Raw genomic sequence first — 57,671 nt, forward strand, 5'->3', positions numbered from 1 at the left:
TGATAGACGGGAACACCGTCCAAATTGTAGGATTTTACCTGAAGCGTAGCGTAACTGGCATTTAGGATTCCGTAATGTATTCTAAACTTAAGCCATTCCCCTGTTTTAAATGCAGAGGTACTCTCTGTATTTTCAGGCAAATACCCCTCCCCAACATTTTCCGGTTGCTGAACTTGGGAATTGATGGTAAATCCAAATATTAAAACTAGTACAATACAAATTTTCTTCATCTGTTTAAATTCATCCGATTACAGAAGGTACTATCTGTCCAATTTATATATAAGCGATCTTGATTTTGATAGCCAAGGGCGGCCATATGTTGCAAAGGCCTATGTAACACTTCATTACTCCTGTAAAATTAATAAAAACGATTTTACCTTTCTTTTATTTGATATTACTTGAACAAAATTTGTTCCAAAAATTGGCACATAAAAAAAAGCCCAGTCGCAAAACTGGGCTTTTCCTAAATAACCAACCAAACTTTAAATTATGAAAAACCAATACTTAAAGTTGTAAGGGAACCACCCCTTACGAGTACAAATTTAATACAAGATTGCCTTTAAAAATAAGATTTAACTTACTTTAACGATTCTGTTAACACTATTTAATAATTGGATGCCTAAAATTGGCAAAAAGTTAAGAAAAGGACTCCTTTTATAAGGTTCCTCGGGACTCTTGTTCCCTTTCTATCGCTTCAAACAATGCCTTAAAATTTCCCTTCCCAAAAGATTTTGCACCTTTTCTCTGGATTATTTCAATGAACATGGTTGGCCTGTCCAAAATAGGCTTGGTAAAGATTTGGAGCAAATACCCCTCATCATCCCGATCTATAAGTATCCCAAGCTCGCCTAAAGCCGCCAGGTCCTCATCTATGGCCCCGACCCTATCCAAAATACCCGTATAATAGCTGGAGGGTACGTTCAGAAACTCAACACCCCTATTTTTAAGAGCGCCCACCGTTTCAATAATGTTGTCGGTGGCCAATGCCATATGCTGTACCCCTGCACCCTTATAAAATTCTATATACTCTTCTATTTGGGATTTCCTTTTTCCGTCCGCCGGCTCATTTATAGGGAATTTAATTCTCCCGTTCCCATTACTCATTACCTTGCTCATTAGAGCTGTATACTCGGTAGAAATATCTTTGTCATCAAAGGAGACCAATTGGGCAAACCCCATTACTTTGGCGTAGAACTGGCACCATTTGTTCATTTCGTTCCAACCCACATTGCCTACAATATGGTCTATGTGGTTGAGGCCAACATGGGATGGCTTATAAAAAGGATTCCATGGCCTAAACCCCGGCATAAATGCCCCCCTATAGTTCTTGCGTTCCACAAAAACATGCACGGTTTCCCCATAGGTATGGATTCCGGATGTAACCACCTCCCCATCCTTATCCTTTTTGGATCTGGGCTCAAAGTAACTTTCGGCCCCACGTTTCATGGTTTCCACATAACTCTCCCTAGCATCATTTACCCACAGGGCAATTACCTTTACCCCATCACCATGCGCATCTATATGCCTATTGATATCCCCTCCGGATTTTAAGGGGGAAGTCAAAACAATTCTAATCTTGTCCTGTTGTAGCACATAGGAAACCCTATCCTTTAATCCCGTTTCCAATCCCGAGTAGGCCAAGGGTTGAAAACCCCATGCAGCCATGTAGTAATATGCGGCTTGTTTTGCATTGCCCACGTACAGTTCTATATAATCGGTGCCAAGCAGTGGCAGAAAATCCTGGGCTTCCAGATTTTCATTTGTTAATTTCACAGAGGTTTTATCAGTAGTTGCCATAGTAATTAGTAATGGATTTTGAATTGATTTTATGCTTATTTAGCCAAGTCCTTAGCTTATGAACTCATTTAAACTTTTTTAAATTGGACATAAAATAGCAGATTCCTGCCCGTTCCGGATCGGGCGGGTTCGCTTCAATCAGAAAAGTTTAAATAAGTTCAGTATTTAAAGGAAGGTTATCCAGAAAAGTTGAAAACTAAACTTGGACAACTTACACATTGCGTTAAATTACCACATAGCCCTAAGATGGGCCGTAATATCAATTCTAAATTGTAGCATAATCAAAATCCTAGTTAACAAATATCGGAATAAATGTTGGCTTAAAATGTTAAGAAATGTCCTTATAATTTCAAAAAATGCGGCCAAAGGCCCTATGAAGTTTTCCTTCCGTAGCCCTGCTATGCAACTCAAAAAAGCCTTCAAATAGGTCAAAAAACACCTAATTTTCGCTAGAAAGCAAAAAGTCTAAATCACTTCATTTAAAACCAATAACCAACACTAAAAAAGAAGTGGTTTTCCTTAATTTCGGGAGAATAGGAATAAATCACTTGAATTGGCCCAATAAACGATTCAAAACCATAACCCAGTGCATAACCCGTATATTGGGGAGGCTTGAACCAATCTGCCGTTCTAAAAAGGTCATCGCCAATATTGGCAACATTTGCCGCCAACAATATGTGGTTCTTGGGAGCAAACTCAAAATCTAATCGGCCATAGGCCTTTACATAACTATTCCCCACCAGACTTAAAAAATCGTAGCCATAAAAAGGTGCAAAATTATTTATTAAGTGGGTCCCAAACCCTCCCAACACAAAATCGAGGGAGGTGATAGGGGATATGCCCCATTTAAAACCCCCTTCCGATTCCAGATTAAGATAGAGGTTCTTAGCTATGGAAAATGCCCCGCCCAACTTGGCCTTGCCAATTGAAAATTCCTTGAAATTATTGTTAAAATCGGATGATAGGATATAAAAATGAAAATCCCCGTCAAAATATACCCCTTTGGTCGGGAAAAAAATATCATCATAGGTGTCAAAAGTGAGCTGCCCATAGGTACTATAATAATTACTATTTTCAAAATAAGTTCTCTTGTTTGGGGGAGTAGGCGTACTAATGGTGTCCAACTGCCCTAAAGTTCTGGTGCTCAGTTTCAGTAATTTGTGTTCCACACCAATGGTAAAGGCAAATTCTTCCTCTATTACTGTCTGTAAATATACCTGATTGGTCAGGTCTGAGGCGCTTAGGTTTATTTTTCTAATGTTGGAGTTATTATCAACATCAAAATTGGATTTTATCAGATCAAAATTCACTTCCTTATTAAAATCATCGAACCTGGAATTTATTCCAAAACTCCAATAAAAGCCCTTGTCCACATAATATTCCATATTATATCTTAGATTGTCTCCAATGATAAAATCTACCGAGGCTACATCATCGTCCATCAACACATTTTTCCTGGTGAGGTTTACTATACCCGCACTTTTGTAGAGATCATCAAAGTGGACCCCTAGGCGAATGAACATTTTATCTGGGTTTTCCCTTACATTCAAAAGCAGCTCCACACCTTCCCCATTATTGAGCAATTCGTACTTAATGGACCTGAAATTTCCGGTAGCGGATAAATTGTTGATTCCCTGCTGCAATTCTTTAAAGGTAATCCTATCATCTACGTTTAATCTTAACTTACCCTTGATATAGGCCCTGGAGTAATTATAATTTCCTTTTATCGTCAAGGCACTGACCAATAGGGTATCCTTTACCCCAGCAGCTATAATCTTGGACCTCTTACTATTGGGGTCCTTGGAAATTTTCAACAATTCCACCATATGCAATCTGGCTGCTTCCTCACCCTTACTAATGATTGCCTTTCCCATATCAAAATCGATTACCGAATAATCCCTGATATCCGGGGTGATATAAATATCGGTCTGGACCGATTTCTTTTGCATTTCCCTGACCGTTCTGTAGTTGTTTATCTGAAGTAGTATTTCCGTTGCGCTCAACAGCGATTCCCTATCCGACAGCCCATGTTGTACATCCACCCCTATTACCACATCGGCACCCATCTTCTTCAATTCGCCCACAGGATAATTATTTACCACCCCCCCATCTATCAATATCCTTCCATTGATCTCCACTGGCCTAAAAAGTGAGGGAAACGTACCACTGGCCAAAATTGCCTCCGGCAAATACCCTTTATCCAACAGTACCTGATCTCCGGTTTCCACATCGGTCGCAATACATAAAAATGGGATAGGAAGTTTACTAAAATCATCAACATCCTTAACATGGTACAACAACCTAACAAACTCGTTGTAAATACTTTGCCCTCCCGATATTGCTTGGGGAATGGATATTTTAAACTTGTTGAACGGAAGTGTCAGGGCATATCTTTCCGAATCTTCCTTCTCATAAAATGTCTTGGCACTTCTGGGCACATTGTCCTGGATCAATGATTCGAAATCCGTATTTTTAAAAATAGAATCCAATTCATTTGCAGAGTAACCGGAAGCGTAGAGCGCCCCTACAATGGCACCCATACTGGTCCCTGTTATATAGTCTATTTTAACCCCGGCCTCTTCAATTACCTTTAGGGCACCAATATGTGCCAAACCTTTGGCACCGCCCCCACTCAGGACCAGACCTACCTTTACATCCTTACTCTCCAAATTTTCCTGGGATAGGATAAGGTGTGGAAAAATCAACATGCAATATATAAGAAGCGACTTTAACATAAAGTTAATACAGCGGTTTAATGAAAGGATTCATAAATTTTCTTGGCTTTGGACATTCCAATAGTCTGGGCCAAATTCTCTAAACTGGCCTCCTTTATTCTTTTTACGGATTTATAACTTTTCAACAACTCTTCCACAGTTTTATTCCCTATTCCTTCAATACTTTCCAATTCCGAATTAATAGCGGCCTTACTTCTCTTATTTCTGTGAAAGGTAATCCCAAATCTATGGGCTTCGTTTCGCAATTGTTGGATTATTTTCAAGGACTCCGACTTCTTATCCAAATATAAAGGAATAGGATCTTCCGGGAAGTAAATTTCCTCTAATCTTTTGGCGATACCAATAATGGCTATTTTTCTTCTTAAACCAAGGGCGTCCAAACTTTTTAGGGCGGATGACAGCTGGCCCTTGCCTCCATCGATTACAATAAGTTGGGGCAATGACCGCCCTTCTTCAAGAAGTCGCCTGTACCTTCTATAAACAACTTCCTCCATGGAGGCAAAGTCGTCCGGACCCTCAACCGTCTTAATATTGTAATTACGGTACTCTTTTTTTGAAGGTTTGCCATCCTTAAATACCACACATGCCGCCACAGGGTGGTTACCTTGAATGTTAGAATTATCAAAACACTCAATATGCCTAGGTTCCATGGAAAGTCGCAGATCCTTTTTCATTTGCCCCATTATCCTATTGGTATGTCTGTCCGGGTCAATTATCTTTATTTGTTTAAACCTATCCTGCCTAAAGAATTTGGCGTTGCGTTCCGATAGCTCCAATATCTTTTTTTTATCTCCCAGTTTGGGTACTACCACCTTTAGGTGGGATTCCAGTGCCACCTCAAATGGAACATAGATCTCGGTTGACTGGGAATTGAAGCGCAATCTAATTTCAATTATTGCCAATTGGAGCAGATCTTCATCCGTTTCATCCAATTTCTTCTTGATTTCCATGGTATGGGAACGTATAATGGAACCATGGGACAATTGTAGAAAATTAACATAGGCGAAGACCTCATCTGAAATTATGGTAAACACATCCACATTATTGATCTTAGGATTTACAATAGTGGTCTTAACTTGATAGTTTTCCAAAACCGCTATCTTATCCTTTATAAGCTGTGCTTCTTCAAATTTCATCTCACCGGCCAACAACTTCATGCGACTTCTAAAATAATGCAGGGAGGATTTGAAATTCCCTTTTATAATTTCCCGGATCTCCTGTATTTGACGATTATATTCCTCCTCTATTTGATACCCTTCACATGGACCCTTGCAATTTCCCAAATGGTACTCCAGACAAACCTTGTATTTCCCGGCCGATACTTTATCTTGTGCAAGATCATAATTACAGGTACGCAAAGGGTAGACGCTTTTGATAAGATCCAACAGGGTATGAATGGTTTTCATGCTTGTATACGGTCCAAAATACTCCGATCCATCCTTGATAAATTTCCTGGTAGGAAAGATTCTGGGAAATTTTTCATTTTTTATGCAAATCCACGGAAATGTCTTATCGTCCTTAAGCAAAACATTGTACCTGGGACGGTATTTCTTAATTAGATTATTCTCCAACAAAAGCGCATCGGATTCGGTAGGCACTACGATATGCTTGATAGACTTTATTTTCTTGACCAGCACACGGGTTTTTCCCTGCCCGTGCGTTTTATTAAAATAGGAGCTAACCCTTTTTTTAAGGTTTTTGGCCTTGCCAACATATAAAATCCTGTCCTCTACATCATAAAATTGATATACCCCGGGATTGTTAGGAAGTGAACTTAACTGTACTTCTATGGGTATATGGGACATCTATTCAGATATTTTTTCTTTACTAAGGAAAATTAATATGTTTTTGGCAAAGGACACAAAGATTATTGTTTTTTAACTAGGAAGTTGGGATCCCTTCCATTAAATTTTGAAACCTGTCATTTTACAAAAATGCTCCATTACTACAGATAAAACACTTTTACTACCTGTTAAAATTTAACATTCAATCCAATAATATTCGCTAAGTCGAAAAAAATGTCGATTAAATACATAGTCTTATTAAATTATAGTTATCCTTCAGGATTTTATAATTTATTGATAAGCAGTATATTACAAAAATATGATAGTAAAATTCCATTAACAAATAATTCAATTTCCTAAATATTTGTTAAATATGATGTATTTCGTCGATAAAACGATACGCTTTATGGAGCATTTCATATATTTTTAATTATATTTAGAAAATTAAAATTATTTAACGCATGGACAACTATATAATAACCTTGGGCACCTACTTAATTCTTATGCTTTTTTTCAAAATTTATTATGCCGTGGTCTCCAAGGAATAGTGTTCTGAATTAAACCCTGCCCCAAAAGCCCCGAGTTTAACAAACCCCTATGTTGAAAAAAGATTTGCGTTTAATCTACACCGAACGCCGAGAAAATCTTCCTTCACGAACAATATCAGATTCAAGCTTGTCCATAGCCAATCGGCTGCTTCAACTACCTATTTGGAATTATTCCTATTATCATTTGTTCCTTTCCATTACGGAAAAAAAGGAAATCGATACCAGTTACATCATGTCCATTTTACAGGGTAAGGACAAAAATATCCTTCTTCCGAAAATGGTGGATAACCAAAATCTCGTGAATTATTTACTTACCGATAGTACGCGCATAAAAAAAAATCGCTGGAACATCCCTGAACCAACAGATGGAATAGAAGTGCCACCTGAAAAAATTGATGTTGTCTTCATGCCTTTAATGGCTTTTGACAAAAAAGGCCACAGAGTGGGTTACGGTAAAGGATTTTATGATGTACTTCTAAGCAAATGCAGACCCGATGTTGTTAAGGTGGGACTTTCCCTGTTTACGGCAGAAGAAAAGATTGAGGATATAGGTACGCACGATGTACCCTTGAACTTTTGCGTTACTCCTGATCGGATTTATAACTTTTAACGTCATCCGAATTTTCCCCAAAGGCCCTCTTATTAAATACGATTAAAATCCCCACACCCGTACTTATTGCGGTATCGGCAATATTAAAAACGGGTTCGAAAAAACGAAAATTATTGCCTCCTACCATAGGAACCCAATCTGGCCATACGGAGTCTATCATAGGAAAGTAGAGCATATCTACCACCTTTCCATGGAACAAACTGCCATACGGTTCCGATGAAAATGCCGTGGCTACCTGTGAATAGCTATCGTTAAAGATCATCCCGTAAAAAACGGAATCCAAAATATTTCCGAGTGCCCCGGCGAATATAAGGGATACCGCCAGTATTAAGGTTTGTGAAGATTTCTTTTTTATGGTATCGAACAACCAATAACCTATTCCAACGATCGCGAACAACCTAAATATGGTAAGTACCAGTTTTCCAACTTCATCGGATATGGGGAGTAAATCACTCAGTTTGGTCCCCCAAGCGGCACCTTCGTTTTCTATAAACAAAATCTTGAACCAACTAAAGACATCTACCGACTCTCCCAAAACAAAGTTGGTCTTAATATATACTTTGCTTATCTGGTCTATAACCAAAATGGCTATTATGATTACTAGGGATTTTTTTAAACTCATTACTTAAAGCATAGATTCGGCAAAAATAAACATATTATTCGGTTTTCCTTATGCCGATTTCCCCTGTTACGGAATTAAGGGTAAAATGATCATCCCCTGAGTCAAAATCTTCCCGTTTAATTTTTCCATACTTTGTAGAAGCCAAAATTTGGGCATGTGCTGCAATTACCTCAATATTTCCACTTTGGGTATGGACATCCACATTTTCCCCCCTTACATTTAAAGTGCAGCTCCCATCGGACAAACTAATTTTTAGATCGGCATAATGCCCCCTAACGTCCACATTGGTACTGTTACCGTATACCGTAACCTTAAGGTTTTTGGGGATCGATATCTTTAAGGAAATGGAAATAACCTTGTGGGCACTCAATTTATCGTTTGGGAAAACGAAATTGGGATGAAAACCGCTGCTGACCAATACGGTTGTACCCTCTTGCTTTACATTTACCAATACATCCTGTAAATACTCTCCGTCTATCACCGATTCCACAATTATCCTAGAAGTATCCACTGTTTCCAAAGCAAGTGAAAAACAATTCTTACTATCGATCTGGATAAAGGATACATTGGTATTATCAATGGTTTTGACAATTTTTTTTTGGGCGTGTAAAACGCCATGGCCCAGTAGGAAGATAATAACGGCAACCAGTCTCATATAACAAAAAACGCCTTTAAAGGCGTTCTTAAATTTTAGGATTGCATATTTTTCGCTTCAATACTCAAGGTTGCATGGGGCACTAGCTTAAGTCGCTCTTTGCTGATCAGCTTTCCCGTAACCCGGCAAATGCCATAGGTTTTGTTCTCTATGCGCAACAAGGCATTCTTCAAATCCCTAATAAATTTTTCCTGACGAATGGCCAACTGGGTATTTGCTTCCTTGCTCATGGTTTCAGAGCCTTCCTCAAAAGCCTTGAATGTTGGCGATGTATCATCCGTGCCATTATTGCCATCGTTCATATATGAACTCTTTAAGAGTTCCAAGTGACTTTTTGCTTTTTCAATTTTTTCCTCGATCAGGACTTTAAACTCGTTTAAATCCTTATCCGCATACCTTACTTTTAATTCTTCGGCCATAATCTTAATGTTTTACTATAAATAATCTAGTATTAACCTCGTCGAAAGCCACTTCAATTCCCATTTCCAAGCTTTCTTCAAAATTAAGTTCTGCTGCCAAGGTCTCGGTTTTAATATATGCCATATTACTTTCTACCGCCTCCTGGACAAATCCATTTTTCAATAATTTAATATCTATTTTATCTGTCACTTCAAAACCCGATTCCTTTCTCAGGTTTTGAATTCTATTGACTAGTTCCCTAGCAATACCTTCTTTTCTAAGGTCCTCATCGATAGAAATATCCAGGGCCACCGTTAATGGACCTGAACTTGCTACCAACCAACCTTCTATATCTTGGGAGGAAATTTCTACATCCTGTAACTGTAAAGTAATACTTTTATTATCAAAATGCAGTAAAATTTCGCCTTCCTGTTCAATTTTCTGGATATCATTTTGATTCAATAACGCCATAGCACTGGCGATCAACTTCATATCCTTCCCAAACTTTGGTCCCAAAGTTTTAAAGTTTGGTTTTATCTGCTTGACCAAGATCCCCGAAGCGTCATCCAACAATTCTATCTCCTTCACGTTTACTTCAGACTTTATTAAACCGGCCACAGCTTCAATTTCCAACCTTTGTTTATTATCCAGTACCGGAATCATTATCTTTTGCAATGGTTGGCGTACCTTAATCTTCTCCTTTTGTCGAATGGACAGGACCAGGGACGATATGGTCTGGGCCTTTGCCATTTTACTTTCCAGTTCCTTATTTACCAATGAGGCATTATATATAGGAAAATCGGCCAAATGTACGCTTTCAAAAGGCTCTTTCTGTGTTGTATTTGTTAAATCTTTGTATAATCTATCCATATAAAATGGAGCCACCGGTGCGGAAAGTTTTGCCACAGTGATCAAACAGGTATACAATGTTTGGTATGCCGATATTTTATCTTTTTGGTAGTCCCCTTTCCAAAAACGCCTTCTGCTCAGGCGCACGTACCAATTGCTCAGGTTTTCCTGTACATAGTCCGATATGGCCCTGGTGGCCTTGGTGGGCTCATAATCTTCATATGCCTCGTCCACTGTTTTGATCAAGGAGTGCAGTTCCGATAAAATCCATTGATCTATTTCCGGTCTTTCATTTAAGGGAATATCTTCTTCCGAATAATCAAAACCATCTATGTTCGTATACAGGGCAAAGAAAGAATAGGTATTGTACAGGGTGCCAAAAAACTTACGTTTTACCTCTGCAATACCCTCTACGTCGAACTTTAAATTATCCCACGGATTTGCATTGGAAATCATGTACCACCTTGTGGCATCGGCCCCATACTCGTCCATAGTTTCAAATGGATCTATTGCATTGCCCAAGCGCTTGGACATTTTCTTACCTTCCTTATCCAGTACCAAGCCGTTGGAAACTACATTTTTATAAGCCACGGAATCGAATACCATGGTGGCTATGGCGTGCAGGGTATAAAACCACCCACGGGTCTGATCCACCCCTTCCGCAATAAAATCGGCCGGGAAGGTCTTCCCTTCATCGATCAGTTCCTTATTCTCAAAAGGGTAGTGCCATTGGGCATAGGGCATGGAGCCACTATCGAACCATACATCTATAAGGTCGCTTTCGCGTCTCATAGGCTTTCCGGAAGGAGACACCAAAATTATTTGGTCCACAATATTTTTATGCAGATCTACTTTGTCATAATTGTTCTCGCCCATATCCCCAACAACAAAATCCAAAAAGATTTCCTTTCCCGAAACTCCTGCTGCCACTGCCTTTTTCATTTCTTCCTTGAGTTCGGCCACAGAGCCTATAATTAATTCCTCTTTGCCATCTTCCGTGCGCCATATGGGCAGGGGAATTCCCCAATAACGGGAACGGGACAGGTTCCAATCATTGGCATTGGCCAGCCAATTGCCAAATCTTCCCTCCCCGGTAGCCTTGGGCTTCCAATTAATGGTTTGGTTTAGGTTGAACATCCTATCCTTGATATCGGTGACCTTTATAAACCATGAATCCAAGGGGTAATAAAGGATTGGTTTATCCGTACGCCAACAGTTGGGATAACTGTGAAGGTATTTTTCTACCTTAAAAGCCCTGTTTTCTTCCTTTAGTTGAATAGCAATTTCAACATCCACGGACCGCTCCGGTGCTTCCCCATCGTCATAATATTCGTTTTTTACATATTTCCCGGCATATTCCCCCATTTCGGGCCTAAACCTACCCTGCAGATCTACCAAGGGTACTGGATTGTTGTTTTCATCCAAAACCAGCATGGGCGGCACCTCCGGTTCCGCCAATTTTGCAACCAGGGCGTCATCTGCCCCAAAAGTAGGTGCCGTATGAACAATCCCCGTTCCGTCTTCCGTGGTAACAAAATCCCCGGCAATGACCCTAAAGGCATTTTCCGGATTTTGATAGGGCAGCGCATAATCCATGAGCTGCTCGTATTTTATCCCAACCAAGTCCTGCCCTTTGGTGGCCATAACTATTTTATATGGGATTTTCTTGTCCTGGGATGAAAACTTTTTAAAATCGGCATCGATTTCCGCTTCAAAAAATTTACCGCTAAATTGTTTCCCCACCAAAGATTTGGCCAAGACAACGTACATTGGATGAAAAGTATATTGATTGAAGGTTTTTACCACAACATAATCAATCTTGGGACCTACGGTCAATGCCGTGTTGGATGGCAGGGTCCAAGGTGTGGTCGTCCATGCCAAAAAGAATATATCACCGTCTACTTCCTTCAAATTCTGTGGTAAGGTAGCTTTATCCGCTTTAAACTGGGCTACCACAGTGGTATCCGTAACATCCTGGTAGGTACCGGGTTGGTTTAACTCGTGGGAACTTAAGCCGGTTCCTGCCTTAGGCGAATAGGGCTGAATGGTATACCCCTTGTAAATAAGGCCCTTGTTGTAAATCTGTTTCAACAGCCACCAAACAGATTCCATATACTTGGACCTGTAGGTAATATAGGGGTCTTCCATATCTACCCAATACCCTACTTTTTCGGTCATGGAGTTCCATACATCGGTATACCGCATAACGGCCTTCTTACAGGCCGCATTGTATTCTTCAACCGATATTTTGGTGCCTATGTCTTCCTTTGTAATGCCCAATTCCTTCTCCACCCCCAATTCTATAGGAAGGCCATGGGTATCCCATCCGGCCTTGCGCTTCACCTGAAAACCCTTCATGGTCTTATAGCGCGGAAAAATATCCTTAATGGTCCGTGCCATTACATGGTGAATTCCCGGCAATCCGTTTGCAGAAGGTGGTCCTTCAAAGAAAACAAAACTATCCCTGCCTTCCCTGCTCGCAACACTTTTCCCAAAAACATTGTTCTCCTTCCAAAAGTGCAATTCCTCCTCAGCAATTTTCGGTAAATCTAAACCCTTGTATTCTGCGAACTTCATAATAACTGCTTCTTATGCTACATTTTAAGTTTGCAAAACTAATGATTTTTAGTGTAAAATGATTCTGTTAAAAGCAAAAAGCCCCTTTGAAAAGGAGCTTTTTAAAAATTTAAGCTGTTGTTAAAATTATTTTGTCCCGGTTACGGTAACATTTGCACTTATCTGGATGGCCGAGCTTACCTCTATAGCCCCTAAATTAAGCCCTGTAGTGGACTCCGCATTCAACAAAGCATTAAAGTGGAACCCGTTGTTATCATCTTCATTATAGGAAGCAAAAATTAATTCGTATTCTCCTTCTTCCAAGAAATCCAGACTATAGGATCCACTTAGGCCTTTAACCTCTGCACTGGTTATGGCATTGGCAAAGGTAACTTCGCTCTCCCCTTTTCCCTTTGTTTCGATATCGGCATTGAAAGTTCCTTTTTTGTAGGCATAGACAATAATCTTGTCCGATGTATTGTTGGCATCATTGGCACTACCTGAAATTTTTCCGGTCAATTCTGTGTTTACCGTTCTTATTCCTGCAGTTAACTCTGCCATGGTTACAAAATTGAAATCTTTGGACAATCCGTCTTCCTCTTCCTGAATAGTTTTTCTAAGGTCGAAATCTATCACGATTACATTATCGGCATTGGCCAACACCTCAAAGGTATCGTTTATGGTAATTTTGTTAGAAGAAGCGACCAAAGCATCTTTTTCGCCATTTGCCTTTTTTACATAGCAGCCTGGAGCATCACCATTAACATCCTTATCAAAATCCAATTCAAAAACAATGTTGGAATAGGATTTAGCCTGCAGATCCAAATTTCCCAAAGTTTTTGTTTCACCATTTACCAAAGCGGCCAAGTTTACGGTTGTTGCATTAAATCCCTCTAAAGACTTTCCGTCTACGGAAACATTGGAAATGGTAACAAAAACAGCCTCCACCTCGGCGTCGTCTATAGGTGCATCGGTAACTTCAAAGGATGTATTATACGATTCCCCCTCCATGGCAGCGTCGTCGTCTTTGCTACATGACACCATCCCTACTAAAGCCATTAAAGCCAATCCTGAAATCTTTAAATAATTCTTCATAATAATTTAATTTTAAACATTTGCCTATATAACAATCAAATCCCGTCCTCCCCTACCTATAAAATCTCCCCAAAAAGTCAATTTTGGTCTAGAAACCTGATTTTCAGAAACCTAAACGATTAATTTTCTTACAAATATTATTTGTTCCAAGGAAAGCTTATATGGTCTAAATCCACAATTTTTTCGTATATATCGGTATTAAATTCAAATTAATTTCTAAAACTAACAACATGAAAAAAGCAATTTTGAGTTCCATTTTGATGATGGCTATCGGTATTTCATTTGTATCCTGCAGGGAAACACAGGATAAGGCCAAGGATGCCATGGAAGAAACAAATGATGCATTAAAGGAAGTTGGGGAAGATATGAAGAAAGTTGGGGAAGAGGTAAAAGGTGCCGCTTCCGAAACCTTGGAAGATGCCAAGGAGAGTGCGAAGGAAATGGGAGAAGACATGAAAGAAGCGGGTAACGAGGCAGTAGATAAAACAAAAGCCGCCGCAAAGGAAGTAGGAGAAGATGTAAAGGACGCCGCGAACAAAGCCGCAGATAAGACCAAGGCCACTGCCGAGGAAGTCAAAAAGAAAATTCAGGAATAACTTTTACTATTTTTCAAAACATAAGTCCGGTATTAATATATCGGACTTTTATTTAAAAGGCATAGCCTACTCCCAAAATTAAATTAATTCCCGGTGCCACAATTCCCGAAGAATAGGAACGATATCTTTGATCGGTAATATTTTCCAAATTCGCGGTAAAATTAATGATATTGGAGAGCTGATATTGTGATCTAAAGTTTAAGGTATACCAAGAAGGGGAATAAGGATTGCCGTCTTGGTCCACCGCATAAATATAGTCCTTTGTTCTTTCGGACATGGACATATCCCGATAACTGATTTCCCCATTAAAATTGGCAAAAAGGTCGGTTTTTAATTTTTGGTGTTTCCAAACTATATGAAAATCGCCAAAAGTTGGGGCCACATGTCGGCTCGGCGTGTCCGTCCCATCTTCCTCCTCTTCCATTCCATGGGTAAGGGTAAGGTTGGCATTCATGGACAAGCTCTCGGTCAAGAAGGCGTCTAATCCAAATTCAAAACCGTAAACATAAGCCTTTGCCGCATTCTGTATTGCTTGGACATTTTGTAATTCCCCGTTGTAAATTATTTCGCTGTTCCCGTTAAATTGAAAATCCCTTCGGACTAGGGCATCCACTAAATAAGTATAGAAGGAGGCTCCCTTTAGCATCAGTCTGTCATTAAAATTTTTTTGGATCCCTACTTCCAAATTATAGGCGTACTCGGGTTCCAGATCCGGATTGGGAACCACCACTGATCCAGGTTCCGAATCGAATATCTTACCAACGTCATCTATATTCGGGGCCCTAAACCCCGTAGACCCATTAAATGTAAACTGTAGATCCGATTTGGGAAACCAGCTAAATCCCAAGCTTCCCGTTAGGGCGCCAGTACTAAGATCGGCATCATTAAAGGGGAAAGAATAAAAAGTTGGATCAAAAACAGCATCGATCCATACATGACTATATCTCAGTCCGGATAGAAAGGTGAAGTTGGGCTTGGCCCTCAACTCACCACTAATATAGCCTGCAAGTGTTTGCCAGGTAGCATTGTCAGGATATCTCGATGCAATGGGCGAGGCTGCCATGGCCCCTATATTATACTCATTGCCTACAGAGCCTATTTTATTAAATATATATTCCCACCCATAGTAAAGCCTAAGACTTCCAATACGCTTATTTTCAAAATCGACGTTCGCAGAAATGGCATCCACATCCTCCTTGGTCCTATACCTTATGGCATCGCCAAAATCCCTATTGTTCCTACTTTCCACAAAATTTTGATAGGCAGTTGTTATTTTTAGCCCGTCATAAAACTTTCCCTTGCCGTTTTTATAGAATTGCAGGTTCCCCATAAACCATTTCTGCGGACCGTAAAACCATTCCGCGGACCGCAGGCCAAGCCCGTCCGGGGAAGGTCTGATAAGCCTATCGTAACGGGAATAATCGGAAGTTTCGGAATAATATGCGCTGAGATTGATATTCCAATTGCTATTGGGCCTAAAGAGCACTTTTTGCATTATATTAATTTGATCATACCCCGAAGGGACCTGTTTTTTGGGGCTTTTATTTTTCCATAATTCATCCTGTCCATTTTCCGTGACTACGTATTGGTTCCTTAAATAGGAAGTAGGCCCATGTGACCCCATTTTTAGATTTCCGAAGTTGTTATAAGTAAGGCTGCTCAAAAATGCCCATTCCCTTTTGCCCAAATTAAAATCTAGATGTAGGGTGTTTTCGTTATTGGCCGAAGAATACCTATAATTTGATTTTCCAAAAAACCGTATACTATCCGTCTTTGAAAGTTGAGGGCTGTTAGTGTAAAAATTCATGACCCCACCAATGGCATCGGAACCGTAAATTACGGATCCAGGGCCAAAAATTACCTCGGTACTTTTAATGGTAAAGGGGTCAATGGAAATCACATTTTGAATGTTACCCCCCCTGAATATGGCATTGTTCATACGAACACCGTCTACGGAAAGCAACAATCTATTGGTTGCAAAACCCCTTATCATTGGACTACCACCTCCAAGCTGGCTTTTCTGTACAAATACCTTTCCGCTATTTTGAAGAAGATCTGCCGAGGTTTGTGGGGCCGTAAAATCTATAGTTTTGGCATTCATCAATGCTATTTTCTGAGGAATATCCTTTCTCTGCTGTTCCCATTTAGAGATAGACATCACCACCTCGTCCAACTGCTCCGCAACCAATGCCATGTAGAGCTTTCCCTTTTTCAATACTTGAGACTTGGTACTTCTATAGTTCTGGTAGCCTATATGGGTGAAGGTGATCCTTTCTCCCTGATTAAATTTAGATAGGTCGCATTTACCATCAGAATCGGAAATGGCCGTTTTGGATCTATCCAAATTATAAACGATAACATTGGGAATAGGCTGATGGTCCCCATAGTCCAAAATCACAATTTCCTGCCCCAATGCGCTTCTGAATATTAGGAGGGCAATTATGAAAATTATCTTTTGCATATCAGCTAAAAACTTCATTCAACACAGCCAATGACTTCGGCTTTCTAAATCCCTGCAAATGTAATTCAAAATAAAGGACTAGATTTCCCAGCAGTTCCTGACGGTTCTTTTTGTTAAGTTTAACAGAATGTATTGCATCAAAATTTATGCCCAAAAGCTTTTTAAAGTGCTTTAAATTCTCCCCTTCCAAGATTGGATTTAAGGAGGGCGATTTTATAAACTCGCCCTCCACAAGATCAAAGTACAAATAATCCATATTATTGGTGTCCGGGTAAAAACCAAAATACTTGGTCAATGATATTAAAAAATAGAGATGAAAATTAGCAAATTCATCATGCGAATCCAACCATTGCAAGGCCGCTTCAATAAAATGGAACAGACTTTCATTGGCCTCTTCCTCGTGAATACTGTTGCCCAACATTTCTGCCAAGAAAAATGTTAGGGCGTTCTTGGCAATATCCGTGTGTAGCGACTCGTAATGATACCCTACCTTGGCTTCGATAATACTTTCCAATGTTCCCTTGTTCTTATGGGAGACGATCAGGTCCAATTGAAGCAAAGGTTGAAAATATGCTGTTTTTAACTTCCCTTTTTTTGAGGTAAGGACCCCTCTTAACAAATAGGATTTTATTCCGTCCGAGAAAGTAAATATTCGGACAATTAAACTGGTATCCCCATATTTGATGGACGTTAAAACAATTCCTTTGGTAGCAACCTGCATAACAAATATATCTTGGCACAAAGATAGCACAAAGGGACCCTTAAGGTAATGAAAACCATAAGGGTCTTGGAAACCACTTGGATTTCAATTGCAAATATGTGGGCCTATTAAACTTTAAATCACACCCTGAGCCAACATGGCGTCTGCCACTTTCACGAACCCGGCAATATTTGCCCCCTTAACATAGTTGCAATACCCGTCTTCTTCCATGCCATATTCTATACAGGAATCATGAATATCCTTCATTATTTTTTGAAGACGTTCATCCACTTCTTCCCGAGTCCAACTAATACGCAATGAATTCTGTGACATTTCCAGACCTGAAGTGGCTACCCCACCGGCATTGGATGCCTTTCCAGGGGCAAATAGGATTCTGGCCCCATGGAAGGCATGTATTGCTTCTGGGGTCGATGGCATATTGGCTCCTTCGGCCACACAGATACATCCGTTTTTTAGCAAGGTCTTGGCATCCATCCCGTCCAACTCATTTTGGGTCGCACATGGCAGGGCTATAGCACAAGGTACCTCCCAAGGAGTCTTTCCTTCATGGAATTCTGCGGATGTATATTTTTCCAAATAATCGGATATTCTTCCACGTCTTTTGTTTTTGATGTCCATAACGAAGGCCAGTTTTTCCCCCTCAATACCATCCCTGTCATAAATATAGCCGCTAGAATCCGAAAGGGTTACCACCTTGCCCCCCAATTGAACCACTTTTTCAGCGGCGTATTGCGCTACATTGCCCGATCCGGAAATTACCACGGTCTTTCCCTGAACATCATCCCCTTTGGATTGCAACATGCTTTGGGCAAAATAAACGGTTCCATATCCTGTAGCCTCCGGCCTTATTTTTGATCCGCCCCAAGAAAGGCCCTTCCCCGTCAATACCCCGGTAAATTCATTTCTGATCTTTTTATACATCCCGAACAGATACCCTATTTCCCTTGCCCCAACACCTATATCGCCCGCAGGAACGTCCGTATTGGACCCAATGTGCCTACAAAGCTCCGTCATAAACGCGTGGCAAAAACGCATTACCTCATCATCCGATTTTCCTTTTGGATCAAAATCGGACCCACCTTTTCCGCCACCCATAGGTAGGGTTGTAAGGCTATTTTTGAAAACTTGCTCAAAAGCCAGGAATTTTAGAACACTTGCATTTACGGTAGGGTGAAACCTGAGTCCCCCTTTATAAGGACCAATGGCAGAATTCATTTGAATCCTATAGCCTCTGTTTACATGAATTTTACCATTGTCGTCCACCCAGGAAACCCTAAAGGAAATTAACCTTTCCGGCTCCACCATTCTTAATAATATACTCTTTCCATTGTAGATTTCATGATTGCTAATGTAGGGAATAACGGTTTCCGCCACTTCCTGCACCGCTTGTATGAATTCCGGTTCATGGCTATTGCGCCCTTTTACCTCATCCATAAAGGCATTTATCTTGTCTTCCATAAATCTAATTTATTGCTAATTGTTGATAAATATCGAGTTTAACCGCAAAATTATATTATTTATATAATTTAAACCTCATTTTTTTAAAAATATGATAAATTATTTATTCTATGGCCTGACGCAGGTCCTCAATTAAATCTTCGCTGTCCTCTATACCCACGCTAAGTCTGATAAGGGCATCTACCACTCCGCTTTTTTGCCTTTCCTCCTTCGGGATACTGGCATGGGTCATACTGGCCGGATGACCTGCCAAACTTTCCACCCCGCCCAGGGATTCTGCAAGGGTAAACAACTTTAAATTTTCAACAATCTTAATGGCATCTTGGTAATTGCCCCCTTTTGGAACAAAGGAGATCATGCCACCAAAATCCTTCATTTGATCCTTTGCCACCACATGATTGGGATGATCCGGAAATCCTGGCCAAAATACTTTTTCAATTTTCGGGTGATTGGCCAAATATACTGCCACGGCCCTTCCATTCTCACAGTGTCTCTGCATCCTTACGTGCAAGGTCTTTATTCCCCTAAGTACCAAAAAGCTGTCCATAGGTCCGCATACGGCACCACTTGCATTTTGAATAAAATACAATTGGTCCGCCAGCTCCTTATCCTTTACTACCAGAGCCCCCAAGACAACATCGCTATGCCCGCCCAGGTATTTTGTTGCCGAGTGCATCACAATGTCGGCCCCCAAATCTAAGGGCAGTTGCAGATAAGGGGTAGCAAAAGTGTTGTCCACAGCAAATAGGATCTTATGTTTTCTCGCCAATTGGGAAACCAACTTAATATCAATAATATTCATCATTGGATTGGTAGGGGTCTCTACCCAGATAAGCTTGGTATTTGCACTAATGTGTTTCGCTATTTCCAAGGTATTCTGCATACTTACAAAATGGAATACGATACCGAACCTTTCAAAGATTTTTTTGAAAATCCGATAACTGCCCCCATACAGATCACTGGTAGTAATGACCTCGTCCCCGGGGCCCAACAATTTAATAACCGCATCAATAGCCGCCAATCCACTGCCAAAGGCCAAGCCGTAATTCCCGTTTTCAATACTAGCCAAGGAATTCTCAAGTGCCGTCCTTGTAGGATTTGCACTTCTGGAGTATTCGTATCCCCTATGTCCGCCCGGGGTATTTTGGGCATAGGTTGAGGTCTGGTAGATGGGGGGCATAACTGCCCCATAAGCCATGTCGGGAGCCTGCCCCCCATGTATGGTCCTGCTATTGAATTTTAATCGTATCTTGCCCATATCTAAATTGCTATATACAAAGGTACCTTTATCTTTTTGGGAACACAATGATATTGTAGCTTTGTAACTTTCAAAAACAATCGCTTTAATGAAAATTAGGTTTCCCTATTTGTTGATCGTTTTATTATTATTATGGAATTGTGAAAAAGATCACCGGCTCACTTTTGAACCCCTTGATTTTAAAACGGAAAATTGTAATAATTGTCCGAAGGTAACCATCCACATTCCTAAAGCCATGGATGAAAGCCCAATAAGCGGCATCATAAACAATTCGGTGAAAGAAGAGATCATTTCCCTGCTTATATATGATGATAGAATAGAAGCTGCCACTATAGAAGAAGCTATACAATCCTTTAAGAACGGATATTTGGAATTAAAAAAAATGTATCCCGATGAACCAGTGGGCTGGGAAGCCGATATAGAAGGAAAGGTGACCTATGAGGATAAAAACCTACTGACCATCCAGGTCAATTCCTATTCCTTTACAGGTGGGGCCCACGGTTTTTCATCTACCCGATTTTTAAATTTTGATAAGGCAAAAGGATTGGAAATGGAAAACATGGAAATTTTTAAGGATCCTATGGAATTTCAAAAATTTGCCGAGGGCAAATTTAGGGACCAAGAAAAAATTCCGGCTACCGGCTCAATAAATGCCACAGGGTTTATGTTCGAGGACGACGAATTTTACCTTCCGGAAAATATTGGATTTACCCAAGAAGGCCTACAGTTGTTATACGAACAATATGAAGTGGCCTCCTATGCGGAGGGCCCCATTATTTTAATCTTGACATATAAGGAATTGGAGCCCTACCTAAAATTTAAGAGAGAATCATAAAGCTGCCCCTAGGATACCACTTTGAGCAAGGATAAAATGGCTCCAAGATGAAGGCCTTCGTGATATAGGTTGAAAATAATGGCATCCTCCACCGAGCTCAAAGTAACATTGGCACTTGTAGTGTATTCGGTATATCCGTTAAATAATCCTTTCCTATAGTCCTCTTGCATCCTTTCAACTGTGGGCAATAGTAAATTCGCCACTTGTTCCATCTCCTCCTCCGTAGCGGTACCATCCGGTATGCTTCCCTTTTTAAACTTTTCCACCAAAGCCCCGTTCACCTGCATGGGCTGTCCCCCAAGCTTGTAAACCAATAGTTGTTGTGTTACGACAACATGGGCAATATTCCACCAAATATTGTTGCGGAAGCCTTGTGGAATTTGTAGTAGAACCTCCTTTGGAGTCTCCTTTAAAAATTTATATAACCTTTTTCTGTTTTGAAGCGTTACGTTGAATGCGTTTTCCAAGGTTGCCATTTTTTCAATTATTATTTGTTTACAATTAGAGCCAAAAATAGTACAATTCAATGTAATTGGGTTTCTTTGCAGGGCGAAACTATAAGGAGGAACCGATATACAAAATGAAACCAGAATGAAAAAGATATTTCACCTGAGTACCTGTGATACCTGCCAAAAGATTTTGAAAGAGTTGGAGCCACCCGGTAATTTTATCCTTCAGGACATTAAAACAGAAGCCATTACCCCGGAACAATTGGAAAATATGGCGAATTTGTCCGCGAGTTATGGAAGTTTGTTCAGCAAGCGTGCGCGACTCTATAAAGAGCGAAATTTGAAGGAACAAAAACTAACGGAAGCAGACTACAAGGCCCTGATCCTTGAACACTATACCTTTTTAAAACGCCCGGTCATTGTTATGGACAACGATATTTTTGTAGGGAATAGCAAGGCCGTGGTAGCTGCTGCCAAAGCAAAAATAAATTCGTGAACAAACGAACCCTAGCTATACTGGCCGCCTTGGGCGCCACTACTATTTACGGTTTAAACCACACTATTGCCAAGGGGGTGATGCCTACCTACGTAAAACCATTTGGATTTATTTTCCTTAGGCTTTTAGGGGCGACCCTTCTTTTCTGGGGCATTTCCTTTTTTGGTCCAAAAGAAAAACTGGAACGGCTGGATTGGGGAAGATTATTGGTTTGTGCCTTCTTTGGAATGGGCATCAATATGTTATCCTTCTTTAAGGGACTGGACCTTTCAACCCCGATCAATAGTGCGGTACTCATCACCATTACCCCCATTCTTGTTGTAATATTATCTGCCCTTTTTATCAAAGAGAATATTAGCCTGCAGCGGGGCATAGGTGTTTTTATGGGCCTGATAGGGGCACTCACATTAATTTTGTTCGGTGCCGAAATTAGACAGGATGCCAGCAACATTCCCTTGGGAAACCTGCTGTTTATAGTTAATGCCACTTCGTATGGGCTGTACCTTATATTGGTAAAAAAACTCCTCGAAAAGTACCACCCTTTCACCCTTATGAAATGGATGTTCTTGATAGGGCTTATAATAACCCTTCCCATAACCTATTCCCAATTTACAGAAATTCAATGGGGGCAGCTTCCTGTGGAGGCTCTTGGAGCCATCGCTTTTGTAATTATTGGGACAACCTTTTTAACCTATTTGTTCAATGTTTTTGCCCTGACCCAATTAAAGGCTTCTACGGTAGGGGTTTTTATGTACTTACAACCTTTGATAGGAATCATCTTTGCAATAATTACAGTAAAGGACCATCTTACTTTAATAAAATTTACTGCAATAATTTTGGTGTTGATAGGCGTGTACCTGGTTAGTAAACTACCTCGGGGCAAGCCCTCCAGGCATTAAAAGAAACTTTATTTTTAGATTTCGACGCCCGCCTGGACAGATACGGGCAGGCAAGCGTCGGAACACCTGCCTGCGGCAGGCCCGTCCGACTGGCACGGGCGGACAGGTTTAAATCTCGATTATCGAGTAAACAAGTTAGGCCAAGTCCTTAGGCCCCACCGCAAACTTACGGGTATCCTCTTTGGTCAGCACTTTAAACCCTTCTGCCTTTGGAACCTTGTTAAAGGCCGATAGGAACTCGGTCCCCAGACCTATTAAACTCCTTGCTCTTAAATCTATCCATGCCCCCATGATTTGGCAGTGGGCAAAATTCTTGCCATTTCCATCATAAAAATTATGATGGAACTCAAAGAACATTCCGTCCTCACTTAGTCCCACCAGTTCCAAAGAGACCCTTACCGGTTTTCCTAAAAATGCCTCCTTAAAATAATAAATATGTTCATGGAATACCACCGGCCCCATATTGTTCCGGGACATCGTCTTTTGGTCAAATCCCAGTTCCAACAAAAAAGACATCCTGGTATGGCTCATAAAATTTAAATAGGCGGAATTGGCCATATGGCGATTGGCGTCCACATCGCTCCACCGAATTTCGAATTCTTTTAAATACATTCTTTTTATTTAGTACATTTGAATTATTATGCATGCATAATAATTCAAATGTACTATTTTTTATAAAAATTTGAATATTTTAGTTATCCAAGTTTTTCAAATGCTTTAAATCCATCATCAATATGAGCAAAAAATCCGTTTTTATAAAAGAGCTGGCATTACCTGTGGTAGCTGCACCCATGTTTCTTATTTCTGGGCCCGAATTGGTCATCGAATGTTGTAAAAATGGAATAGTTGGCACTTTTCCCGCCCTAAATCAGCGTACTACGGAAGGTTTTGAGGATTGGTTGGTAGAAATTAAAACCGAACTAAAGAAATTTGAGGAAGAAACAGGAAAGAAGGCCGCTCCATATGGGGTAAATTTAATTGTGCACCCTACCAATCCCAGATTGGAAGCCGATTTAAAAGTTTGTATTAAGCATAAAGTGCCTTTAATAATTACCTCCTTGGGTGCTGTGGCACAGCTAGTCGACGCCATACATAGTTACGGCGGACTTGTCTTTCACGATATCATTAAAAAAAGACATGCGGAAAAAGCTGCCGAGGCCGGAGTGGACGGATTAATTTTGGTCGCCGCCGGAGCCGGGGGACACGCCGGTACAATAAACCCCATGTCCTTGGTTGCGGAAATAAAAAAATTCTACGATAAAACCATTTTACTCTCCGGCTGTATCAGTACCGGTAGGGATATTGCCTCGGCCATACAAATGGGGGCGGACCTGGCCTATATGGGCACGCGATTTATAAATACCCAAGAAAGTAGAGCCTCGGAAGAATATAGGCAAATGATCATAAAGGCCGGGGCCAGCGATGTGGTCTACACTGCGGCAATATCGGGCGTACATGCCAATTTCTTGGGAGCCAGCCTCAAGGCGGCCGGGATTTCGGAAGAAGATTTAAAAAAAGACAGAAAGATAGATTTTGGGAAAGAGCTGAATACGGAGGCCAAGGCTTGGAAGACCATTTGGTCTGCCGGACAGGGAGTTACAGCTATAGACAATGTAGAATCTGTTTCAGAATTGGTGGCAAACCTAAAATCAGAATTTAAATCGGCCATTGAAGATCAGATCAAGATTTTGGATATTTATCCTAAATAGGACCTATCCCCTTAAAGAGGTTTTAAAGACTCGGATCAATTATGTGCAACTTCTAAATCGCCCGAAAACAGTGCTCATTTCGAAGTGACTGTTTTATCCGGTCGAGTGCATCCACATGGATATAGGTAGAGATCTTTTACAGAAGTGGTCAGGTTCAAGGTTCAAAGTATTGATTCAAAGTTTAAAATTTCAGGTTCAAAAACTCAATTGTCCGGTCGAGCGGAGTCGAGACCTGTTACGGAAGCAGGCAGTTGGCAGGGATAAAGTTGAATGTTCATTCTCAATTCTAGTATCTAATCGGCCCCACAATTTTCCTTCACAATGATTTCTACGGGAACATCCATATTTAAATCCGAAGGATCCTGTTCCGTTAAAAATTTAAACATCCCCTTTATTGCGGTATAGCCTTGAAATTCGGGCTTTTGATTGATCAAAAAATCAATTTCCTGTTTTCTTAGGCATTCCAAATTATCATGGTGCAGATCAAACCCTACTACAGAAACATTGGAAACATTATTGGTCTTAAGAATTGCCGGAATTAAATAAGACCTTGCATTGGTAACAAAAATACCTTTTCGCCCTGGATCCCTGAACCAATTTTCTATTTCAGGGTTAATTTCAAAAGGCCGATCTATAGGCTGATTAATGGTCATAATGGAAATTGCCCTGTCCTTGAAATTCGTTGCAAAAAATTCCCTAAAGCCATTTTCCCTTTGTTGATTATTGGCGTGCAATCCCCGATCCGTTACAATATTGATTACAAAATAGCGCCCCTCTGTCCCAACTAGCCCATGCAAGAGCCTAGCGGCCACCATTCCGGCCTTATGTGAATTCTGCCGAATAAAATAGGCTGGGAAATCCAATTGGATCTCTGTATCCAAAAAGACCACAGGAATCTTTTCGGCTTTGGCCTTACTTAAAAGATTATTGCATTCCGCCATAAAAAATGGGACTGTCACCAAGGCGTCATACTTTATATCCATAATGGTATCGCCCATTTTTGCAAAGGATAAGGGATCGGTAAAATAATAATATGAAACAAGGATTCCCATCTCACTTAATTCCTCCACGGCCTTTTGAATCCCTTTTTTAGGAAGTTCCCAATAAGTCCAATTGCTGGACACCTCCGGGATAAGTACGGCTATTTTTAATTTCTTGCGTCCCGCTAAATTAAGACGACTGGCCACCGTATTCTTTTTATATCCGGTTTCCTTGATGATAGCCCTTATTTTCTCCCTTGTTGCTTTGGATACACCGGCCCTATTGTGCAACACCCTATCTACCGTACCAATGGAGACATTGGCCAGTTTGGCAATTTGTTTGATTCCGATAAGATCGTCCATAGACCAGCTTCCTTAAATTGACTTTGTACGGTAATCCCAAATGGTGGCAAAACTACAACAAGATTCTAAGAGACTAATATTTAAAAACCTTATTCCCGGCCAAAACATCCTGCGCCTTCTCGTCGAAAGTGGATTTCAAACCGGTCCTAAGGGCTGCTGTGGTCATTATGTTGGCAATGGAATGATTGTAGGCTGCATCTATTGGGCCATTTGTTTCCTTTCTGCTCCTAACGCATTCCATCCAATTCAACATATGTAAGGAGGTCATATCATCTGCCCCGGTATCGGCGGAGGTAACCACTTGTACGGCACTATCAGAGAGATCAAATTCTGGTAATTTATTCTCTTGCATTCCCATTTTATTGGCATGGGAAGCATTTAATCCGCCATTAGGACCCACCTTATTGGTATCCAGGTTCAATTCTCCCCCATTGGAATAGTAAATCTCCTTAATACCCCCCGCAGAATTGGTGAATCTGGAAGAATATACCACTTGGAAACCTTTGGAAAGGTCATCCAATGGTCCGTAATCGAATACCGCTGTCATGGTATCGTAATTTTTTCTTCCATCTTTCCAAAGATAGATTCCCCCATTGGCTGCAACGCTCCTAGGATGGTTCAATCCCGAAAACCAGTGAACCGTATCGATCTGGTGGGACATCCATTGGCCCGGAATGCCTGAGGAAAACGGCCAAAACAATCTATACTCCAAATACTTTCTGGGGTCCCAAGCCTCATAGGGCCTGTTCATTAAATAACGTTTCCAATCGGTATCCGATTCCTTGATTTGACTGGTCAATTCAGGTAAGCGCCATCTGTCCGGTTGATTTACGTTCCAACTCATTTCAACCATTACAATATCCCCAAACTTACCGGATTTAATATAGTCGTTAGCTGCATGGTAGTTACGGCCACTTCGCCTTTGGGAACCAATTTGAAACACGATTCCTGAATCTACGACCGCTTTTTTGCCTAGCCTGGCATCGTCCATGGTTTCGGCAAATGGCTTCTCTACATAAATATCTTTTTTGGCATTGGCAGCTTGTACCGTATGAAGGGCATGTTGAAAATCTGGAGTAGAAATAATGACGGCATCTATTTTATTCTCCTCGTACATTTCATCATGGTTTCTCCAAACCCTCATCTTGTTCCCAGTTTTCTCCTTCAGGAAGGCAGCTCCTTCGTCCCTTCTGCGGTTCCAGATATCGGAAACCCCCACAATTTCAAAGTTCTGTTTTTTATGATGCCCCAAAAATGCAGGGATCAACGCTCCTTTGGCCCTATTGGAAAAGCCAGCGATTCCTACCCTTACCCTATCGTTGGCACCAATGATCTTACTATAACTTTTAGCACTCATTACGTTGATTCCCAAAGCTATACCCCCTGATGCCAATGCCGTTCTCTTGATAAAATTTCTACGTCCTTCACTCATGATACCTATTTTTTTAATTAAAATTCCCTTACTTTTATGCTTCTAAAGGAAACATGGTCGCCATGATCCTGTAATAGGATTCTACCTGCAGGAATTGTTCCAAAATTTTCCCATTTCTCGTACTTGCTTTTTTCTACCAGGGCCTTGAATGTTTGGCTAAACCGGTCGTATTCCACAACCTTTACGTTATTCAACCAATGTTCAACATGACCTCCTTTGACCACTATGCGGGCATTGTTCCACTTATCAACCCCGTTAAAATTCTTGCCCCTGGCATTTTCGAAGTTCTCTGCCCGGATCAGGTCATATAGCGACCCCACGGTCCTATTGCCATTTTTTCCCATTTTTGCGTCCGGATGTTCCTTATCATCCAACACCTGGAACTCCAGCCCTATGGCCGAACCTTCACCCATATTAAGGCCTGGGTCAACAAAATATTTTATACCGCTATTGGCCCCTGTGGTCAACTTAAAATCGATACTTAATTCGAAATTGCCGAATGCCGAGGTAGTTACAATATCCCCACCATTTCTGGATTCGGCCCCATCGGACGACAGAACACTTAGTATACCGTCTTCCATATTCCAGCCTTTCGTTGGAAACGTATTTAATTTGGCACCTCGCCACCCTTCGGATGTTTTACCGTCCCATAATAAACGCCAACCTTTTCTAATCTCATCTTCAGTAAGCTGGTTCTGCAAATAGCTTATTTCCGGAGCGTATCCGGCTACCTGCTTTCGCTCCTTCTCCAAATCCGTGGTTTTGATCCTTACATTCTTCCATTTCACTATTTTACCCTCCAAATCAGCTCCGCGTATGGAATGCACCTGAAAAGCGATAAATCCCTTGTCCGTAACATCATCTACTAAATTGGCACACTGTATCCCGTTTATCCAAGTTCTTATATGGTTGCCGATGGCCTCAATTCTATAATGGTTCCACTCCCCAGGCTTAAAAGCATTTTGTCCTTTGATGTTTCTGGATAAGGGATATAACCATCCCCTTCTTGCCTCGTCATATATCCCCCCGGCCCATTTTCTATCACTGGTTTCAATTTCGCACTGGTATCCGTGTACCCGTCCATCCATATATTCGGGAAGGCTCAAACTTCTAAATTGGACCCCCGAATTGAGTCCGTTTTCTAAAAATACATCGAACTCCAAAATAAAATCATCATAGACCTTTTTGGTAGCCATAAAACTATTGGGGGTATTTATTCTGGAAATTCCAATCATTTCTCCATTTTCAATTTTATATTTTGCATTTCCGTTCAATTGTTGAAAATTGGAAAAATCCTTCCCATTAAAGAGTGTTTCCCACCCATCCTGGGCAAAAACTGTGAAAAAAGTAAAATGAAGCAGTATTGCCAAGGTTATCTTGGTCAGTTTTCTATTCGCCATAAGATTTATAATTAATTTCGTTAACGTTAACGAAAATATAAAAATATGTTGGACCAACAACATTATAATTTATAAATTCACGTATATAATTTTAAATAGGTAAGAATTTAGTAGCATTACCCTCAAAATTATGTTATATCCTAAATATATAAACCTTTACGCCGCTATACCAATATATACGGACAACCAATCTTTGGAAAATTATTGGATTAACTTATCTTGTTATCCAATCCCCATAAAATACCACAACCCATTCAAATACTATCAATGCCTATAATCCAATCCAATTACAACCCACCATTGCTCTTTAAAAGCGGGCATATCTCCACCATTTATTCCGGATTGATAAGAAGGATCAATGGCTTGGTTCAGCAACGTGAACGATTGGAACTGGCCGATGGGGATTTTCTTGATCTGGACTGGAGTTACGCATCCTCACCTACCAATAAGGTAGTCATCCTTTTACATGGATTGGAAGGCAACGCCCAAAGACCCTACATTAGTGGAGGTGCAAAACAGTTCAATGTTAGTGGTATTGATGCCTGTGCCGTTAACCATAGAGGTTGCAGTGGTGAATCCAATCGCCTTTTACGGTCTTATCATTCAGGGGCCACCGAAGATTTGGAAGCCGTAATAAACCATATACTAAAAGATAAAAATTACACTAGTATTTTCTTAATGGGGTTTAGCATGGGTGGTAATATGACTCTAAAGTACCTAGGGGAAGGAAGGTCCATTCCCAATGAAATAAAAGGGGCGGTCGCAATATCCGTGCCCTGTAACCTGCACAGTTCACTTTTAGAGCTGTTGAAACCAAAAAACCTAGTTTATGCCAGGCGGTTTATGAAAAATCTTCTTGAAAAACTTCGTGCAAAACAGCTTCTTTTTCCAGAAAAAATCAGCGATTCGGATATTGTTAAGATTCACAATTTAAGGGATTTCGATGACATCTATACCAGTAGGGCACATGGATTTAAGAACGCCCTTGATTACTACGAAAAATCCAGTTCTTTACAATTTATCCATGCCATAGAAACCCCTACTTTAATAATAAATGCAAGGAACGATTCATTTTTGGGGGACCAATGCTATCCTTACAAGGAAGCGGAACAAAATAATTCCGTACATTTTGAGCTGCCCAAATATGGAGGCCATGTAGGCTTTTATGGTGAAAAAAATATCACCTATACGGAAAAAAGGGCATTAAAATTCATTGAAGAATTATATTAAAATAATCTATTTATTATCTTCGTAAAATAATATACCTAAACAATGAGAAAATTATTTATCCCTTTGGCCTTGGCTGGGTTGATCCTTAGCTGTGGCGAGAAAAAAGAAGAAAAGAAGGAAGGTTTTGAAATGAACCGTACCAAAAAAGAAGTAAAAGCGGAACCTGTAAGCGAGGGAGTACCTGTAGACATGGACAACAAAGGTGTTGGCCCAATTAAATCGGTTACATTTGCAGATGAAATTGATGCCGAGCTAGCAGCCAAAGGACAAAAAACATTCAGTACCATTTGTGTGGCCTGCCACATGGCCGAACAACGTTTAATTGGACCGGCACTAAAAGGTGTTTTTGAAAGAAGAAGCCCGGAATGGGTGATGAACATGATCCTGAACCCGGATGGCATGCTAAAGGAAGACCCTATAGCCCAAGCCTTGTTGAAAGAGTATAACAATGCGGTTATGCTTAACCAGAATCTTTCCGAAGAGGATGCGCGAGCAGTAGCAGAGTATCTAAGAACCTTATAGAGTATAATGCTTTATAGGAAATAAAAAGGCGTTTACAACAATAAAATTATTGTAAACGCCTTTCTTTTTTATAATAATAAAGGACAAAAGTCCTTTTGCATATGGTAACTTCCGGCCAATAAAAAAACCGTCTTAGGTAATTACTCCAAGACGGCCCTAACTAAATAACCAACCAAAAACTTCTTTATAACGCTGCCGTAAAACTCTACGGTAATCATTGTATCATTCTTTTTCCGGCACTTCCTTTAAAACCAATCCGGCCTTTGCCCCCTTCATCAAATAAAGGATATTCCTGATTTCAAATTGGTAATGAACGCCATGTATTAAAACTTGTGCATCCTTCCACTCTTGGTATGTTACAGCTCCATTGTATGTACTATTATTAATAACGCACAACTCCAAGTAATCATTGCCCATATAATCATAATCCGGTGTTAAAGTTTTATGCGTTTCATCGTTCTAAAACTAGAATGCGGAATACTCCCCTTGTTTGTCCGCGCACGGGTCCCGATGGCTCCTATCAGGAGAGACCTTTTTGAAGGGGTGGGCAGTTACAGTTTTCAGTTGGCAGTGGGCTGGTTTAAAGTTTCAGGTTCAAAGTTCAAAAGTTCAAAGTTCAAAAGTTGAAAGTTCAATTAACAATATCCAGAATCCAACATGTGGCTAAGACTAAGCTCAGCCACCGTAATAAGTGGTCGAAGATAGGGCGGAGTCGATATAGGAGTTGACAATAACAGTTTTCAGTTGGTAGTGGACTGGTTCAATGTTTGGGTGTCCGGTCGAGGGCAGTCGAGACCTTTATATAAGTGTGAAGTAAGAAGTTGCAGTTGGCAGTGGATTCTGGTTCAATGTTCAATATCCAGTATCAAATTCTAACATTGGAGAACTAAATTCCCCTCTTGAGAGGGGTTAGGGGTGTGTATTGAGGAAATAGCGAAGTCGAAATCGGAATATTCAAATTTGAGTATTGGGAATCTAGAAACTGGACAGCGGATTTATTGAATCTAATATCTCAAGACTAAAATCCAGCTTCTAGCATCCAATGTCCAACATCTTGTTTTGAATCTCCAAAAAACAGTCCTACATTGCCAAGGATTTTAATGAGCTATATAGTCGTCCTAATTAATTCCGGCCCGCAACCGGGTCCTTAATTTTTTTTATAAGAAGATTAGGCGATTATTGGGTAAGGGATGTACAAAAAGAAATATAAACAGATGAAACGAACATTAAGATATTTAAACCTGTGAAATGAGCATGACCAAAATTTGGTCGCCAGCCCGAAAGATTCATTCTGGCGGGCAAACCCAAATGAAAATATGCGAATTACACCCGCCTGTCCGCCCGTTCCGTTACGGACGGGAACGATGTAGTCGGGCAGGTATGACCGCTAAAAAACAGTATATATCTACATATGAAAAACAATATAAAGTTTGCAATGTTGGGCGGTGGCAGCTGGGCAACTGCCATTGTTAAGATGTTGACAGAGAATGCGGATGTGGTAAACTGGTACATGCGCAATACAGACGCTATTGAACACATTAAGACGCAGAAACACAACCCGAATTATCTCAGCTCTGTAGAGTTTCATATAGAGCAATTAAACCTCACGGACAATATGAATGAGGCCATTGCGGATGCCGATATCCTTATTTTTGCCATTCCCTCCGCTTTTCTGGAGAGCGAATTGAAACAATTGACCACTGATATTAAAGGCAAAATAATCTTTTCGGCCATAAAGGGCATTGTGCCGGAATCCAGTTTGATAGTAGGCGAACATTTTCATATTAATTATAACGTTCCCTTCGAAAATATCGGGGTCATAACAGGACCATGCCATGCAGAGGAGGTGGCTTTGGAACGTTTGTCCTATTTAACCATAGCTTGTGCGGATACCGAGAAAGCCAAGTTGGTGGCCAAGCATCTGAGTAGCGACTACATAAAGACCAAAATATCGGACGATATTATTGGGACGGAATATGCCGCCATGCTAAAGAATATTTATGCCATTGCTGCCGGAATGGCTCATGGACTGGGCTATGGCGACAACTTCCAGAGCGTACTTATGAGCAACTCCATAAGGGAAATGAAGCGGTTTATAAAACGGGTACATAAGATGAAGCGCAACATAAACGACTCTGCGTATTTAGGGGACCTTTTGGTAACGGGCTATTCCGTTTTTAGCCGCAACCGTATGTTTGGGAACATGATCGGCAAAGGTTATACCGTAAAAAGTGCCATGATGGAAATGAAAATGGTAGCGGAGGGATATTATGCTACCAAAAGCGCCCATTTAATAGTTTCAAAATACAGAAACAAATCAAAAACCCCCATTCTAAACGCCGTTTACGAAGTGCTTTATGAAAATAAAAACCCGAAAAAAGTTTTTAAGGAACTTACCGAAAAACTGGATTAACCCCCCAAGATTTACCTTTTTGGGCTTCTATAGATCGTCCTAACGGCTGTTCTTAAATCCGTTCCAATGAAAAATTGGAATGTTCCTCAATTTCCCGTTCCAAGGTTTTCCGGTAGGTGTTGATGACCCCATCATCCAATTTGTATACAGACTTGAACTCGGCCAGGATGGGTTCCATCAAATTTTTAATACTAACTATATCAAAGTATAGCCTCCCTGTTCTACGAATAAAAAAATCCATGGGCGTTTGAACCATTTCATTTTCAATAGTAAACCTTAATTCGGCCTTGGCCATACCCAAAATATGGTCATCTACCTGCTGTTCTGCATAGTATTTTAGAATTGTTTCGGTCTGTTTTCCATAATTGGTCACCAAATACCAGGCATCATATTGGGAAAATCCCTCCGGGGTTAATCTTTCATGGACTTCTGCAATATATTTCTTAACCTGTTTATACTTTTTAAAATCATTTCCACATAAGGGGATATGCTCCGTATCGGAGGGCTTTACGTTAATCCCATAATCTTCCTCCATTTTTTTGGCTACCCTGTTCACCACGCGCTCCGCCATTTTACGATAGCCGGTCAGCTTTCCGCCAGCAATACTTATAAGGCCGGAATCCGAGGTGAAAATCTCATCCTTTCGAGATAGTTCAGAGGCCGACTTCCCTTCCTCGTGTATAAGTGGCCTTAGTCCCGCCCATGAGGAGATGATATCCTTCATTTCCAAATTTATCCTTGGAAACATATTATTTACGGCAGATATTAAATAAATGGCATCGGCCACATCGACCCTTACATTATCCTTGTTCTCGTTAAAATTTGTGTCCGTAGTACCAATATAGGTAATCTTGCCCCTTGGGATCGCAAACATCATCCGCCCATCAGGAATATCAAAATAAACGGATTGCCTTATAGGTAATTTTTCATAGGGAAAAACCAAATGCACCCCCTTGGTAAGATGCAGGCGCTTTCCCTTTTTGGAATTATTAATGCCCCTAAGTTCATCTACCCAGGGTCCTGCAGCACTTATTACATATTTGGATTTTATAGAAAATTCAGTATCCGAGACCGTATCCTTTACTTTGACCCCTGCTACCATATCCTCCTCATAAATAAAGTCCGTTACCTCTGCATAGTTCAAGGGTAGGGCACCATATTTCAGGCTGGTCTTTATGGTCTCCATGGTGAGTCGGGCATCATCTGTCCTGTACTCCGCATAATACCCTGCCCCTTTCAGTATCTTTTTGGGCAACAATGGTTCCAATTTCAGAGCCTCTTTTTTCTCCAACATTTTACGTTTGTCATCCCCGGTCACCTGGGCCAAAATATCATAGACCTTTAAGCCTATGGAAGTAAGCCATTTCCCATAAGACCCATTTTCTATCAAGGGCAACAACATTTTCTCGGGCAATACTAAATGTGGCGCCAAATTGTGTACTATGGCCCTTTCGGAACCTACTTCCTTTACCAACCAGAAATCAAATTGTTTTAGATATCGCAGTCCGCCATGAATCAATTTAGTTGATTTACTACTGGTTCCCGATGCAAAATCGTTTTTTTCTACCAAAGCCACTTTTAAACCCCTGGATGCGGCATCCAGAGCAATACCCCCGCCTGTAATACCCCCACCAATTACTACCAGATCAAAGGTATCCTCCTTTAGTTTGTGAATCGTTTTTTTCCTATCCAAATTAGAAAATCGAATATTTTTTATCATTTTTTATAGGATATTCTTTTGTTGAAGCTGTATTAATTTGTTTTTCAGCAATGTCATTAAAGGTAACTGATTATTGACCTAAATCAAAGGGCTATTATTGCTCTATCGTTATCATAACAACAATTTCATTACCCAAGGCATCAACTGCCGTAATTCCATGATCTCCGGGTGAAGGCATCATCCCTATTTCATGATAGTCCGTGGTTTGCCCCATAAATTTCCCATCCAAATACCAATAAACCGGTGTTGACGGTTTAACATGGGCCAACTTCACTATCAGTTCGTTCTTCCTGCCTTCAAAATTTCTTGCCAAGGTAATCCTACTTCCGTTCCTTGGATATATAAACTCCATGGCCTCAGTATCGGTTTCCTTACAATTACCAAAAAAAGGGGGCAAAGATTTATAGGAGGGGTGTCCTTTTTTATAATAGTATTCCATCAAGGGGGGCAATACAAACCATGATTCGCTTACTGTTTGCGACAAATCCGCACAGGAGGAATTGACCCTGAACTGTCTTTGGGCATTTAAATGTATCAATTGGTGATACGCACACGGCTTTACAAAATTTTGCTTTCTGGGCATAGAAATTACAGTTTTGGGACATATATCGGTAGCCAGATAACCACTATCCGAGCAAACTTTTATTTCGGTAAACTCGTCCAATGGCTTTTGAAACCAGAATGACCTGGGAACAACATCGAATACGTCGAATAAAATTGGTGCGGCACTGGTAAGTCCGGTAACATTTGGTCTCCCTTCCCCATCGGCGTTTCCGGCCCATACCCCAACTACATAGTCTTTGGTAATACCAATGGCCCAGGCATCCTTGTTTCCAAAACTGGTACCCGTTTTCCAGGCTATCTGCTTGGAGGAATCAAAAAACTCCCAGGATTCACTACCCTCGGGCCGGTTTACTTTTTTCATGGCCTCAAACGTAAGGTAGATGCTCGCTGCATCAAAAATAGTGGCCTCGGTAGATTTGGCACCAAAATCCAATTGGGTTTCCATGGTTGGGATAGGCTCAGTAAATTCCTTGGTATAGTACTCACTAGAGGTGGCGTTAAAATGGTTCACGGTCGATGCCAAGGAGGCATAGGTCTTGCACAGATCCCATAAATTACTTTCTGCCCCCCCGAGAATCAATGTTAAGCCGTAATGATCGGCGGACTTGTCCAGGCCCCTTAACTTAAAGAAATCCAATTGATCCCTAAATTTTTCCAGCCCGTAGGAACGCAACAGGCGTACAGCCGGAACATTTAGGGACTTGGCCAACGCCATGTCTGCCGCTACGGCACCACTATAGCTTTCATTAAAATTCTCAGGGGAATAACCTGCAATCTGGGTTGGAACATCCGGTATCAGCATGTTGGGCAATAATTCTCCAGCATGTATCATGGCGGCGTACAATATAGGTTTTAGAATACTTCCCGTACTGCGATTGGCCTGCACCATATCCACATCCTTTTCGTGTTCACTGTCCGTTGGTGTATTGCCTACATAGGAAAGTACCTTACGTGTTTTTACATCCATCAACAGCACTGCCGCATTGTAAACCCCATTCTGCCTCAAGTTTTTATAATGCTTATTTACAATACCGTTAATACTGCCCTGGAGGTTTTCATCCACATGGGTCAAAATTCTCTTCCCCTTATATTTTTTGGCCAAATATTGGACCAAATGAGGGGATACATCCGGTAATTTATAAGGCTTTTTAGGCAATTCTTCCAAAAGTGAAAGCTTGTAGGTAGTGCTATCCAAATAATTATTATTCCATAATTTATGCAGTAACCTATTTCTCTTCTTCAGCAGTTTCGTTTGATTTTTACCAGGGTAAATTAAACTTGGGGCATTGGGCAATACCGCCAATGTAGCTGCTTCTGCCCATGACAATTGACTAGGCTGCATCCCAAAGTAACGCCAGGCCGCCGCTTCCAAGCCTACCACATTGCCACCAAAAGGGGCATGGCTGGCATATAATTTTAAAATATGTTCCTTGGAATATCCCAATTCCAATCTCGTAGCCAAAACCAGTTCCCTAACCTTCTCCCAATAAGTCCGTTTTTTATGGTTCCTGGATAAACGTATCACCTGCTGTGTAAGGGTACTGGCCCCCCTCACCGTTTCCCCTGCCAATATGTTGGCTATAAAGGCTTTGCCAATGGAAATGGGGTTAAAGCCGGGATGCCTATAAAAATGGGCGTCCTCAAAATTTAAGATACAGGTCTCAAATTTATAGGGCACGCTATCCACTACAGGGAACCTCCATTGCCCGTCATCGGCAATAAGTGCCCCCAAAAGCTTGCCCGATCTACTCTCAACAACGGTAGCATGGGGGGTAAGAAATAATTGTTTGGGCAAACAGAAGTAATAGGCAAGCAACAGTAAAAAAAGGATAAGCCATTTCCAAGGATGCTTTTGGAACAGCCCCTTCCACCGATGAAAGATCGTTGTTTCCTTGGCCGTATCCCTATCCGTTCCCAAATTCATATTCCCTTTCTACCAAACAAATACGGACCTTGTACCATTTGTACCATTCTTCCCTGCCTTTTTTTTGGGCAAATAAATGATCTGTCTGAGCTTTCCAATCCGCTATTGCCTCAAGACTATCCCAATAACTTACACTGATCCCCATTTGGTCCCTGGCGCTTTCAAAACCTAGAAAACCTGTCCGCTTTTTAGCCAATGACTCCATCTGGTGGGCCATTTCCGAATACTCCTTATTATCTTCCTTTGTAATGGAAGTAAATATTACGGCATAATAAGGCTTTTTAGGTTCCATAGCTAAACGATGTATTCCTTTTCCAAGAAATAGCTCACCAAGGCTTCCTTCATTAATACCGATTGTTCTCCGGCCTTCAATGGGGGCAGTGCTTCCTTAATGTTATAATGTGGCCAACCGTCTTCATCAAAAAAATCAAATTCATAATACCCATAAGGCTCCAACAACCTACAGATGGCTATATGCATTAGATTTAATTTTTCATCCTTCTTAAAAGTTTTATGAATTTGACCCAATTCCTGGACCCCAACCAGATATATAATGGCATCCAACTCCAGGGGGTCATTGTCTGCAAATTGGGAAGACAGTTTTTTTACCAAAATCTCCCACCTATCCTTTAATTGTGTATCTCTAGACATTGTCATTTATCTTAATATAGATCTGTTGTTGGATTCACTTATCCAAACAGAATAGAATTGTTCAAAGGTACAAATCAAAGTTTTATATTTGTCAAAAGACTTTTGTATGGGTATATTGGATATTATTATTGGACTACTCTTAATATACGGCCTATACATGGGAATTAGAAATGGTCTCTTTGTGGAATTGGCATCTTTGATCGCCCTAGTTGCCGGTTTGTACGGCGCAATTCATTTCTCCTATATTGTAGGGGAATACCTTTCCAAAAATATGGAGTGGAATGAGCGCTATATGAACACTGCATCCTTCCTGATCACCTTTATACTTATTGTCCTTGTAGTAAATATGGCCGGAAAATTATTGACCAAAATTGCCGATTTTGCCATGTTGGGGCTATTGAACAAAATAACGGGAGGAATATTTGGCGTACTCAAAGTTGCTGTAATCCTAGGCGCCCTGTTGATATTTTTTGACAGGACCAATAATCAACTTGGATTTGTAAAGCAAGAATCGATTGAGGAATCCAAGCTATATATGCCCTTAAAGGAAATTGGTGCCCTGGTTTTTAGTAAGGTACTTAAGGAAAGTGAACCTGGTGAAGTTGAACCATCCCAGAAAGAGAATTAAAACAGCTTCATTAAAGAGGGAGGGCAATGAACTCGTTTAATAATATCATCCTATGTCACCAAAATTAATTTGGCAACATTAGGATGATATCATTTTATACTCAGGAACAATTAATTGTCCGCTACCGTTTTGGTATAGGTGAATGTAACGTCCGTTTGTACGATTTGCCCATTTACATCTGTTATGTCAAAATTGGAAGTGGTGGTAAATGCGGATTTATCCCCATTAAAAGCAATTTTTATATTCTGAAGGGAACAATTACCAACTAAGCCGAGGATATCAGTGGAAAGTTTCCAGGTACCCTCAATCTTAAGCTTATTAGTACAACTTGTTGCATTTTGCCCTTGGGCGAATTCATAGGCACGACCGGGGCCAAAAGTATACTCGGCATCCTTTTCGCAGTCGGTATATTGCGCATAAATATCCTTTCCGGCATTGGACTCATTGTCATCGGTAATATCCACTTCTTTTTCAGCAACTATGGCGCTCAACTCCCAGGTTCCGAACAGCGCGTTTTCCTCCTCAACGAGTGCCCCTTCGTAGTCGGCGGGACATTCGATGGTATTATCCGAACTACATCCTATCAATATGCTACTAAATGCCATTGCCCCAAAGAGCCAAAACCAAATTATTTTTTTCATGTGATACTATTTTTGTTTTATATATAAATGCATAAAACACAAAATGGTTGCGTTAAAGGGCGTATATTTTTTTTGGTCCCCATCGGGACAATTACTGTACCACTTCTATCCATTGTCCCTTGGTACGCACGGCATAATCGTTGTTGTACATGGCCTCGGCCTGTATTCCGGGTAAATAATATCTGCCCAAATAAGAGGCGTTCAACAAAACCCTAAATACTTTTGTTTCGTTCTTTTTCATGTCAAAATAAAAATTGGCCCTATCATCCCTCAAATCCGTATACGTTACCTCGTTTTCGGCAAAATCGCCAAAATCAGTAAATCTGGTATTTACTATTTCCCAGCCACTCGGAAATATCTGGGACAAGGCTACATTTTCAATCACTTCTGCCTTGGTGTTGGTAAGCGAAACTTCTGCGACGAAATCCGTTCCCTGCATTATTGACGATGGATCCAATTTAGTGCCGTTCCTTCCCTTAAAGGCCACATTGGCCACTAAATTCCTTTGTAGCTCCCTCTCTTCTCCCACGGGCAAAATCCCATTGTTAATGATGCTCACATAAAGTAAATTTTCGCCGGTATTTTTAATATTCAAGGAGTTGGTACCCGTTCTAATTCCCAATTCAGTATTGGCCAAGGTCTTATTGGTGTTTATTGAGGTATTGTTCCCATTGACGGTTATACTGGCCTTAATTCCCTTACCCCCAATCATATCTGCAAATTTAGCCATTGCCAAGAGGCAATAGGCAGTACTTTGGGTACTCATCCAATCATCTGAACTTAAACGTTGCGCCAAAATTCCGGCCATTTCCCTAGCTTTTACCTTCTCCTTCAAAAGCACAAAGGTTTCCAATGCCATTGCCCTATTGCGAACCGAGGACCCATAAGTTTGGTAATCATATTTCCTCTCCGAAAAATCATAATTTGCCGATTTGATGATTTGTTGCGCCACAGCTTCTTGGCCAATAAGTCCGTAGGCAGCCGCCAAGCGGAATTTTCCCTCGTTGGACAGATCGGGCATCTCCCTTAATCTGTTCATTGAAGCAATATCCGCATTTCCGGCAAGTGCCAAAGTATATAGGCGATATGCCTGTGCCAAATCTGAAGATGCCGTCCCCGATCTCCATTGTCTAGCGGTATTTTGCTGATAATTTAACCAGGAAGACCTAAATCCCAAGGGCAATACATATCCCTTTTTCCCCGCCTCCAATAAAAAGTGGCCTACATAGGATGTACTCCAATCATCGGTATAATTTTGTCCTGGCCAATAGGTGAACCCTCCACTTGGAGTTTGATGGCTACCGACCCTTTTTATGGCACTTTCAACATTTTGCTGTATCTCCTTTTTCCTTGTTGTGTTAATATCGAAGATATCCGTTATATACAACTGCGGAAAGGCATTGGAGGTGGTCTGCTCCAAACACCCATGCGGATATTGGATCAAATATTGCATTCTTCCATTAAAATTCATAGGGGGAAGGGTGGAAAATTCCACCTCTGCACTATTGCTACCAGGAATGCCAAAAGTTTCAATATCAATTTGTTCGCTACTGGCGGCATCCAGTACCATATCATTGGTAACCGTAGTCAACGGATTGGGGTTTACCACATCTATTGGCACCTCAAAAGAGGCTCTTTCCCCATTGCCCGTAGCTTCTACCACTACCTTGCCGATACCTTTATAATCTGCTACCTTTAGTTGAAAATAGGCCATTTTCTCATCGGGCTGGGTGAAAGAAACGTTCAATACGGTCTTTCCTTCTATACTAAAGGAAGGATCGGGTTTAATTTGCACCCTTACCTCCTTCACCTTTTTTTCCATAGCAAAAACCGTAACCGGTAAGGTTACCGTCTCCCCCGGGCTAATCTTTCTTGGGAGGGAAGCCAATACCATAAGTGGTTTTCTTACTGGGGTTGCTTTTTCTGCCATGCCATATGCGGCTTCCCCTGGGTTTCCGGCTATGACCATGGTCCGTACCGACCCCACATATTTGGGAATGTCTATTTTATGTGATTTTGTCTCCCCTTTGTCCAAGCTAAAGGGCCCCAAATAAACCACCATAGGTTCAAAGCGATTGGCTTTTTTATTTTTGGCGCCGGTCAAATCTCCGTCCCCACCAATGGCAAATACCTGGTTTATTCTCCCTCCATAAGCCCCAATAACATCGTCGTATATATCCCAGCTCTTGACACCAAGTGCTTCCCGGGCATAAAAAGTATTCCATGGATTTGGGGTTTGATATCGGGTAAGATCCAGCAAACCTTCATCCACCATGGCAATGCTATAGGTCATGGCCCTTCCTTGTTTCTCACTTACTTTGAGCGTAATATTTTCCTCAGGTCTTAAAACATCGGGCATGGTAATTTCCGGTTGCAGTTTGGTCAAAGGATCTTCTACCGATATTGGAACTATCCCATACATCCGTATAGGGGAATCGTTTAAAGTAGTGGCATGCGGATGCAGCAAACTTATATTGATATAAACATTTGGCGTGTACAATTCGGTTATGGGAATTTCAAATTTTGTTTCTCCCTTTTCAGATTTTACCCATTGAGAATGCAGTACTTCGCTGCCATTTTCCACGGTAACCAATGCCCTGCCGCCTTCCGAACCAGGAAAGGTGACTATGGCCGTTTCCCCTACCTTATAAACTTCCTTATCCGTGGAGAACGTTAACATAGTGGCGGCGGAAGGGTCATTCTTCATAGATTTTCCAGCCCATCCAGGCCAATCTATGTACACTGTCTTTCCGGTTGCGTGCCCCCCTTTTGGATCTTCCACCCTAACCAAATACCTTCCCCATTCGGGATATTTTAGCTCAAAATTAAAAGTTGCCTTACCACTGGAATTGGTACTTATGGTCTTCTCCAAAACTTTTTCCTGATAATCACTGCTGCTAAAATTGGAAAGATTATCGGCAGATGTCTCCCACCACCATCTCCAGCTCACTTTATAAATAGTTGCCCTTAAATTGTTGATGGCTTTGGCATTCCCCAATTTATCTACCGTTACCACTTCAAATTTATGGGGTTCATCTGTGAGTAACATTCCCCTGGTCTTATCGCCTTTGGGTACATTTAGGCCTACATAGGTATCAAAGGGCGAAAATTGCTTTGTAAAAACGTCCGTACTAAAATCTCCCCCATTTTCATAAACCTTGGTAACAAATGCTGCAGTAAGCATTCCCGGGGCATGGTTATTAATTTGTGGATTTAACGAAAAGGCGGCTTTGCCCTCAGCATTTATAGTACTGTTGAATACTATTTGATCTTCGGCCGTAAACGCCCTTGTGGGATCATCAAAAACATAGGCCGGAAAATTTTTAAAAGTTGTTGTCTGCACTTTGAACCTGGCAGTGATATCCGCTTTTAAATTTTTGGCGACCGCCCCGTGAAGCCATGCCACTTCCATCATCCCTTCAATGGGTTTCCCGCCGGACAACACCTCATTTTCAAACTCCGTCCTGATCTTTAACCTATTCGGCTTGATTGTTTCGATCTTAAGGGTTTTTGTAAAAGATGCCCCTCCTACCGAAACCTTGGCCAACCAATTGCCGGTAGGCGCATCTTCGTCCGTACTGAAAATAAAATTATAAAAATTGTTGAGGGAATTGGTCTTTACTTCCCTGTGCACCACTTTGTTATAGGGGTCTATCAATTCCAATTTTACGGGATGACCCTCAGGAAGTTTATTGGCCTTATCGTTCAACATAAACGAAAGAAAGAGTTTATCGCCAGGGCGCCAGACCCCCCTCTCCCCAAAAATAAAACCTTTTATGCCCCTCTGTAGTGCAACCCCGTCAACATTAAACTTACTAACGGACAGTGCGTTGCCGTCGTTGAGTTTAACATAGGTCCTTTGACCGTTGCTCTCGGCTACGGCAAAGTAGGCCAAATGATCGGAATCAAAAATAGTGGTGCCATCCTGCCCTGTTGTAACCTGCCCAATGGGCTGTTGCTGATAATTGTAAAAAGTAACCTTGGCCCCTGCAACGGGTTCCGTATTAACAATATTATTGACCGCCACAAAGTAACTCCTGTTCACCCCTTTTTTTACGGTTATCCCCAGGTCCGAGGCCAGAACATTGGTGCCTACCGTTTTATCATAGTAGTAGGAAGTATGGCAAGGGTTATCCCGTTGATTCCAGTCATAGTTAAAGTAATAATCTTCATAATAGGATGCTACACCGTCCCATGAGCTGTTTTCCGTTTCTTGATCAAAATCCCCTTCCGATGCAACCTCCTGTTCAAAATTGGTGCCTTCACATTTGAAAAGGCTATAGGAGGGCTTAAAACTAAATTCAACCCTATAAATGGCCCCTACCTCAGGTGAAATAAGGGTTCTTAAATCTATGGCATGTGCGGCCCATTTGCCATTATTATAACCAAGGCCCGTTTCCAGATCCAACCTCTTGGAGGCTATTGGCCTCGCTACTGTTTTAAGGTTGTAACTCCCGTTAAGATCATTTCCCTGTAAGAACTGCAGAATATTATCTTCGAAAATTTTATAGACGTTTAGGTGGACCGACTTCAGGTTTACCGCCTCAAAATTAATTTTTAGGTTATTGGAAGACGGTAAAATTGTTCCGTTTGATAACAGTCGGACCTCGGGTTTTATTTGATCGAACGCTACCCGCTCCGTAAGCCTGGTTTTAAGCTTATAGCCATCAATACTTTCAATACCTTCAAAAACCTCCAGCTTTAGAGTTGTGCTCATCTCTTTGGAAGGATATATCTTTAGAATATTGCCAACTACATCATATTTAAGGTTGCCATCGCCTTCCAACACTACAAGGCCCTTAAAGTTTTGTCCTTTTTTTAAGGGATCCGAAAAGTTGATATTTATGATTTGATTTTCTCCTGTTTCCAGCCCAACATCCAGAATACTAAAATTACTCTTGCCCGGTATTTTTATGGTATTCTTTCCAGCACTTTCAATATCCATGGCCGTGCCATCCCAAACAACCTCCAGGTCGGTATCCTCTGTAAATCGCTGAATACTATCTATCTTAAAATAAAATTGGTTTCCTTCAACGGTAGAGGAATCAAATTTTACCGGCACCTTTTTTCCTTTCTGTGTTACTTGCAACAACTGCCTGGCCTTTTCCAAACTTAGGATATCGGCACTTTTCAATTGTCCTTCCAAGTATTGATAATCCTTGGAATAGGATTGTAGGGCTTGGGTATAGACGTTAAACTGCTGTTTCAATGTCCTTACCTCAAAATTAAACTTACGCAGTTCCTTTGGAACCCCGTTTACAACAGCTCCAAGATTTAAGGAAAACCTATAGGTACTATCCTGACGAAAACCGGCATCGGGGACAAAGGCAATAGTTCTACTGTCCAAAGCTATGACCTTGCCACTGGTCTTGGGCGATACCTGCAATAAATCGCTATCCAACTCCTTTCCATTTTCCCAGGCATCAACTGGACGGTTAAGCATTACCCTAACGTCTGCCTTTACAGAAATTAATCCGTGGGACACTTCCGTTATATATTCCTGATATAGATTTAAGTTATCTACCGGTATTTTGTCGGTATCTTTTTTCGGATTACACCCAACTATAAAAAGGAATATCAGGACACGGACAATTATTTTCATGAAAAGCACCAATTTAGCACAGTAAAGATAAATGGTTTTCCTTTTATTGAATATTTTTTGATAAAATTAAACCCGGAAAAAGTGTATCTCCAGTTCATTTCACAGTTCAATCCAAAGATTCTCCGACCCTTGGAATAAAGGCTTGGCGATGAAAAATGTATTTCATCGAATAAATCATTTCATTTGAATTCATGCTAAATAATTTCTTGTAATATTACAATCGTTGGTTATTGGAAACCAATTTCGAGAACACAAGAATTCCCCATTCTTCCCTTTCTTCCTACTTACAAATAGAACATTATATGAAAATGATTTTCCATTATTTTGTAATGCTTTTGTTCGCATTTGTAACAGTCTCCTGCAGTACGGAGTCTATAGGGCCGGCAATTGGTTCCGAAGTCGAAAATGCGGTAGAAGTGGAACAGGAATTACTCGGCATCGTCAACGAACACCGAGTTTCTTTGGGGTATAACTATCTAGATTTTAGCTTGGTAGCCTATGAGTACGCCAACAAGCATACCGATTATATGATAGCCAAGGGCACTATTAACCATGATAATTTTAGCGCCCGTGCATCGGATATTTCCCAAGCAGTGAATGCCTCCTATGTCTCTGAAAATGTGGCCAAGGACTATGATTCTGCCCTTGAGGCCTTTCAAAAATGGTTGGCCAGTGCCGACCACAGGAAAACTATGGAAGGTGAATTTACGCACACCGCGGTAAGCGTTAAGAGAAATACCGACGGTAAACTATATTTTACACAACTCTTCTACCGATAATCCTCTTAAAAACGGTTTACTTTTATTATTTTTGATGTTAGGCCAAGCTATTAAAATTGGGTGGCGGTCGCTATCGTATTTTAAGGAGCGGCAGTATAGAACTAATCTTAATTTTAATTGAATACACTATGTCCATAAAACGACCATTCAATCTAAATAAATGGCTTTCAGAGAACAGGGATACGTTAAAACCTCCCGTAGGAAACAAAAATCTCTATACGGAATCGGAAGATTACATTGTTATGGTTGTTGCCGGCCCCAATGCCAGAAAAGATTATCATTATAACGAAACAGAGGAACTGTTTTATCAATTGGAAGGCAATATTGAGGTCCATATTCAAGAAAACGGCCAAAAAAAGACAATGGAACTTGGCCCTGGGGATATGTACCTGCACCCTGCAAAAATACCCCATTCCCCGGTGAGGAAAGAAGGGTCCATAGGTTTGGTCATAGAACGTAAACGGGCAGGGATGAACGTTGACGATGGCCTGCTGTGGTTTTGCGATAACTGCAACAATAAACTCTATGAAGTATACTTCACCTTAAATAATATTGAAAAAGATTTTTTAGGGCATTTTAAAACCTTCTACGGTTCTGAGGAACTTAGAACCTGCGACAATTGTGGCACAATAATGCCCGTAGATGAAAGGTTTATTGCCAAGGAGGACCAATAGTCATCCTCCAATCTTAAAAACTGTTTAAGTTTTATCCCTTGGTTCTTTTAGTTGCCCTTTCGCCAGCTGGCCACTTCGCTAAAAACAGCCACCAGCTGTTTTCTAAACGTTCGGTCCTACCCTGATTCAGTTATTTTTCGGTCCGTAGCTATGGCTATGCACCATAAAATACCTTCGCTTGACGAAAACCTGCCAGCCGGCAGGCAGGAATACACTATAAAATATTCCAAAAACAAAATTTAAAGAGTTTCTTAAATTACTTTCAATAACCTAAAGCCGAATCCGGTTGTAAAACTTTTATAGTTGGTAATGCCTTGGGCTGTACATTAATTTGTAAATTTGAATTAATATAACAATTACCTATAAAAAAGTTATAAATGTCAAAAATTGCACAAGAATTTGGAATCCATGAAGCCTTAAAAAAATTAGGTATACAAACTATAAATAACGGAACATCCACAGGGTTGAATAATTTTGCATCGGGCGGGGAGTTAAGCTCATATTCCCCGGTAGATGGTGCTCTAATCGGCAAGGTAAGGTCCACCTCCAAAAAGGATTATGAAACGGTAATGGATGTGGCCACCAATGCATTTAAAATTTGGAGAACCAAACCGGCACCCCAACGGGGGGAAATTGTGCGACAATTTGGCGATAAACTTCGTGAACTCAAGGAACCCTTGGGAATATTGGTTTCCTATGAAATGGGAAAATCGTATCAAGAAGGTTTGGGAGAGGTGCAGGAAATGATTGATATATGTGATTTCGCCCTAGGACTATCAAGGCAATTGCACGGACTTACCATGCACTCCGAAAGACCCGGGCATAGAATGTACGAACAATATCATCCTCTGGGGGTAGTTGGCATAATCTCGGCCTTTAATTTCCCTGTAGCCGTATGGGCCTGGAATACGGCCTTGGCATGGATATCGGGAGATGTCTGCGTTTGGAAGCCAAGTGAAAAAACACCCCTGTGTGGTCTGGCCTGCCAAAACATAGTGGCAACAGTTCTTAAAGAAAATAATCTTCCCGAAGGTATCTCCTGTTTGATCAATGGCGATTATAAGGTAGGTGAATTTATGACGCATGACAAAAGGGTGCCATTAGTATCCGCTACTGGATCCATTCGTATGGGCAAGACGGTGGCCCAAGCTGTGGCCGCCCGACTAGGAAAATCGCTCTTGGAACTTGGAGGAAACAATGCAATTATCGTAACCCCTGATGCAGATATTAAAATGACCGTCATTGGAGCTGTTTTTGGGGCCGTTGGCACAGCAGGCCAGCGCTGTACCTCTACCCGAAGATTAATTGTGCACGACAGCATTTATGAAAAGGTAAAAGAGGCCATTGTAACCGCCTACAATCAGTTGAGAATAGGGAATCCATTGGATCAAAAGAACCATGTAGGCCCTTTAATAGATACCGATGCCGTAAGTATGTACCAACGGGCGCTTAAAAAAGTGGTGGAAGAAGGAGGTAAGCTAATTGTTGAAGGCGGAGTGCTGCAGGGGAAAGGATATGAGAGTGGATGCTATGTGAAGCCCGCCATTGCCGAGGCAAACAATACTTATGAGATGGTACAACAGGAGACATTTGCCCCAATATTATACCTCTTAAAATATTCCGGAGACTTAGAAAATGCCATTGCCCTACAAAATGGAGTAGTCCAGGGACTATCCTCTGCAATAATGACCAATAATCTGCGGGAAGCAGAACGTTTTTTATCTGCCCAGGGCAGCGATTGCGGAATAGCCAATGTCAACATTGGAACTTCAGGAGCAGAGATCGGAGGAGCCTTTGGAGGTGAAAAAGAAACAGGTGGCGGTCGCGAATCCGGTTCGGATGCATGGAAAATCTATATGCGAAGACAGACGAACACTATCAACTACACCACGGAATTGCCTTTGGCACAAGGTATTAAGTTCGACCTTTAAAGTTACACCCTTACGCAAAAACCCACTAGGTACCGGTTTGCTTCCAATACGTAGCGGGTTTTAAACCAACCAACTAAATTACATCCCGAAGAATAGGTATTAGGTACTCCAAGACAAAAAATTCATATTCGAATATTCAAAAATAAAAACCCGTAGCCAATTGAAAATTTCCCCTCCCCCCGAATAGGTCCATTAGAAAAAGCTGCGGGTTTAACCTAATTAACTCAAATAATTATGTTGAAAAAGACCTATTCCAATGCCGGAACCTAGTCGGGAGAAATTAGGTCTTTTTAATTCTATTATCTATGCTAAAGTCTATATTTGCTTCCACATTTAAAAGCAAAAATATATGGATGGTAATAAAATGTGTATAATTGGCACATTTTGAAGTTACCGGTCAATTCCAATGTACATCCCGTTTTCCAAAATTTTTGAAATACGCGCTTGAAACAATTCTTAAAACGGGCCATTTACGATTATTGTCTAAATTTTATCGAAAGAAATATAAGCTTCCTTTAAGCTTCCTTTAGGGCATTTTTTGCCAACTATTTGAAAGGGAAGGTTTAATGACATTTTTTTAACACTTATGGAAATTTTTAATACATTTAGACAAACCCTTACAGCTATTCCAAATGTCTAAAACACAACCCATTTATTGGGTAATGTTGTTGCCATTAATGTTGGAACCTATTTTACCCCTTGCTCTGCAATACCTGCACCACCAAAACTAGGGATGTAGCTAAAAATAGAAAGCTGGTAGAGAGAAAAAACGACTATCTGAACCTTGATCAAAACAACTGACCCTAAACAATAAAGCAAATGGAAAACCTTAGTATTTGGTGCTGGTTCATACCCGCAGTTGTGGGTATTGTCTGTGCCCTATTTGGCTACTTGATCGGCAAAAGCAAGAATTCCCCAATAGACCATACTTCAGAAGTAAATACCTTAAAGGACAAAAATGCAAGGCTGGAAACAGATTTGGCCGCCTGTAAAAAACAACTCTCCCAAAAAGTGGAGCTAATTGTACCTGACAGGCCCATGGCCCCAATAGCCGCAGAAGAAGCCCTACTTCCCTTTAATGCGCAGGCAGCAAAAGCCGCGCTTGGGAGAACTGTTAAACGGGACGACCTAAAGATCGTTGAAGGAATAGGACCAAAAATTCAGCAACTATTCAATTCTTATAACATTAAAACTTGGAAAGATCTATCCGAAACTGCCGTTGCCAAATGTCAGGAGGTATTGGACAGTGGAGGTGCCCCTTATAAAATTCACGATCCGGCATCCTGGCCAATGCAGGCAAAAATGGCCTACGAGGGCAAATGGAAAGATTTGTACAAATGGCAGGAAGAGCACAAAAGAGGCAAATTATAGTCTTTACAATTTCCTATATAATTCCCCAAGAAGGGTTGGAACAAAAAATGTATTAATGCATATTTCATTATACCACTACCTCAGCAATCCATTGCTGCCAAGAAAAATAACTTTAAAATACCCCCTATATGTTCTTAAGTGGAGTATTCATGCCAATTGGCAATATCTTCTAGCCCATTCTTCCGTTGGCTTCAACCCATTTGAACCTATAGTTGTCTTCCGGGAATTTCATCCTGCTGGCGATTCGTTCCAATCTATCGGGCAACTTCATTAAATAGTCCCTTGCCCTTTCAGCATCATCATTAAGGCTTCTAATACTATCCAATTCCCAATAACTATTTAATTTTTTCAATATTTCTATATAGTCCTGAGCGGTATAAACCCCCAATCTTTGGGCACAATTGGAAAAGTTTTCAAACGCGGTCCCAATACTACCGCCCGACTCCCTTAGGAAATGGGCCGGCATTACAATTTTTTTCTTCATCATGTCTGCAAAAGCCAACATCATCTGACTAGGATCGTTTTCAAAAATCACCTTAACAAACTCCCTATAGGCCAAATGATGGCGCATCTCGTCCCCTGCAATAATGGTACACATTTTTCCAAGAAGCGTATTGCCCCCCTTTTTGCACATTTGACCCACCCTTTTGTGCGAAATATTGGTGGCCAACTCTTGAAAAGAGGTATATACGAAGTTTTTATAGGGATCCCTATCCGTTCCTATATCGAAACCATCGGCAATTAAATACTGGGTGGTAATTTCCATTTCCCGCATATTGACCCTGCCGGCCAAATAAAGGTATTTGTTCAGCACATCGCCATGCCTATTTTCTTCCGCAGTCCAATGACGCACCCATTTAGACCATCCATTCTTGTTTTCACCGTGTTGATCTATCCCTTCTACATCCATTAGCCAAGATTCATAGGTAGGGAGGGCCTCCTCGGTAATGGTATCGGCTACCAGGGTGACCCACAGATCGTACCCCAATTCCTTGGCTTCCTCGCGTATCTGATTTACATGGTCCATAAAGCCTTCACTTTGGGTATCCGGTAAAAAATCCGTGGGTTGCCAAATATCTTGAATCGGAATAAGGTACTGGTCTATAAAACCATCCACCTTACCTTCAATGGACTTCATTACTTCTATTCTAACGTTCTTATTAGACATTCTTCAAATTTTATGTAAATATCCTTAATAATCTTGATAATCTGTCCCTATGGACAGTAAAATTTAGTTTCTTCCCATTTCGGAAGGATAAAACAAATATACCGGATCACTTTGCCAATATTGCTTGGATTCAACGTCCATGATCGTCAATGGTCCTCTAAATGCCGCCCCTGTGTCTACATTCCAAATATTGGCTGCATTCTTCGGAGTGGTCCTCCCAATCCTTGTTACCGGAGTATGACCAATAAAAATCTCCTTGTAATGTAATAACCTTTGTGGGTAAAAATCATCTTCTTTGGTCAGTGAAGGATCTAAGGACAATGCCAATTCCCAAAGGGTCCTATCCCAATAATAGGTTTTGGTAAAATACTCGTGGCCCACACCCCTTAAGTTAGTAAATCCTGCGTGGATAAACAAGCGATTTTCAGTATCTAGAATATAATTCTCCAAATTATCGTAAAATTGAATGTGGGCTTCCTTTAATTCATCGCCCACCAATCGATAAGAATCCTGGGTAGCACTCCCTCCGTGTTGCAACCAAATGGGATTATGCTCCCCACTTTTCAACCAGTCATTACAAAGTTCATCGTGATTTCCCCTAATGAACTTACATTTGTGCGTTAGCCTTAGTTCCATTAAAAAATTTACGGTATTTACAGCATCACTCCACCCATCCACATAATCCCCCAAAAATATAAGATGGTCCTTGGGACTTACATTTGCCCTTGTCAAAACTTGTTTCAGGGCCTTTAAGCCCGAATGAAGGTCTCCGATTACCAATGTTCTCATTTGGCAAAAATCGCGAATACCACTTTAATAACCATGACCAAAAGAGCCAAAAATGGAAATCCCTGTATAATTCATGTACAAACCCAATAATCCCTGGATAATAAGTTGGCGGTAAGTAGTTGCAGTTGGCATTTGGACTTTGGCAAAAAAAAGGATTTCACTGCCCCCCTCCTTATCCCCAATTTAGACAACCAACGTTTATAGAACAAATTCCGAGATCCGAAGCAGTAACTTTATCCAAAAGAAGGACTTTGGAAAAAAACTCTAAAAAAAGTTTAATTTATTTGTTCACTTTTAACTAAAAAAAATTATATAATAAATTGATTATAAATTATTTAAACAATTTTTATTGCAAACTTTTATGATAATTATCATATTTTTCTTTATACTTTTTTTAATACTTTTGTTCTTTATACCAATTTAACTACAACCCTTAAAAATCATTATATGCCAACAAAAATAGCCCAAGGACCACAAAAGACGTATAGTCAGGAAGAAGCCTATAATGCCTCACTAAAATATTTTAAAGGAGATGACCTTGCGGCCAGGGTTTGGGTAAACAAATACGCCCTTAAGGATTCCGACGGGAATATTTACGAGTTGACCCCGGACCATATGCACCACAGAATAGCTAAGGAGATTTCCAGAATTGAACTTAAATATCCAAATCCGCTCAAGGAAGAACAAATTTTTGAACTGATCAAAGATTTTAAATACATCGTTCCCCAAGGCAGCCCCATGGCGGGCATTGGCAACCCTTTTCAAATTGCATCCCTCTCCAATTGTTTTGTAATAGGCAATGAAGGACAATCTGATTCATACGGGGGAATCATGAAAATAGATCAGGAACAGGTACAACTCATGAAGCGCCGCGGTGGTGTTGGCCATGACCTATCACATATACGCCCCAAGGGGTCTCCGGTAAAAAATTCGGCCTTAACCTCAACCGGCCTAGTGCCATTTATGGAACGGTATTCCAATACTACCAGGGAAGTAGCCCAAGATGGCAGAAGGGGGGCATTAATGTTATCGGTCTCCATAAACCATCCGGATGCGGAAGATTTTATAGACGCCAAAATGGAACAGGGCAAGGTAACGGGAGCCAATGTTTCCGTTAGAATGGACGATGATTTTATGAGGGCCGTTGAAAGCGGACAGCCTTACACTCAAAAATTTCCTGTCCAAAGCCACGATCCCAAGGTTTCCAAAACCATTGATGCCCAAAAACTATGGGACAAGATAGTGCATAACGCCTGGCAATCGGCAGAGCCGGGTATTTTATTCTGGGATACCATTATAAAGGAATCCGTACCGGATTGTTATTCAGATCTGGGCTATAACACCGTATCTACCAATCCCTGTGGTGAAATTCCCCTATGCCCTTATGATTCCTGTCGCCTGCTGGCCATTAATCTCTTCTCCTATGTAGATCGGCCCTTTACAGATAAGGCTTCCTTTAATTTTAAACTCTTTAAAGAACATATTGCAGTGGCCCAGCGAATTATGGACGATATTATCGACCTGGAATTGGAGAAAGTGGATGCGATTCTAAAAAAAATAAAAGCGGATCCTGAATTGGAAGAAACCAAGGCCGTGGAATATCATTTATGGACCAAAATTAAAGAAAAGGCCCAACAGGGAAGGCGAACTGGAATAGGTATTACGGCCGAGGGAGATATGCTCGCAGCACTTGGTCTCCGCTATGGAGATGAGGATGCCAACCAATTTTCCATTGAAGTGCACAAGACCATTGCCCTTGAAGCCTATAGGGCCTCGGTACATACCGCTAAAGATAGAGGGGCGTTTCAAATCTTTGATGCTAAAAGGGAGAGACACAACCCCTTTATCATGAGACTGAAGGAAGCCGATGAAAAATTGTATTTCGAAATGTTGGAATACGGCCGAAGAAATATTGCGCTATTGACCATTGCCCCAACGGGTACTACAAGTTTAATGACCCAAACCACATCTGGCATAGAACCGGTTTTCCTGCCCGTATACAAACGCCGCAGAAAGGTGAATCCGAACGACAAGGATGTCCGTATCGATTTTGTAGATGAAGTGGGGGATTCTTGGGAAGAATATTTGGTTTTCCATCATAAATTCAAACAATGGATGACTACCCAAGGAATGGATACCGAAAAAAATTATTCCCAAGAGGAGTTACAGAAAATCGTGGAGAGTTCCCCATACTACAAGGCTACTTCCAATGATGTGGATTGGTTGAGCAAAGTGCGTCTACAGGGTGCCGTTCAAAAATGGGTAGACCATTCCATAAGTGTCACCATAAACCTCCCTAACGATGTGTCCGAAGAATTGGTAGGAAAACTCTATTTGGAAGCATGGAAAGTCGGTTGCAAGGGTGTAACCGTTTACCGGGATGGTTCCAGGTCCGGGGTATTGATTTCCAACGAATCAAAAAAATCGGAAAGTGAGGGGTCCCTCACCCATTTCCCCACAAAACGTCCCCAAATTTTAGAGGCCGATGTGGTGCGACTTCAAAATAACAAAGAAAAATGGATTGCTTTTATTGGCCTGATAAACGACCAACCTTATGAGATTTTCACCGGAATGGCAGATGACGAGGACGGTATATTAATCCCTAGATGGGTAAATAACGGAACAATTATTAAAAGTAGAAACGAGGACGGTTCCTCCCGATATGATTTTCAATACAAGAACAAAAGGGGTTACAAAACAACCATAGAAGGACTATCCCATAAATTTAATCCGGAATATTGGAACTATGCCAAATTGATTTCCAGTACCCTTAGGCACGGCATGCCCATTGAAAAGGTGGTAGACCTTATCAATAGCCTACAACTGGACAGCGAATCTATCAACACTTGGAAAAACGGGGTTGCCAGGGCACTTAAGCGGTATGTGGCAGATGGCACGGAGGCCAAGGGGCAAAAATGTGATTCCTGCAATTCCAAAAACCTGATCTACCAGGAAGGATGCCTAACCTGCAAGGACTGTGGTTCGTCCAAATGCGGATAACCCATTTTTATTCGGGCCATGGAACCATATAATCCTAAAAGTTACGCCCCCAAATGCATGCAATTGGGGGCGATTTTAGTATAACTGCATATTTCTGTCTATTTTAGATTTATCAATTGAGATCAAAGAATGAAAAACGTTTTCTGTATCGGGGAATTACTAATAGATTTTGTAGCGGAAAAACAGGGCAGCAATCTGGCAAGGGCCCATAATTTCACAAAAAAGGCAGGAGGTGCCCCGGCCAATGTGGCCTCGGCAATAGCCAAACTCGGGGGCAAAAGTTTTTTCATTGGTTGCGTAGGCAAAGATCCCTTTGGCACTTTTCTGATCAATACCTTAACCCAAGGACAAGTAGACGTATCCCTCGCACAGCGGTCCGATACTTTCACTACCCTTGCCTTTGTTTCCCTGGCAGAGGACGGGGAACGCGATTTTGTTTTTAGCCGGGGGGCAGACAAGGAACTTACACATGACACAGGACTAAAAAATCTGTTCAAGGACCAGATCGTACATTTTGGGGCCGCAACCTCCTTCCTGGGCGGTAGTTTGGAAGTGGCCTATTCCCGCTATTTCAAAGAAGCCATATCCCAAAAAAGTTTCGTGTGTTTCGACCCTAATTTTAGGACCGATCTGTGGAAAGGAACCGAAACCCTCTTTGTGCAGAAATGCATCCCTTACATAGAGAAGGCCCATTTGTGCAAATTTAGTTTGGAGGAGGCCCGGTTACTTTCCGGAAAGGATGATTTGGAAGGGGCATGTGCCTTTCTACACCAATTGGGAACAAAAATAATTACCGTTACCCTAGGGGGGGAAGGCACCTACTTAAGCACCCCATCCATACAAAAAATAATTCCCAGTATTAAGATAAAACCAATTGATACAACAGGTGCCGGAGATGCCTTTATTGGATGCCTATTAAAACAAATTTCGCTTGTCCCCGATATAGACGCCCTTCTTGGCAATTCCGAATTATTGGAAAAAATGGTTCAGGATGCCAATAAGGCCGGAGCTATTACCACCCTGAACTATGGGGCCATTGAATCCTTACCTACCCAAGAACAAATAGATCGGTTGTAAATGCTGTGATAAGCAACCTCTAATTATACTTCATCTTTCTAATGATACGCAGGGATTCCTTTATGGATTGGTACACCGGGAGACTATATTTCTTCATAGCTGGCTTGGCGTTTTCCATAATATCCTTGGCCTCCTCGAAGCCATTGACATAACAAATTAAAAAAGTATCGGACAACAGTTCCAAATCCTTTTCCTCGTTTGGGGCCAAAGGAATTTCCTTTTCAATTTTCCTCAACACGGCCACATTGGCGTTGTAAATATGGTGCAGTGTTTTTTTATCATATAAAGGAGGTTCAAAAATTAAATCGCTTTGAATGGTATAGGTACCGTTATCCAAAAACGTAATGACTACCTTTTCCAACGGATAGTATTTTTGCTGGTTACTTAACCCCAGCTGTACAAATTCTATGGTAGTAAAGGAATTTTCATCATAAGCTATGGTAATTTCATCGAATTCCGAAAAAAACAACTTCACTTGTTCATTGATCAACTCAATGTCGACACGGGAATAATACGTTTCATTTTTTACTTTTTTCTGATGCCCTGCCCAACATACCACAAATTGCTCTTTAAAGACCTTATAGTTACTGCTAAGATCCTTATGCCTTTCGTTTAAAAAATCGATCACCCCGTCCAAAGTAAGTTCAATGTTGTTTTTGGCATGCTTTTCAATGGTTGCCACCACATCCGAATTTACGTCCGTCAATTCAATTCCATAGGCCTTTGGCATACTTATACTGCCATCCCTAAAAAATACCGATCCCCCATAATACTTCCAAATATTCTTTCTCAAGGAACAAACCTTCCCATTGGATTTTATAGTGACCAACCCAACCACCTTGCCCATGGGCAAATGCGGAAATGGAATGTTTTCATAAGTAATCCGTGGAGGGTTGTCCAAATAGGCATTCACTAAATTTTGAATCTTGCTGTCATCAAAAAAATCGACCCCTATAATTTCATTGTCCCCATCCTCTACCCCAATAACGATAAAGGAATTGTTTTGGGGGTTGCTATTGGCAAGGGCACAGACATGTTTTAAAAATTTAGCCTTCCCCTCCCGCTGTCCAATATCTATAAAGCGCTTTTTATCATAAAAGCTATTTTCATCATTATGGGCCAATAGGTTTTTTACGAGCAGGCGCTTATTGATCATATTTTCTTGTTAACAATCGTAGCACTGGCCTGTGCCGTAGGCAAAATTAATAAATCCGCAATATTGACATGGGAGGGCCTGGTAACCATAAAATAAATGACCTCTGCAATATCCTCCGCTTGCAATGGCTTATACCCCTCGTAGGTAGCCTCTGCCCTACCATTATCTCCTTTAAAGCGGACTTTGCTGAATTCGGTTTCAACCAGTCCCGGATTAATGGCCCCAACGCGAATTCCGTATTTATTTAAATCTATCCTCATCCCTTGGTTTATGGCATCCACGGCATATTTACTGGCGCAGTACACATTCCCCATGGGATAAACCTCCTTCCCGGCAATAGAACCGATATTTATGATATGTCCCGATTTATTTTTGATCATTTTTGGCATTATGGCTTTGGAAACATATAAAATGCCCTTGACGTTAATGTCCAACATAGCTTCCCAATCATCCAGATCTCCATCCTCTATGGAATCAAGACCATGGGCATTGCCCGCATTATTGATCAGAATATCAATATTGGAAAACTCCTCAGGAAGGGAAGCGATAGCCCCAAAAACGGCCTCTTTATCCCGGACATCAAATTCCAAAACGAAAACCCTGGTATGTCTGGAAAGCTCCTTTTTAAGTTCGTTCAAACGCTTTTTTCGCCTGCCGCAAATCACCAAATTAATCCTATTAGAGGCAAAGAGTTTGGCAGTTGCGAGTCCTATTCCGCTTGTAGCCCCAGTTATAAATGCCGTTGGTTTCCCATTATTGCTAATACTCATAAACTATACTTTATTTTATTACAATACCGTTGGTCCGCTTTTATATTTCCCTATGATCGCATCCAAGGGAGAAAAACCATTCTGCCAACTAGGGCCTTCATGGCAACCGCTTAAAAACTAAGTTTTACACCTGGATATCTATCCGTGGAAAAGACCATTGGGCAAGCCGATTCATTGCCAAATGAACCATAAATATCAGCCCAATAAAAAGTGGTATTCCCTATGTCCAGGAACATCCCATTAACCTAGTGTCCTGTCAACCCTACTTTAGCCATCCCAAGTCTTGTTCTTTTTCACATGGCCTACGTTAAAAAACAGTTCCGTAGCTACGGCTATGCCCGTTTTTTGCGCCTT

At 41.0% G+C, this 57,671-nt stretch carries 45 protein-coding genes (1 of these 45 cut by a window edge); 16 read left to right on the forward strand and 29 right to left on the reverse strand.

Going from position 1 to position 57,671, the window contains the following annotated elements; translation table 11 throughout:
* The 4 genes from D0S24_RS09915 to uvrC all read right to left on the reverse strand — a co-directional run.
* Positions 1–230, reverse strand: the 5' end (the start) of a protein-coding gene (locus D0S24_RS09915; protein ID WP_117019712.1) for a DUF3108 domain-containing protein. Its footprint begins 598 nt before the window's first position; the window shows 230 of its 828 coding nt (coding positions 1–230); its start codon is at positions 228–230; its stop codon lies off the left edge, out of view.
* Positions 231–654: 424 nt separating this feature from the next.
* Entirely contained in the window at positions 655–1,797 is a 1,143-nt protein-coding gene (hppD, locus tag D0S24_RS09920) for a 4-hydroxyphenylpyruvate dioxygenase (RefSeq protein WP_117019713.1), read from the reverse strand.
* A gap of 479 nt (positions 1,798–2,276) precedes the next feature.
* On the reverse strand, positions 2,277–4,532 hold the full coding sequence (locus D0S24_RS09930; protein ID WP_117019715.1) for a patatin-like phospholipase family protein: 2,256 nt from the start codon (positions 4,530–4,532) through the stop codon (positions 2,277–2,279).
* Between the two features lie 17 nt (positions 4,533–4,549).
* On the reverse strand, positions 4,550–6,337 hold the full coding sequence (gene uvrC, locus D0S24_RS09935) for an excinuclease ABC subunit UvrC (RefSeq protein ID WP_117019716.1): 1,788 nt from the start codon (positions 6,335–6,337) through the stop codon (positions 4,550–4,552).
* Between the two features lie 576 nt (positions 6,338–6,913).
* Here uvrC and D0S24_RS09940 point away from each other — a divergent pair.
* The gene (locus D0S24_RS09940) at positions 6,914–7,474 is read left to right on the forward strand and encodes a 5-formyltetrahydrofolate cyclo-ligase (protein WP_117019717.1); all 561 of its coding nucleotides are present in this window, start codon (positions 6,914–6,916) and stop codon (positions 7,472–7,474) included.
* Here D0S24_RS09940 and D0S24_RS09945 read toward each other — a convergent pair.
* The 5 genes from D0S24_RS09945 to D0S24_RS09965 all read right to left on the reverse strand — a co-directional run bounded on the left by D0S24_RS09945 (position 7,446) and on the right by D0S24_RS09965 (position 13,650).
* On the reverse strand, positions 7,446–8,096 hold the full coding sequence (locus D0S24_RS09945; RefSeq protein ID WP_117019718.1) for a lipoprotein signal peptidase: 651 nt from the start codon (positions 8,094–8,096) through the stop codon (positions 7,446–7,448). The genes D0S24_RS09940 and D0S24_RS09945 overlap by 29 nt on opposite strands.
* Before the next feature lie 34 nt (positions 8,097–8,130).
* Positions 8,131–8,751, reverse strand: coding sequence for a hypothetical protein (locus tag D0S24_RS09950; RefSeq protein WP_117019719.1), 621 nt, complete (start codon positions 8,749–8,751; stop codon positions 8,131–8,133).
* A gap of 35 nt (positions 8,752–8,786) precedes the next feature.
* The gene (locus D0S24_RS09955) at positions 8,787–9,170 is read right to left on the reverse strand and encodes a TraR/DksA C4-type zinc finger protein (RefSeq protein ID WP_031445713.1); all 384 of its coding nucleotides are present in this window, start codon (positions 9,168–9,170) and stop codon (positions 8,787–8,789) included.
* A 4-nt stretch (positions 9,171–9,174) separates the two neighbouring features.
* Positions 9,175–12,576 (reverse strand): isoleucine--tRNA ligase, encoded by a 3,402-nt coding sequence (gene ileS / locus D0S24_RS09960; protein ID WP_117019720.1) that lies wholly within the window; start codon positions 12,574–12,576, stop codon positions 9,175–9,177.
* Positions 12,577–12,702: 126 nt separating this feature from the next.
* A complete protein-coding gene (locus D0S24_RS09965) occupies positions 12,703–13,650 on the reverse strand; it encodes a DUF4382 domain-containing protein (RefSeq protein WP_117019721.1) in 948 nt (315 codons plus the stop codon).
* Between the two features lie 230 nt (positions 13,651–13,880).
* On the opposite strand from D0S24_RS09965, the gene D0S24_RS09970 reads away from it, so the two are divergent.
* Entirely contained in the window at positions 13,881–14,246 is a 366-nt protein-coding gene (locus D0S24_RS09970; protein WP_117019722.1) for a hypothetical protein, read from the forward strand.
* A 52-nt stretch (positions 14,247–14,298) separates the two neighbouring features.
* Here D0S24_RS09970 and D0S24_RS09975 read toward each other — a convergent pair whose 3' ends face one another.
* The 4 genes from D0S24_RS09975 to D0S24_RS09990 all read right to left on the reverse strand — a co-directional run bounded on the left by D0S24_RS09975 (position 14,299) and on the right by D0S24_RS09990 (position 20,144).
* Positions 14,299–16,707: a TonB-dependent receptor gene (locus D0S24_RS09975; protein WP_251795761.1), complete on the reverse strand. Its 2,409-nt coding sequence runs from the start codon at positions 16,705–16,707 to the stop codon at positions 14,299–14,301.
* Between the two features lies 1 nt (position 16,708).
* Positions 16,709–17,428: a DNA repair protein RecO gene (gene recO / locus D0S24_RS09980; protein WP_117019724.1), complete on the reverse strand. Its 720-nt coding sequence runs from the start codon at positions 17,426–17,428 to the stop codon at positions 16,709–16,711.
* 114 nt (positions 17,429–17,542) lie between these two features.
* The gene (gdhA, locus tag D0S24_RS09985) at positions 17,543–18,886 is read right to left on the reverse strand and encodes an NADP-specific glutamate dehydrogenase (protein ID WP_117019725.1); all 1,344 of its coding nucleotides are present in this window, start codon (positions 18,884–18,886) and stop codon (positions 17,543–17,545) included.
* A gap of 103 nt (positions 18,887–18,989) precedes the next feature.
* Positions 18,990–20,144 carry a cystathionine gamma-synthase gene (locus D0S24_RS09990; protein ID WP_117019883.1) on the reverse strand — a complete coding sequence of 385 codons (1,155 nt, stop codon included), beginning with the start codon at positions 20,142–20,144 and terminating at the stop codon, positions 18,990–18,992.
* Between the two features lie 88 nt (positions 20,145–20,232).
* Here D0S24_RS09990 and D0S24_RS09995 point away from each other — a divergent pair, with 88 nt between their 5' ends.
* Entirely contained in the window at positions 20,233–20,979 is a 747-nt protein-coding gene (locus tag D0S24_RS09995; protein WP_117019726.1) for a DUF3298 and DUF4163 domain-containing protein, read from the forward strand.
* A gap of 8 nt (positions 20,980–20,987) precedes the next feature.
* Here the strand turns inward: D0S24_RS09995 and D0S24_RS10000 are convergent, their stop codons facing one another.
* Complete coding sequence (locus D0S24_RS10000) at positions 20,988–21,455, reverse strand: DinB family protein (RefSeq protein ID WP_251795762.1); 468 nt, start codon at positions 21,453–21,455, stop codon at positions 20,988–20,990.
* A 115-nt stretch (positions 21,456–21,570) separates the two neighbouring features.
* Between D0S24_RS10000 and D0S24_RS10005 the strand changes: the two genes are divergently transcribed.
* Positions 21,571–21,924, forward strand: a complete 354-nt coding sequence (locus D0S24_RS10005; protein WP_117019727.1) for an arsenate reductase family protein — start codon at positions 21,571–21,573, stop codon at positions 21,922–21,924.
* Positions 21,921–22,823, forward strand: a complete 903-nt coding sequence (locus D0S24_RS10010) for a DMT family transporter (protein WP_117019728.1) — start codon at positions 21,921–21,923, stop codon at positions 22,821–22,823. The genes D0S24_RS10005 and D0S24_RS10010 overlap by 4 nt, the downstream gene beginning before the upstream one ends.
* A gap of 135 nt (positions 22,824–22,958) precedes the next feature.
* Here D0S24_RS10010 and D0S24_RS10015 read toward each other — a convergent pair whose 3' ends face one another.
* On the reverse strand, positions 22,959–23,435 hold the full coding sequence (locus tag D0S24_RS10015; protein WP_117019729.1) for a thioesterase family protein: 477 nt from the start codon (positions 23,433–23,435) through the stop codon (positions 22,959–22,961).
* Between the two features lie 122 nt (positions 23,436–23,557).
* Between D0S24_RS10015 and D0S24_RS10020 the strand changes: the two genes are divergently transcribed.
* A complete protein-coding gene (locus D0S24_RS10020; protein WP_117019730.1) occupies positions 23,558–24,532 on the forward strand; it encodes a nitronate monooxygenase family protein in 975 nt (324 codons plus the stop codon).
* A gap of 293 nt (positions 24,533–24,825) precedes the next feature.
* On the opposite strand, the gene D0S24_RS10025 is transcribed toward D0S24_RS10020, so the two are convergent.
* The 3 genes from D0S24_RS10025 to D0S24_RS10035 all read right to left on the reverse strand — a co-directional run bounded on the left by D0S24_RS10025 (position 24,826) and on the right by D0S24_RS10035 (position 28,707).
* A complete protein-coding gene (locus D0S24_RS10025) occupies positions 24,826–25,875 on the reverse strand; it encodes a LacI family DNA-binding transcriptional regulator (protein WP_117019731.1) in 1,050 nt (349 codons plus the stop codon).
* Between the two features lie 73 nt (positions 25,876–25,948).
* Positions 25,949–27,307 carry a Gfo/Idh/MocA family protein gene (locus tag D0S24_RS10030; RefSeq protein WP_117019732.1) on the reverse strand — a complete coding sequence of 453 codons (1,359 nt, stop codon included), beginning with the start codon at positions 27,305–27,307 and terminating at the stop codon, positions 25,949–25,951.
* Positions 27,308–27,324: 17 nt separating this feature from the next.
* A complete protein-coding gene (locus D0S24_RS10035) occupies positions 27,325–28,707 on the reverse strand; it encodes a DUF1080 domain-containing protein (RefSeq protein ID WP_117019885.1) in 1,383 nt (460 codons plus the stop codon).
* 267 nt (positions 28,708–28,974) lie between these two features.
* On the opposite strand from D0S24_RS10035, the gene D0S24_RS10040 reads away from it, so the two are divergent.
* Together D0S24_RS10040 and D0S24_RS10045 are read left to right on the forward strand one after the other, a co-directional pair.
* The gene (locus tag D0S24_RS10040; RefSeq protein ID WP_117019886.1) at positions 28,975–29,937 is read left to right on the forward strand and encodes a YheT family hydrolase; all 963 of its coding nucleotides are present in this window, start codon (positions 28,975–28,977) and stop codon (positions 29,935–29,937) included.
* A 42-nt stretch (positions 29,938–29,979) separates the two neighbouring features.
* On the forward strand, positions 29,980–30,459 hold the full coding sequence (locus D0S24_RS10045) for a cytochrome c (RefSeq protein ID WP_117019733.1): 480 nt from the start codon (positions 29,980–29,982) through the stop codon (positions 30,457–30,459).
* 222 nt (positions 30,460–30,681) lie between these two features.
* Here D0S24_RS10045 and D0S24_RS10050 read toward each other — a convergent pair whose 3' ends face one another.
* A complete protein-coding gene (locus D0S24_RS10050; protein WP_117019734.1) occupies positions 30,682–30,876 on the reverse strand; it encodes a hypothetical protein in 195 nt (64 codons plus the stop codon).
* A 994-nt stretch (positions 30,877–31,870) separates the two neighbouring features.
* Here D0S24_RS10050 and D0S24_RS10055 point away from each other — a divergent pair.
* Positions 31,871–32,872 (forward strand): NAD(P)H-dependent glycerol-3-phosphate dehydrogenase, encoded by a 1,002-nt coding sequence (locus D0S24_RS10055; RefSeq protein ID WP_117019735.1) that lies wholly within the window; start codon positions 31,871–31,873, stop codon positions 32,870–32,872.
* 52 nt (positions 32,873–32,924) lie between these two features.
* On the opposite strand, the gene D0S24_RS10060 is transcribed toward D0S24_RS10055, so the two are convergent.
* The 4 genes from D0S24_RS10060 to D0S24_RS10075 form a co-directional block, all read right to left on the reverse strand.
* A complete protein-coding gene (locus tag D0S24_RS10060) occupies positions 32,925–34,592 on the reverse strand; it encodes a glycerol-3-phosphate dehydrogenase/oxidase (RefSeq protein ID WP_117019736.1) in 1,668 nt (555 codons plus the stop codon).
* 94 nt (positions 34,593–34,686) lie between these two features.
* Positions 34,687–37,080 (reverse strand): penicillin-binding protein 1C, encoded by a 2,394-nt coding sequence (pbpC, locus tag D0S24_RS10065; protein WP_117019737.1) that lies wholly within the window; start codon positions 37,078–37,080, stop codon positions 34,687–34,689.
* The gene (locus D0S24_RS10070) at positions 37,061–37,372 is read right to left on the reverse strand and encodes an antibiotic biosynthesis monooxygenase (protein WP_117019738.1); all 312 of its coding nucleotides are present in this window, start codon (positions 37,370–37,372) and stop codon (positions 37,061–37,063) included. Before D0S24_RS10070 ends, pbpC begins: the two co-directional genes overlap by 20 nt.
* Before the next feature lie 2 nt (positions 37,373–37,374).
* Entirely contained in the window at positions 37,375–37,731 is a 357-nt protein-coding gene (locus D0S24_RS10075) for a hypothetical protein (protein WP_117019739.1), read from the reverse strand.
* Between the two features lie 106 nt (positions 37,732–37,837).
* On the opposite strand from D0S24_RS10075, the gene D0S24_RS10080 reads away from it, so the two are divergent.
* Complete coding sequence (locus tag D0S24_RS10080; RefSeq protein ID WP_117019740.1) at positions 37,838–38,359, forward strand: CvpA family protein; 522 nt, start codon at positions 37,838–37,840, stop codon at positions 38,357–38,359.
* Positions 38,360–38,469: 110 nt separating this feature from the next.
* On the opposite strand, the gene D0S24_RS10085 is transcribed toward D0S24_RS10080, so the two are convergent.
* Together D0S24_RS10085 and D0S24_RS10090 are read right to left on the reverse strand one after the other, a co-directional pair.
* Positions 38,470–39,000 carry a DUF5004 domain-containing protein gene (locus D0S24_RS10085; RefSeq protein WP_117019741.1) on the reverse strand — a complete coding sequence of 177 codons (531 nt, stop codon included), beginning with the start codon at positions 38,998–39,000 and terminating at the stop codon, positions 38,470–38,472.
* A gap of 91 nt (positions 39,001–39,091) precedes the next feature.
* On the reverse strand, positions 39,092–44,602 hold the full coding sequence (locus D0S24_RS10090; protein ID WP_117019742.1) for an alpha-2-macroglobulin: 5,511 nt from the start codon (positions 44,600–44,602) through the stop codon (positions 39,092–39,094).
* Between the two features lie 302 nt (positions 44,603–44,904).
* Here D0S24_RS10090 and D0S24_RS10095 point away from each other — a divergent pair, with 302 nt between their 5' ends.
* The 4 genes from D0S24_RS10095 (at position 44,905) to D0S24_RS10110 (ending at position 49,357) form a co-directional block, all read left to right on the forward strand.
* Positions 44,905–45,381, forward strand: coding sequence for a CAP domain-containing protein (locus D0S24_RS10095; protein WP_117019887.1), 477 nt, complete (start codon positions 44,905–44,907; stop codon positions 45,379–45,381).
* A 128-nt stretch (positions 45,382–45,509) separates the two neighbouring features.
* Positions 45,510–46,055, forward strand: a complete 546-nt coding sequence (locus D0S24_RS10100; RefSeq protein WP_117019743.1) for a 3-hydroxyanthranilate 3,4-dioxygenase — start codon at positions 45,510–45,512, stop codon at positions 46,053–46,055.
* Positions 46,056–46,432: 377 nt separating this feature from the next.
* Positions 46,433–47,986, forward strand: a complete 1,554-nt coding sequence (locus D0S24_RS10105; RefSeq protein ID WP_117019744.1) for an aldehyde dehydrogenase family protein — start codon at positions 46,433–46,435, stop codon at positions 47,984–47,986.
* A gap of 819 nt (positions 47,987–48,805) precedes the next feature.
* Entirely contained in the window at positions 48,806–49,357 is a 552-nt protein-coding gene (locus tag D0S24_RS10110) for a hypothetical protein (RefSeq protein WP_117019745.1), read from the forward strand.
* Between the two features lie 169 nt (positions 49,358–49,526).
* Here the strand turns inward: D0S24_RS10110 and D0S24_RS10115 are convergent, their stop codons facing one another.
* Positions 49,527–50,525 (reverse strand): acyl-ACP desaturase, encoded by a 999-nt coding sequence (locus tag D0S24_RS10115; protein WP_117019746.1) that lies wholly within the window; start codon positions 50,523–50,525, stop codon positions 49,527–49,529.
* A 63-nt stretch (positions 50,526–50,588) separates the two neighbouring features.
* Positions 50,589–51,314 (reverse strand): metallophosphoesterase, encoded by a 726-nt coding sequence (locus tag D0S24_RS10120; RefSeq protein ID WP_117019747.1) that lies wholly within the window; start codon positions 51,312–51,314, stop codon positions 50,589–50,591.
* A 447-nt stretch (positions 51,315–51,761) separates the two neighbouring features.
* Between D0S24_RS10120 and D0S24_RS10125 the strand changes: the two genes are divergently transcribed.
* Complete coding sequence (locus D0S24_RS10125; RefSeq protein WP_117019748.1) at positions 51,762–54,314, forward strand: adenosylcobalamin-dependent ribonucleoside-diphosphate reductase; 2,553 nt, start codon at positions 51,762–51,764, stop codon at positions 54,312–54,314.
* Between the two features lie 129 nt (positions 54,315–54,443).
* A complete protein-coding gene (locus D0S24_RS10130) occupies positions 54,444–55,391 on the forward strand; it encodes a carbohydrate kinase (RefSeq protein ID WP_117019749.1) in 948 nt (315 codons plus the stop codon).
* 19 nt (positions 55,392–55,410) lie between these two features.
* Here the strand turns inward: D0S24_RS10130 and D0S24_RS10135 are convergent, their stop codons facing one another.
* Entirely contained in the window at positions 55,411–56,547 is a 1,137-nt protein-coding gene (locus tag D0S24_RS10135) for an ATP-binding protein (protein WP_117019750.1), read from the reverse strand.
* Positions 56,544–57,317, reverse strand: coding sequence for an SDR family NAD(P)-dependent oxidoreductase (locus tag D0S24_RS10140; RefSeq protein ID WP_117019751.1), 774 nt, complete (start codon positions 57,315–57,317; stop codon positions 56,544–56,546). Before D0S24_RS10140 ends, D0S24_RS10135 begins: the two co-directional genes overlap by 4 nt.
* Positions 57,318–57,671: the final 354 nt, after the last annotated feature.

The sequence above is a fragment of the Arenibacter sp. P308M17 genome, from assembly GCF_003426735.1.
Classification (GTDB): Bacteria; Bacteroidota; Bacteroidia; order Flavobacteriales; family Flavobacteriaceae; genus Arenibacter.

Excerpts from the sequence above, each read along its gene's own strand:
- hppD (WP_117019713.1), bottom strand. The coding sequence starts at position 1,797 with ATGGCAACTACTGATAAAACCTCTGTGAAATTAACAAATGAAAATCTG.
- D0S24_RS09930 (WP_117019715.1), bottom strand. The coding sequence starts at position 4,532 with ATGTTAAAGTCGCTTCTTATATATTGCATGTTGATTTTTCCACACCTT.
- uvrC (WP_117019716.1), bottom strand. The coding sequence starts at position 6,337 with ATGTCCCATATACCCATAGAAGTACAGTTAAGTTCACTTCCTAACAAT.
- D0S24_RS09940 (WP_117019717.1), top strand. The coding sequence starts at position 6,914 with ATGTTGAAAAAAGATTTGCGTTTAATCTACACCGAACGCCGAGAAAAT.
- D0S24_RS09945 (WP_117019718.1), bottom strand. The coding sequence starts at position 8,096 with ATGAGTTTAAAAAAATCCCTAGTAATCATAATAGCCATTTTGGTTATA.
- D0S24_RS09950 (WP_117019719.1), bottom strand. The coding sequence starts at position 8,751 with ATGAGACTGGTTGCCGTTATTATCTTCCTACTGGGCCATGGCGTTTTA.
- D0S24_RS09955 (WP_031445713.1), bottom strand. The coding sequence starts at position 9,170 with ATGGCCGAAGAATTAAAAGTAAGGTATGCGGATAAGGATTTAAACGAG.
- ileS (WP_117019720.1), bottom strand. The coding sequence starts at position 12,576 with ATGAAGTTCGCAGAATACAAGGGTTTAGATTTACCGAAAATTGCTGAG.
- D0S24_RS09965 (WP_117019721.1), bottom strand. The coding sequence starts at position 13,650 with ATGAAGAATTATTTAAAGATTTCAGGATTGGCTTTAATGGCTTTAGTA.
- D0S24_RS09970 (WP_117019722.1), top strand. The coding sequence starts at position 13,881 with ATGAAAAAAGCAATTTTGAGTTCCATTTTGATGATGGCTATCGGTATT.
- D0S24_RS09975 (WP_251795761.1), bottom strand. The coding sequence starts at position 16,707 with ATGCAAAAGATAATTTTCATAATTGCCCTCCTAATATTCAGAAGCGCA.
- recO (WP_117019724.1), bottom strand. The coding sequence starts at position 17,428 with ATGCAGGTTGCTACCAAAGGAATTGTTTTAACGTCCATCAAATATGGG.
- gdhA (WP_117019725.1), bottom strand. The coding sequence starts at position 18,886 with ATGGAAGACAAGATAAATGCCTTTATGGATGAGGTAAAAGGGCGCAAT.
- D0S24_RS09990 (WP_117019883.1), bottom strand. The coding sequence starts at position 20,144 with ATGGGCAAGATACGATTAAAATTCAATAGCAGGACCATACATGGGGGG.
- D0S24_RS09995 (WP_117019726.1), top strand. The coding sequence starts at position 20,233 with ATGAAAATTAGGTTTCCCTATTTGTTGATCGTTTTATTATTATTATGG.
- D0S24_RS10000 (WP_251795762.1), bottom strand. The coding sequence starts at position 21,455 with ATGGCAACCTTGGAAAACGCATTCAACGTAACGCTTCAAAACAGAAAA.
- D0S24_RS10005 (WP_117019727.1), top strand. The coding sequence starts at position 21,571 with ATGAAAAAGATATTTCACCTGAGTACCTGTGATACCTGCCAAAAGATT.
- D0S24_RS10015 (WP_117019729.1), bottom strand. The coding sequence starts at position 23,435 with ATGTATTTAAAAGAATTCGAAATTCGGTGGAGCGATGTGGACGCCAAT.
- D0S24_RS10020 (WP_117019730.1), top strand. The coding sequence starts at position 23,558 with ATGAGCAAAAAATCCGTTTTTATAAAAGAGCTGGCATTACCTGTGGTA.
- D0S24_RS10025 (WP_117019731.1), bottom strand. The coding sequence starts at position 25,875 with ATGGACGATCTTATCGGAATCAAACAAATTGCCAAACTGGCCAATGTC.
- D0S24_RS10030 (WP_117019732.1), bottom strand. The coding sequence starts at position 27,307 with ATGAGTGAAGGACGTAGAAATTTTATCAAGAGAACGGCATTGGCATCA.
- D0S24_RS10035 (WP_117019885.1), bottom strand. The coding sequence starts at position 28,707 with ATGGCGAATAGAAAACTGACCAAGATAACCTTGGCAATACTGCTTCAT.
- D0S24_RS10040 (WP_117019886.1), top strand. The coding sequence starts at position 28,975 with ATGCCTATAATCCAATCCAATTACAACCCACCATTGCTCTTTAAAAGC.
- D0S24_RS10045 (WP_117019733.1), top strand. The coding sequence starts at position 29,980 with ATGAGAAAATTATTTATCCCTTTGGCCTTGGCTGGGTTGATCCTTAGC.
- D0S24_RS10050 (WP_117019734.1), bottom strand. The coding sequence starts at position 30,876 with ATGGGCAATGATTACTTGGAGTTGTGCGTTATTAATAATAGTACATAC.
- D0S24_RS10055 (WP_117019735.1), top strand. The coding sequence starts at position 31,871 with ATGAAAAACAATATAAAGTTTGCAATGTTGGGCGGTGGCAGCTGGGCA.
- D0S24_RS10060 (WP_117019736.1), bottom strand. The coding sequence starts at position 34,592 with ATGATAAAAAATATTCGATTTTCTAATTTGGATAGGAAAAAAACGATT.
- pbpC (WP_117019737.1), bottom strand. The coding sequence starts at position 37,080 with ATGAATTTGGGAACGGATAGGGATACGGCCAAGGAAACAACGATCTTT.
- D0S24_RS10070 (WP_117019738.1), bottom strand. The coding sequence starts at position 37,372 with ATGGAACCTAAAAAGCCTTATTATGCCGTAATATTTACTTCCATTACA.
- D0S24_RS10075 (WP_117019739.1), bottom strand. The coding sequence starts at position 37,731 with ATGTCTAGAGATACACAATTAAAGGATAGGTGGGAGATTTTGGTAAAA.
- D0S24_RS10080 (WP_117019740.1), top strand. The coding sequence starts at position 37,838 with ATGGGTATATTGGATATTATTATTGGACTACTCTTAATATACGGCCTA.
- D0S24_RS10085 (WP_117019741.1), bottom strand. The coding sequence starts at position 39,000 with ATGAAAAAAATAATTTGGTTTTGGCTCTTTGGGGCAATGGCATTTAGT.
- D0S24_RS10090 (WP_117019742.1), bottom strand. The coding sequence starts at position 44,602 with ATGAAAATAATTGTCCGTGTCCTGATATTCCTTTTTATAGTTGGGTGT.
- D0S24_RS10095 (WP_117019887.1), top strand. The coding sequence starts at position 44,905 with ATGAAAATGATTTTCCATTATTTTGTAATGCTTTTGTTCGCATTTGTA.
- D0S24_RS10100 (WP_117019743.1), top strand. The coding sequence starts at position 45,510 with ATGTCCATAAAACGACCATTCAATCTAAATAAATGGCTTTCAGAGAAC.
- D0S24_RS10105 (WP_117019744.1), top strand. The coding sequence starts at position 46,433 with ATGTCAAAAATTGCACAAGAATTTGGAATCCATGAAGCCTTAAAAAAA.
- D0S24_RS10110 (WP_117019745.1), top strand. The coding sequence starts at position 48,806 with ATGGAAAACCTTAGTATTTGGTGCTGGTTCATACCCGCAGTTGTGGGT.
- D0S24_RS10115 (WP_117019746.1), bottom strand. The coding sequence starts at position 50,525 with ATGTCTAATAAGAACGTTAGAATAGAAGTAATGAAGTCCATTGAAGGT.
- D0S24_RS10120 (WP_117019747.1), bottom strand. The coding sequence starts at position 51,314 with ATGAGAACATTGGTAATCGGAGACCTTCATTCGGGCTTAAAGGCCCTG.
- D0S24_RS10125 (WP_117019748.1), top strand. The coding sequence starts at position 51,762 with ATGCCAACAAAAATAGCCCAAGGACCACAAAAGACGTATAGTCAGGAA.
- D0S24_RS10130 (WP_117019749.1), top strand. The coding sequence starts at position 54,444 with ATGAAAAACGTTTTCTGTATCGGGGAATTACTAATAGATTTTGTAGCG.
- D0S24_RS10135 (WP_117019750.1), bottom strand. The coding sequence starts at position 56,547 with ATGATCAATAAGCGCCTGCTCGTAAAAAACCTATTGGCCCATAATGAT.
- D0S24_RS10140 (WP_117019751.1), bottom strand. The coding sequence starts at position 57,317 with ATGAGTATTAGCAATAATGGGAAACCAACGGCATTTATAACTGGGGCT.